The sequence below is a fragment of the Streptomyces gottesmaniae genome (genome assembly GCF_031845845.1).
GTDB lineage: Bacteria > Actinomycetota > Actinomycetes > Streptomycetales > Streptomycetaceae > Streptomyces > Streptomyces akebiae.
In genome coordinates this window covers 1-57,671 of sequence record NZ_JAVRFJ010000032.1, presented here as the reverse complement: position 1 = coordinate 57,671, position 57,671 = coordinate 1, and the positions used below count along the sequence as shown (strand labels likewise).

Sequence of the window (57,671 nt, the reverse complement as noted above, 5' to 3'; positions counted from 1 at the left end):
ATGGCACCGTCGGCCTTCCTGATCGAGGGTCCTCTCCGAGGTGATCGTAGACCGAGCCAAGCAGGGCACGCACTGGTCAACGTTGTTACAACGTTATAAATCAAATGTCCGCACAAACCCTTGACAGGCGTCCCGGTGCCTGGCGTACTGCTCCTGTTCTCTTAGAACGTTATAAGTCTGGAGTTGCGATGTACACGTTGGCGGTCTGTGCCGAGATGGTCTTCCGGGACCTGCCGATCGAGGAGCGGGCCCGACGCATCCACGAGGCCGGCTTCCAGGTGGAGATCTGGGACTGGGCCCGGTACGACCTGAACGCACTGGCCCGGACCGCCGCCGAGTTCTCCTCGATGACCGGCTACGTCCGCGGCACCCTGACCGACCCGGACGGTGCAGCCGAACTCCTGCGCACAGCCGAGGAGTCGATCAAGGCCGCCGAGCATCTCGGCTGCCCCCGGCTCAACCTGCACGGCACTGGCCTGGACGGCGAGGGCCTGCCCGTGGTGCCGGTGACCGGCGAGGCCACCGGCGAGATGTGGATCACCGCTCACCGCACGCTCACCCGCCTGGCCGAACTGGGCGAAAGCGCGGGCGTCACCTTCACCCTGGAGAACCTCAACACCGCCGTCGACCACCCCGGTGTCCCGTTCGCCACGGCCGCCGACACCTTCTCCCTGGTCGCGGCAGTCGATCGGCCCGGTCTGCGGATGAATCTGGACCTCTACCACGCCCAGATCGGCGAGGGAAACCTCATCGAGCTTGTCCGCCGCGCGCACGGTGCGGGGCTGATCGGAGAGATCCAGGTCGCCGACGTGCCCGGCCGCTGCGAACCCGGCACCGGAGAGATCAACTATCCGGCCGTCGCCCGCGCCCTTACCGACCTCGGCTACGACGGCACGGTCGCCTTGGAGGCATGGCCCTCCGGTGACAGTCACACCGCCATGGAGCGGTTCCGCGCCGCGTTCACCGTCTGATCCCCATCCCGAGCCGCAGAGCCGGCCACCCAACAGCTCCCCGCCCGACCCGCGACGGGATGTGTCGCGTCCCGCCGCTTGATCACCCCTTCCCGCAAGTCAGCACAGTGAGGTGCCGAAATGGACCGCTCGCCTTCCTCCCGCTCCCGCAGATTCACCGTCCTGGTGGCCATGACCGCCAGTACAGTCCTGGCACTCGCCGGCTGCTCCAGCAGCTCGGGCGGCAAGAAGTCGGAGGAGAGCGCAGCTGGTGACTCCGCCGGCAAGGCCACCACGCCCCGCATGACCATCGCGATGATCACGCACGCCGTCCCCGGTGACACGTTCTGGGACACCATCCGCAAGGGCGCCCAGGCCGCCGCTGCGAAGGACAACATCAAGCTGGTCTACTCCTCCGACCCGAACGGGGGCAACCAGGCCAACCTGATGCAGAACGCGATCGACCAGAAGGTCGACGGCATCGCCGTCACCCTCGCCAAGCCCGACGCCATGAAGGACACCGTGGCCAAGGCGGTGCAGGCCGGTATACCCGTGGTCGGCTTCAACTCCGGTGTGGACGACTGGAACAAGCAAGGACTGCTCGAGTACTTCGGCCAGGACGAGACCGTCGCGGGCGAGGCGGTCGGGAAGAAGCTGAGTTCCCTCGGTGCCAAGAAGATCGCCTGTGTCATTCAGGAACAGGGCCAGGTCGCCCTCGAGGCACGCTGCGCGGGCGTCAAGAAGGGCTTCTCGGGCACCACGGAAAACCTGTTCGTCAACGGCGCCGACATGCCGTCCGTGAAGTCGACCGTCACCGCCAAGCTCAAGCAGGACCCTTCCATCGACTACGTCGTCACCCTCGCCGCCCCGGTCGCGCTGACCGCCACACAGGCAGTGTCCGACGGCGGCAGCAAGGCCAAGGTCGCCACCTTCGACCTCAACAAGGAACTCGTGAAGGCCATCCAGGACGGCAGCATCCAGTTCGCCGTCGACCAGCAGCCCTACCTGCAGGGCTACCTGGCTGTCGACTCCCTCTGGCTCTACAAGAACAACGGCAACTACAGCGGCGGCGGCGTCGCGCCCGTGCTGACCGGCCCGGCCTTCGTCGACAAGTCCAACGTCGCCACCGTCGCCACGTTCGCCGCCAAGGGAACACGCTGACGCTCACGACCCGGGTCACGGCCGGACCCGTGTGGGTCCGGCCGGCCCACTGCTGACCGCCACCGCCCCCCTCCCCCCAAGGCAAGGAACCACATGACCCATCACACCTCCCTTGGAGTCGCCGTGATCGGCGCCGGCCGCATGGGAGCCGACCACGTACGCCGGATCAGCGAGGTGACCGGCGGCGCCCATGTGGCCGCCGTCGTCGACATCGACATCGATCGCGCCAAGGCGGTCGCCGCCGACGTCGACGGATGCGCGGCCTACGGCGACGTCGCCGAAGCGATGACCTCACCCGACGTCGACGCCGTAGTGCTCGCCTCCCCGGGCGTCGCCCACGAGGCGGCACTGCTCACCGCGTTCGAGTACGACTTGCCCGTCCTGTGCGAGAAGCCCCTCACCCCCGACGCCGCCTCCGCCCTGCGTGTGCTGGAGGCCGAGCAGCGGCTCGGGCACCGCCGGGTGCAGGTGGGCTTCATGCGCCGTTACGACCACGAGTACATCAAGCTCAAAGCGCTGCTGGACGGCGGGGAACTGGGCCGGCCGCTGATGCTGCACAACCGGCACCGCAACCCGTCCTGTCCGCCGGACTTCACCAGCGCCATGCTCATCAACGACTCCGTGACCCACGAGATGGACGTCACCCGCTGGCTGCTCGGCCAGGAGATCACCTCCGTCACCGTCATGCGGCCGCGGCCCTCCGGCAACGCGCCCGAAGGACTGGCCGATCCCCAGTTCGTCGTCTTCGAAACCGACGGCGGTGCCCTGGTCGACGTCGAGATCTACGTCAACGCCCGCTACGGCTACCAGGTCCAGACCGAGGCGGTGTGCGAGCACGGCACCGCCCGCATCGGTGACCGGCACGACATGCTCGTCAGCGCCGGCGGACGCTGGGGTGGCTCGGTCACCCCCGGCTTCGTCGAGCGGTTCGAGGAAGCGTACGACCGCGAGGTCCAGGCATGGGTCGACGCCACCCGACGGGGCGAGGTCACCGGCCCCAGTGCCTGGGACGGCTACGCCGTGGCCGCGGTCTGCGAGGCGGGCATCCGCGCCCAGACCGAGGGCCGCCGCGTCGAGGTGGAACTGGCCGAGCGCCCGGCCCTCTACATCTGACCCCGACCGCCGGCGCACCGAACCAGTGGGGAACGACCGCTCCCCGCCCGACCACACCGCAGACGGGACGCACCATGAAGATCGGTCTGAACACCGACAGTGTCGGACAGCTCACGCTCGACGAGACCCTGAACCTGGCCGCCGAACTCGGCCTGGACCACGTGGAGTTCGCCACCGGCGCCTGGTCCACGGCCCCGCACATCGACATCGACCGGCTGCTCGGCAGCGACGGCGCGCGCCGCGAACTGCTGGCCAAGGTCGCGGACCGGGGGCTCACGATCAGCGCCCTCACCTGCTCAGGCAATCCCCTGCACCCCGGGCCCAGCGGCCGCGAGCACGACCAGGTCGCGCGCCGGACGATCGCTCTCGCTCCGCTCCTCGGCGTCGACCGCGTGGTGATGATGTCCGGGCTGCCGGGCGGACCGGGCGACGCCAACCCCAACTGGATCACGGTCTCCTGGCCGCCGGAGACCACACAGATCCTCGACTGGCAGTGGTCCGAAGCCGTACTCCCGTACTGGCGAGACCTCGTCGCCCACTCCCGTGACCGGGGCGTACCCAAACTCGCTCTGGAGATGCACGCCCACCAGGCGGTCTACAACGTCCCCACCCTCCTGCGCCTGCGCGAGGAGGTAGGGCCCGTGGTCGGGGCCAACTTCGACCCCAGTCACCTGATGTGGATGGGGGCCGACCCGCTGGCCGCCATCGAGGCCCTGGGCGAGGCGATCTACCACGTGCACGCCAAGGACACCCGGCTGGAACCCTCCCGGCAGGCGCTGACCAGCAGGCTGGAGACGCTGCCGGTCATGGCCGCCAAGGAACGTTCCTGGAACTACGTCACCCTCGGCTACGGCCACGACGACGCGTTCTGGCGTGCTTTCTGCCTCGCCCTGCGCCGAGCCGGCTATGACGACGTCCTGAGCATCGAGCACGAGGACGTTCTTGTGGCCCCCGTCGAGGGCGTCACCAAAACCGTCGATCTCCTGCGCCGCGTCGTCCTGCGCGACCCCAGCTCCTACAAGCCCCAGGAGATCTGAGCCGTCCGATGCCGCACGCACGGACACGAGTTCCGCGCGGCTGAGTCCGCCCGGCCGAGGTCGACCGCGGCGAGTGGGACGACCGGATCGGCCGAGACCGGGCAGGCCGTCCTCGTGGTCGACGGGCGGCCTGTCCAGGCGGTACCGGTTCCGGCGCGGGGACCGGTGGTCCCGCGCATCGCGGGACCACCGGTGGTCCCGGCCGCCCCGAGCGCGTGATCAGGCCGCGGTGATACGGGCGTTGACCTTCCGCATCCAGTCCTGGTCGGTGTTCCACATGGGGTGGTGCGGGGCCGCGTTGGAGGTCAGGACGACGCCCTGGAAGCCGGCGGCGAGGCAGCGGTCGACGACGAACTCGGCGATGTCCTTGCCGACGGCGTCCTCCTCGAAGCGTGTCAGCAGCGGGGTGTAGCCCACGACGCCTTCGCCGAGGACGGCGGGGATGCCACGGTGACGGGCGAAGTCGGCGACGGAGTCGACCCATCCGGCCAGCGTGTCCCGCATGGCCTGCCGGTGGGCCGGATAGTTCTCGTAGAGCCACAGGTCCCAGCGGTCGGGGTCGACCCAGTCGTGTGCGTAGAACAGTTCGCGCGGGATTCCGGTGGCGGCCAGTCGCCAGGGTTCGTCCGGCTGGTAGTCGGCGAAGGCGGGCGCGTCGGGGCGCAGCATGGCGGCCAGTTCGGGGGTGGGCCAGGTGGCCGTCTCGGGCGCCGCCTCGGTGCCGTGCCCGAGTCCGACCGCCTCGTAGAGCGCGCCGAGCACGCCGTAGACGTAGAAGTGGAAGTGCGCGATCTGCGCCCCCTCCGGCAGGTCGTCGATCTCGCTCGGCCAGGGCTCGCCCAGCGAGTAGGTGACGGGGATGCCGGGGTGGCGGGCCCGCAGCAGCTTCACGGCACGGTCGAGCGGGCCGCGCAGATAGGCGTAGTGGGTGGCGCCGTCGCGCGGTACCAGGGAGCAGTTGTCGACCTCGTTGTGCACCTCGACATAGGCGACGTGGTCGGCCAGTCCGCGCTCGGTGAGGAAGTCGAGGAGTTCGGCGAGGGCTTCGGCGACCGCCTCCGCGCGGTCCGGGCCGGGCACCTCGGCCAGGGCGCGATGCCAGGTGTCGGTGTCGGCGAAGCTGGGGGACTGCTGGTACTCCCAGGACGAGACGATCACCTTGCAGCCGTGGCGGGCGGCGGCCTCGAACAGTTCGACGAGCCGTCGGCGGCCGTCCAGCGGATAGCCGCCGCGCACGTCGTACCAGCGGGTGCGCTGTCCGAACTCCTCGCCCAGGCCGCGGACCTGGATGGACTCCTGGTCGGGGACGCGGCCGGAGAACAGCAGGAAGGGCATGGCGCAGACGCGCACGGTGTTGAAGCCCCGGTCCACGGTCTCGGCGAAGGCGCGGTCGAGGTCGGCGAAGGGCTCGCCGGGTCCTGCCTGCGTGTACCAGCTGAAGTCCCACAGGGTGATGGCCATTGCTTGCTGCTGTGTGGTCATGACGGCACGGTAGCTCAATTCATTAATTATGAATAATGCTTGACAGGGGTGAGGGGACTGCCCAGGCTCAGGTGCCATGACCGAATCCATCCACCCGTCCCGGCGCACCGTCGTCACGGCACTCGGCACGACCGCCTTCGTTGCTCTGCCGGCTTGGCCGGAGACGGCACGAGCGGCAGACGGCACGGCCGCGGTCGCCGCGAACGGCCCGGTGCTCGACACCCACCCCGCCACCGAGCCCTCCGGCACCCATGTGCGTGATGTCGGCGGCACCAACGTCGTCTTCCAGTACGGCACCGTGCTCCCCGCCTTCGACGGCTGGCGCACGCACGAGCCCACGCGCGACTACACGGCCCTGGACAGGCGGTGGCGCTTCCGCTTCGACCCCGCCGACCAGGGGCTCGACGAGAGCTGGCAGTCCCCGCGCCACGACGACCGGGCCTGGGACCGCATCGACGTCCCGGCGGCCTGGGACCTGCTGGACACCCCCGGCTTCGGCTCGCAGACCGCCCCCTTCGGCCAGGGCACGGCGTTCGCCGACGGCTACGCCTGGTACCGCACCACCGTCGACGTGCCGGCGTCCTGGCGTGCCCGGCACGTACGCATCGCCTTCCTGGCCGCCGGCTACAGCGCCGAGGTCTGGCTCGACGGCAAGCACCTCGGCAAGCACGAGGGCGCCAACTCGCCCTTCGCGCTCCCGGTGGCGGGGGCCCTACGGCCGGGGACCCGCCAGACGATCGCCGTGCGGGTCTTCCGCCGGGCGAGCTACACCGACTACACCGCCGCGACTCCGCAGCCGGTCACCGACGACCACGAACTGCCGTACAAGCCCGTGGACCACTGGCCCTACGCGGGTCTGACCCGGTCGGCGTGGATCGAGGCGGTCCCGCAGGTCACCGTCGCCAAACTGCTCGTGTCCGCCGCGAACGGGCGCCTCGAGGCACACGCGGTCGTCGAGAACCACGGCACCTCCGACTTCGACGGCCGGCTCACCCTGGATCCCGGCCGGGGGAGCGGCGCCCGGCCCGCCGTGGTCGCGGCCCGCATCGCCGCCCGGTCGGCGGGCGTCGTACGGGTCGTGGTCCGTGTACCCGGCGCGCCGCGCTGGAGCCCGGCCGCGCCGCACACGCTCACCGCCCGCGCCACCCTGACCGCCGGGAGAACCGCGGGCCCACGGGTGGACACGCTGTCCACCGCCTACGGCGTACGCGAACTGACCGTCGCCGACGCCCAGTTGCGGCTGAACGGCAAGCCGCTGTTCCTCAAGGGCCTCAACTGGCACGAGGAGACGGCCGCGCACGGCAGGGCGATGACACCGGCCGAGTACGACCGGGAACTGGGCCACATCACGGCAGTGGGCGCCAACTTCATCCGCAACTGCGTCTACAACCGCCACCCGTACGTCTACGACTGGGCGGACGAGCACGGCATGCTGGTGATGGACGACATCGACACCATGTGGCTCAACACCCCCCAGGAAAAGCTCCAGACCGAGCGCTACGGCCTCGCCCGCGCCCTGGCCCTGACCATGGCGTGGAACCAGCACAACCACCCCTCGGTGATCCTGTGGGGCCTCCAGAACGAGTCGCAGATCGACCCCGACGGCGCCCCCGTCTACCGGGCCTGGCTCGCCGACCTCAAGGCCGCCGTGAAGACCGTCGACCTCACCGCCCGCCCCGTGACCTGGGCCTCCAACACGAGCAACGACCCCGCGTTCGACCTCGCCGACGTCATCGGGTTCAACGAGTACTTCGGCTACTTCTACGGCAAGGACGCCGACCTCGGCCCCACGCTGGACGCGGTGCACGCGAAGTACCCCGACAAGCCGATCCTGATCACCGAGAACGGCACCTGGTCCGTGGCCGGCACCCACGGCCCCGCCACCACGCAGGGTACGGAGGAGTGGCAGGCGGCGAGCTTCACCGCGCACTGGGACCAGGTGGCCGCGCGCAGCGAGTTCGTCGCCGGATTCACCTACTGGGTCCTCAAGGACTACAAACAGCGGGCCGGTTACAACCAGGACTACAACGGCATCTCCGTCATGGGGCTGCTCACCTTCGCCGAGGAACGGCCCAAGCTCGTGTACGACGCGTTCCGGAAGGCGGCCGGTCCCAGGGGCAGGTGACCTTCGGCGGACGCGGACGGGGACGCGGTCACGGTCGCTGGGGGGGGAGGGGCGGGGCGCCCCTCCCCTCGCTCAGCCCTTGACGCTGCCCTGGGTCAGGCCGGAACGCCAGTAGCGCTGGAGGACGAGCATCGCGGCGGCCAGCGGGAGGATCGACAGGAACGCGCCGCCGATCGTGAGCTGGTAGAGCTCGGGATTGCGGTCGGCCGCCGACTGCCAGGTCGTCAGGCCCAGGGTGATCGGGTACTTGCGGTCGTCGGAGAGCATGACCAGCGGCAGGAAGTAGTTGTTCCAGATGCCGACGAACTGGAAGAGGAAGACGGTCACCAGCGCGGGCGTCATGGTGCGCAGCACGAGGGTGCCGAAGATCCGCCACTCGCCGGCGCCGTCGACGCGTGCCGCCTCCAGCATCTCGACGGGCACCGCCGCCTCGGCGTAGATACGGCACAGGTACACCCCGAACGGACTGACCACGCTGGGGATCAGCACGGCCCAGTAGGTGTTGGCCAGACCCACCTTGCTGAACAGCAGGTACAAGGGGAGCGCGAGCGCGGTGCTGGGCAGCAGCACACCGGCGAGCACGACCCTGAAGACCGTCTCGCGTCCGCGGAAGCGGTACACGGCCAGGGCGTACCCGGCGGCGCACGCGAGCAGGGTCGCCAGCGCGCCGCCGACCCCCGCGTACAGGAAGCTGTTCCACGTCCAGCTCCAGAACACGCCGTCGTCGTAGGAGAAGGCCTGGGACAGGTTGTGCAGCCACTGCGGGTCGGAGAACCACAGGCCGAAACTGCCGAAGAGGTCGGCACCGCTCTTGGTGGAGGCCACCAGCAGCCAGTAGACGGGCAGCAGGAAGTAGAGCGCCGCGACGGTCAGCAGCGCGACGAGCAGGATCCGCGAGGGCTTCACGCCACGGCGCGGCGTGCCGGCCCGGCGTCCTGTGGCGGCCCGTGGAGTTCGGGCGGCGGCGGCCGTCGGCTTCCTGACGTCGGGTGTGGACACGCTCACCGTGCATCCCTTCCCTTCCCGCGGTTCACCAGGCTGAGGAAGCCGAAGGACAGCACGCTCGCGACGAGGGCGAGGATCACCGACTCGGCTGCGGCGAGGTAGATGTTGTTGTTGGCGAACGCCTCGTTGTAGGCGCTCAGGTTCGGTGTGTACGAACTGGTGACCGACGAGGTCAGCGGCTTGATGACGAGCGGCTCGGCGAAGAGCTGCAGCGTGCCGATGATGGAGAAGACACCGGTGAGGACGAGGGCGGGCCGGGCCAGGGGCAGCTTGATCCGGATCGCCGTCTGCCACGCACCGGCCCCGTCGATGCGCGCGGCCTCGTAGAGCTCCTGCGGGATCGCCTTGAGCTGGGCGACGATCACCAGCATGTTGTAGCCGGCGAACTCCCAGATCACGATGTTGGCGATGGACCACAGCACGCTGTCGTAGCCGAGGAAGTCGGGCGCGAGGCCGACCCTGCCGAGCAGATCGACGACCGGACTCACGCCCGGTACGTACAAGAAGCCCCACAGGATCGAGGCGATGACGCCGGGGACGCCGTACGGCAGGAAGTAGGCGGCCCGCAGGATTCCCGCCCAGCGGTGGGAGAGCGTGTCGAGGGCCAGTGCCAGCGCGGTGGCCAGCAGCAGCATCAGGGGGATCTGCACGATGCCGAAGAGCAGCACCCGCGCGAAGCTCTCCAGGAAGGCCGACTGCTGCAGGGCGAGGGAGTAGTTGTCCAGCCCGGCGAAGCCGACGGTGGCCGGACCCAGGCCCAGCGGCCCGGAGCGGACCGGCTTGAGCACGCTCTGGTAGACGGCGTAGCCGAGCGGGAGGACGAAGGTGAACAGGAAGAGGGCGACGAAGGGGAGGAGGAACGTCCATGCCGCCCGGTCCGGACGCGCGGACCGCCGGCAGCCCGGTGTCGGTTTCATCGTCCGGCTCTCCGTCCGGTTCTCCACCCGGTTCTTCGTCCGGCTGATCGCGGTGCTCATCACGCGCTCCTCGCCTTGAGTCCCTTGGCCAGCAGGTTGTCCACGGTGTTCTTCTGAGCGCCGGCCAGCGTCGCGGCGAGGGAACCGCCTCCGGCTATGGCCGCACCGAAGGCATCGCCGAACTGGGCGAAGTCGGCGTCCGTGGTGGGGGACCACTTCCAGGAGGTGTCGATGGCCCGGTCGGAGACGGTGAACACGTCGTTGTACCGCTGGCCGCCGAAGAACGGGTCGGGCTTGTCGAGTGCCGATCCGCGGAAGACGCCGGTGGCGGCGGGCCAGCCGTAGCCGACCGAGATGTTCAGATCCACGGCCTCGGGGTCGGTGTTGACCCAGTGCGCGAACCGCAGCGCCTCACGCGGGTGGCGGGTGCCCTGGAGGATGGCGGTGGACGATCCGCCCCAGTTGGCGGAGGCGTTGTCCCCCCGGGTCCACTGCGGCAGGGGAGCGACCCGCCACTTCCCCTTGGTGCCCGGGGCGTTGCTGCGCAGCATCGCGTCGCCCCACTGGGGGCCGACCCAGGCGGAGATCTGTCCGGTCTGGACCTGCCTGAACCAGGCGCTGGACATGTCGGGCCCGACGAACACGAGGTCGTCGCGGACCATCCGCTCCCAGAAGTCGGCCACCTCACGTGAGAGGTCGCTGTTCATGTCGACGATCCAGTCGTCGCCCTCGGTCCGTATCCAGCGCGCACCGCGCTGCCAGCACATCGCGGCGAACCAGCTCGGCTGGTTGGGCGCGAACGTGCACAGCCGGGCGCCGCCGCCGCGGGCCTTGACCACGCGGGCGGCCTGTTCGAACTCGGCCCAGGTGGCGGGCGCCTCGATGCCCCACTTCTCGAAGAGGTCCTTGCGGTAGAAGAGGCCCATCGGGCCCGACGCCTGCGGGATGGTACGGACCCGCCCGTCGAAGACGCCCTGGTTCCACTGCCACGGCACGTAGCTGTCGCGCAGCTCGTCGGCACCGTACGCGCTCAGGTCCGTCAGGCCGTTGACCAGCATGAAGCCGGGAAGCTCGTGGTACTCGACCTGCGCCAGGTCCGGCGGGTTCCCGGCCGTCAGCGAGGCGTGCATCTTCTGGTAGCCGCCCTGCACGTTCTGGGGGATGGTCTGCATCTCGACGTGGATGTCGGGGTGCGTCCGGTTCCACAGGTCGACGGTCTTCTGCATCGGCACCCAGGTCCAGAAGACGAGTCTCACCTTCTGTCCGGGGCGGGTGGCCGCCTGCCGGGTCGTACGGGCGGCTCCCACGGTCTGACCGCAGGCGGTGAGAGCGGGAAGCGCGGCAAGTGCTCCGGTCGCCCCGGCGCCCCATCGGAGCACCGTCCTCCGCGAGGGTGGTGAGCTGTTCATGTGTGTCCCTTGTGTCCCTTGTGGCTTCTTCCGCGGCTCGCTCGTGCGGCAATGCCGGTCAGTCTTGGAGCGGCATCGCCACGCCGTCAAGATATATTCATAATTAATTGAAAGAGCTATGGTGGTGTCGTCAGCAGGCACCAGACGGGAGACGCGCACGATGACGGAGTGCCGCAGGATGGCGGGACGCGTGGCGGTGATCACCGGCGCCGCGCACGGGATAGGCGCGGCCACGGCGCGAAGGCTCGCCGACGAGGGCGCGACCGTCGTGGTCACGGACGTGGACGACACGGCGGGCAAGACGCTCACCGCGGGCATCGAGGACGTCGGCGGCCGGGCGGAGTACGTACGGTGCGATGTGACCTCGGCCGCCGACTGGGCGAACCTGGCCCGCCACGTCGACGAGCGGCACGGGCGGCTGGACGTGCTGCACAGCAACGCCTTCGCCCAACTCAACAAGCCCGCCCACGAGTTGAGCGAGGCCGAGTGGGACGGTCAGATGGCCGTACTGCTGAAGCCGGCCTGGCGCGGGATGAAGACCTTCGCGGCCATGCTGCGCGAGGCGTCGGGATCCGTCGTCCTCACCTCCTCGGTACACGCCGTCATGGGCCTGCCGGGCCACGCCGCCTACGCCGCCGCGAAGGGCGCGCTGTGCTCGCTGGGTCGGCAACTGGCTGTCGAGTACGGGCCGGACATCCGGGTCAACACGGTGCTGCCCGGCCCCATCCTCACCGCGGCCTGGGACGGCATCCCGGAGTCCGAGCGGGCGCGCAGCGTGGCGGCCACGGCGACGAAGCGGTTCGGGCGGCCGGAGGAGGTCGCCTCGGCGGTCGCGTTCCTGGCATCGGCGGACGCCTCCTACGTGACCGGAGCGAGCCTGGTGGTCGATGGAGGATGGAGCGTCATGAAGGAGTCCTCGTGAGCGGGGCGTCCTGCGCGGCAAGCCGTACGCGGCATCCGCGAACAGCGACGGAACGGAAACGGAGAACGTGGTGACTCATCCCGGTAGGGGGCTGCACGGCCAGGCGGTGGAGGAGCTGGGCCGGCGCATCATCCGCGGCGACTACCCCCCGGGCTCCGTGGTGGACCCCGTCAAGTTCGAGACCGAGCTGGGCGTCAGCAAGACGGTCGTGCGCGAGGCGCTGCGCGTGCTGGCGTCCAAGGGCCTGCTGGAGTCGAAGCAGAAACGCGGGACGATCATCCGGCCCCGCGCCGACTGGAACCTGCTCGACAGCGACCTGCTGCGCTGGCAGGGCAGCAGCGCCCCCACCGACGGCTTCCTGGAGGACCTCGCCGAGGTCCGCGCGATAGTCGAGCCCGCCGGAGCCCGGCTCGCCGCGGCCCGCCGTACCCCCGCCGACCTGGACGCGCTGCGGCGGGCGCTCGACGCGATGGCGGCCGCCGGGACGGACGCGGACGCGATGGTCGAGGCGGACCTGGCCTTCCACCGCGCCCTGTTGGACTCCGCGCACAACGAACTGCTCAGCCGGATGGAGGTCGTCATCGAGGCCGGTCTGCGGGTCCGTGACCGCATCGTGCACGGCGCCCGGCACTTCTCCGACTCCATCCCCGTGCACCGGGAACTGCTGGCGGCGGTCGAGGCGGGCGATCCGGACGCGGCGGTGGCCGCCGTCGAGTCACTGCTCGCGCAGGCCTCCCAGGACCTGGCGGCCGTACAGGCACAGGAAGACCTCGACGACGAAGACGCCGACGACGACGAAGACCACGACGACCACGACGACCTCGCGACCGACCCGCTCCCCGAGGAATCCCCTTGAAGATAACCGGACTTGAGACGTTCCTGGTGGCCCCGCGCTGGCTGTTCCTGCGCGTCGCCACCGACGAGGGCGTCACCGGCTGGGGCGAGCCCGTGATCGAGGGCCGCGCCGAGACCGTACGCGCCGCGGTCCACGAACTGGCCGACTACCTCGTCGGCCGGGACCCGCTGCGCATCGAGGACCACTGGCAGGTGCTCACCAAGGGCGGCTTCTACCGGGGCGGCCCCATCCTCTCCAGCGCCGTCGCCGGCATCGACCAGGCCCTGTGGGACATCGCCGGCAAGACCTACGGCCTCCCGGTGCACCGCCTCCTCGGCGGCCCCGTACGCGACCGCGTCCGGATGTACGCCTGGATCGGCGGCGACCGCCCCGGCGATGTCGCCGAGTTGGCCGAGGAGCAGATGAAGGCGGGCTTCACCGCCGTGAAGATGAACGCCTCGGCCGAACTCGCCCCGATCGACACCCCGGCACGCACCGCCGAGGTCGTCGAACGCGTCGCCGCCGTCCGTGAGGTGCTGGGCGACGAGCGGGACATCGCCGTCGACTTCCACGGCCGGGCCTCCACCGCCATGTCACGCCGTCTGCTGCCCCTGCTCGAACCACTGCACCCGCTGTTCGTCGAGGAACCCGTCGCACCGGAACACTCGGGCCACCTGCGCAGCCTGGTGGAGTCCACGAGCGTCCCGCTCGCCACCGGCGAACGCCTGTACTCCCGCTGGGACTTCCGCGAGGTCATGACCAGCGGCATCGCCGTCGCCCAGCCCGACCTCTCGCACGCCGGCGGCATCTCCGAGGTCCGCCGCATCGCCGCCATGGCCGAGACGTACGACGTCGCCCTGGCCCCGCACTGCCCCCTCGGCCCGATCGCCCTGGCCGCGAGCCTGCAGATCGCCTTCTCCGTGCCGAACTTCCTCATCCAGGAACAGAGCATGGGCATCCACTACAACCAGCGGTGCGACCTGCTGGAGTACGTGATGGACCCCGAACCCTTCCGCTTCCAGGACGGATACGCCGTCGCCGCCTCCCGCCCCGGCCTCGGCGTCGACATCGACGAGAAGGCGGTACGCCGCGCCGCCGAGACCGGACACCGCTGGCGCAACCCCGTATGGCGGGGAGCGGACGGGGCGTTCACCGAGTGGTGAGCACCCCCGGGCACCCGATGGTGAGCACCATCAGGCCCGCACACCCCGAACACAAGGAGAAACCCGCTCCCATGAACCTGGTGGAATCGCTTCGCGCCCACCGCCTGTTGGCGATCGTCCGCGGCAAGGACCCCGCCGCGGCCCTGCGCACCGTACACACGCTCGCCGAGGAGGGCGTCGCGGCCATCGAGGTCTCCCTGACCACGGCCGACGCCCTGACCGTCATCCGGCAGGCCCGCGCCGAACTCGGCCCCGACGCATTCCTCGGCGCCGGAACCGTGCGCTCGCCGGCGGACGCGGCCCGCGCCGTGGACGCCGGTGCGTCGTACCTCGTCACCCCGGCACTGGTCGACGGACTGGAGCCCTACGGCATACCCGTACTGATGGGAGCCCTGACGCCGACCGAGATCGAACTCGCCCTCGCACGAGGCGCCGCCGCGATCAAACTCTTCCCCGGCACCCTGGGCGGCCCCGGTTACCTGCGGGCCCTGCGCGGCCCCTTCCCCGAGGTGCCCTTCGTGCCCGTCGGCGGAGTGGACGCTCAGGCGGCCCGCGACTACCTGGACCGGGGCGCCCTCGCCGTCGGCGTCGGCTCCCCCCTCGTCGGGGACGCGGCCGACGGCGGCGACCTCAATCAACTCCGGTCCCGGGCGGCCGAGTTCCGCAAGGTTGCCGCCGGAGGGAGGCCGTGACGCGATCCATTGCACCCGAGGTCGTGACCTTCGGCGAGACGATGGCGGCGCTCAGGGCTCCCGGCGCGCTGCGGCTCGGCGGCACCCTCGGCCTGTCCGTGGCGGGCGCCGAGTCCAACGTCGCGATCGGCCTCGCCCGGCTCGGCCACCGGGTGCGCTGGGCCGGCCGGGTCGGTGCGGACGAACTCGGCGCGCTCGTACTGCGCACCCTGCGTGCCGAGGGCGTCGACATCGACCACGCGGGCACCGACGACACCGGCCGCCCCACGGGACTGCTGCTCACCGAACTCCGCCTGGGCACGCTCACGCGCGTCAGCTACTACCGCGCCGGTTCCGCCGGTTCGGCCGTCACAGCGGCCGACGTCCTGCCCGCACTGGCCCCCGAGACCCGCGTCCTGCACCTGACCGGCATCACACCGGCGCTGAGCCCGTCGGCGGCCGAGGCCGTCCTGGCCGCCGCCACCGCGGCCCACGAGGCCGGCGTCACCGTATGCCTCGACGTCAACTACCGCTCCCGGCTGTGGACCGCCGACCGCGCCCGCACCGCGCTCCGGCCGCTGCTGTCCCGCACCGACCTGCTCATCGCCTCCGAGGACGAACTGCCGCTGGTGCTGGAACGACCTGGCGCGGACGAACCGGAGGCCGTACGCGGCGTTCTGGCGGAAGGGGTCGGAGAGGTCGTCGTCAAGCGTGGCGCGAGCGGCGCGACCGCCTTCACCGCGGAGGGGGCGACCGACCGTGCGGCGATACAGGTCGGCGCCGTCGACCTGGTCGGCGCGGGCGACGCCTTCGTGGCCGGATACCTGTCCGCACTCCTCGACGGCGCGGACATACCGGCCCGGCTGCACCGAGCCGTCACCACCGCGGCCTTCACCGTGGCCACCCGGGGCGACTGGGAGGGACTTCCTACACGGGACGAACTCGGCCTGCTCGACCAGCCCGACGGCACCACCATCCGCTGACCCGGGAGAGGGACATGACATCAACGGCACCGTCGGCGGCGCTCGTCGTGGAGGGAGCGTACGAACTCGCCGAGGGCGGCCGCTGGTTCGACGGCCGGTATGTGTACGTCGACATCCTCAGCGGACGGCTCTTGGAACTGCGCGACGCCCGTGACGCCCGTGACGCCCGTGACGCCACCGGGCCGACCGAACTCGCCCGTCTCGACGTGCCGTTGGGCGCCGTCGCGCCGGTCCACGGCCGGCCGGACACCTGGATCGCCGCCGCGGGCACCGGCATCGCGCTGCTCACCCCCGACGGCGCCCTGGAGTGGCTGGACCGCCCCGAGGACCGCACCCCGGTCCCCAGCCGGATGAACGACGGCGTCGCCGACCCCGCCGGGCGCTTCTGGGCCGGCAGCATGGCCTACGACGGCACCCCCGGGGCGGGCTCGCTCTACCGCACGGACCCCGACGGCACGGTGGTCCGCGTCCTCGACGGCCTGACCATCGCCAACGGCCCGGCGTTCACCGCCGACGGCACCACCATGTACCTCGCCGACACGGCCGCCGGCACCGTCCTGCGCTGCCGGGTCGACCCCGTCTCGGGCGACCTCACCGGCGGCACGGAAACCTTCGCCCGACTGCGTGACGGCGAGGGCGGCCCCGACGGAATGACCGTCGACGAGGAGGGCTGTCTGTGGGTCGCGCTGTGGGGCGCCGGGGCGGTCCGCCGCTACCGTCCCGACGGCCGCCTGCTCCGCACCCTGGCCGTCCCCGCCCCGCACCCCACGTCGGTGTGCCTGCACCCCGACGACAACCGCCTCTTCGTCACCACGGCCCGGTACGGGGTGCGGAACCCGACGGCGACCTCCGGCGCGGTACTCGGCATCCCGGCGCCGGCCAGGGGAACGGCAGGCTGCTCCTGGCGGGGTCGGCTCTGATCGGATCCATGCGAGGCAGGGGCGCGTGACAAGGGCCTGTGGCTTGCGCCGGTACTGATAGGCCACGCCTATACGGGGCATCGATTTTTGGTCGTGGACCCCCCATCTGTGCCCCGGTTCACTGTGGCGAAAGTCGGCGCGGTACCGATCGGGCTCGGTACCGCGCGATCAGGGAGGCCGCAATGACGCATACCCCGGGCATCGGACGAGCCGAGCAGGCCGCGCGTATCTCGGCGAAGCCGTGGTACCGGCAGTTGTACATCCAGGTACTGGTGGCGATCGTGATCGGCATCGTGCTGGGCTGGAAGTGGCCGGACCTGGCCACCGCCATGGAGCCGATCGGCACGACGTTCATCACCGCGATGAAGATGCTGATCGGCCCGATCGTCTTCCTGACGATCATCGGCGGCATAGCCGGAGTCGCCGACCTGAAGAAGGTCGGACGCACCGGCATCAAGGCGCTGACCTACTTCCAGGTCGGCACCATCGTCGCCCTGCTCACCGGTCTCGTGGCGATCAACCTCTTCCGGCTCGGCGACGGAGTGCACGCCGACCCGTCGACGCTCCAGACCTCGGGCGACGCGAGCCAGTACATCGAGAAGGGCGAGCACCAGCACTGGTGGGAGTTCCTCACCAACCTCGTGCCGAACAGCTTCTTCGGTCCGTTCGTCGAGGGTGACATCCTCCAGGTGATCTTCCTGGCCGTGATCTTCGGCATCGCGCTGAAGGTGGTGGGGAAGACGGGCGAGCCGATCATCGCGGCCGTGGGGCGGCTGACCGAGGTCGTCTTCAAGGTCCTCTCCTTCGTCATGCAGGCCGCGCCGCTGGGCGCCTTCGGCGCGATGGCGTACGCCATCGGGAAGTTCGGTCTGTCCACGCTGACCAGCCTCGGCTCGCTGATCCTCCTCTTCTACGTCACCTCCGCGCTGTTCGTCGTGGTCGTGCTCGGCGGCGTGCTCGCCCTGTACGTGCGGCTGAACATCTTCCAGCTCTTCCGCTACCTGAAGGAGGAGTTCTGGCTGATCCTCGGCACCTCCACCGCCGAGCCCGCGCTGCCCGGACTGATGCGCAAGATGCAGTTCATGGGGGCGGAGCGGTCCACGGTCGGACTGGTGGTGCCGACCGGCTACAGCTTCAATCTCGACGGCGCGGCGATCTACCTCTCGCTGGCCACCCTCTACATCGCCCAGGCCACCGACACCTCCCTGTCCATCGGGCAGCAACTCGGGCTGCTGGCCGTCATGTTGCTCACCTCCAAGGGCGCGGCAGGCGTCGCGGGCGGTGGTTTCATCGCGCTCACCGCGACGTTGTCGACGGTCGGTACCGTCCCGGCCGCGGGCATCATGCTCATCTTCGGCATCGACAAGTTCATGTCGGAGTGCCGGGCGCTGGTGAACTTCTTCGGCAACGCCGTGGCCACCCTGTTCATCGCCAGGTGGGAGAACGGCCTGGACCTGGAGAGGGCCCGGCTGGTGCTGGCCGGCAAGGCGGGCGAGCCGCCCCTGACCACCGAAGCCGAAGAGGTCACGGAGCCTGACGACGTCCGGCCGGTCGCCGCGGCCTCCGCCCCGCAGACCGCCCAGGTGACGACCGCCCAGGTGACGCCCTGATGGTGTCCGTACTGATCGCCCCGGACAAGTTCAAGGGCTCCCTCAGCGCCGAGGAGGTCGCCCGCGCACTGGAACGCGGGCTGTTGGAGGCCGCCCCCCTGACCCGGGTCGTCCGACTCCCGTTGGCGGACGGGGGAGAGGGGAGCGTGGCCGCCGCCTGCGCGGGCCGGTTCAGCCCCGAGAAGATCACGGTGACCGGGCCGACCGGCCGGCCCGTCACGGCCGAGGTGGCGGTGCGCGGACGGACCGTCCTCATCGAGGCGGCGGCCATCTGCGGACTGGGCGTGCTGCCGGGCGGACGGAAGGCGCCCCTCACGGCCACCAGCCGAGGCATCGGCCAGGCCCTGCGGTGCGCGCTGGCCGGCGAGGCGGACACGATCGTCCTCGCGCTCGGCGGGGTCGCCACCACCGACGGCGGCGCGGGCCTGCTGCAGTCCCTCGGCGCGACGCTGGCCGGGGAGGACGGCACACCGATCGGCCCGGGCGGCGCGGGACTCGCCGCTCTCCGCACGGTCCACCTCGCCGAGGCCCGCGCGGCCTTGGCGGGAGTCGACCTCGTCCTCGCCACCGACGTGGACAACCCGCTGCTCGGGGCGGCGGGCGCGGCCGCCGTCTACGGCCCCCAGAAGGGGGCGACCGCGAACGAGGTGCGGGAACTGGACGACGCGCTCGCCGGCTTCGTACGGCGGCTGGAGGCGGCGGACGTCGCAGGGGCGGCAGGTCTCGCCGAAGTCCCCGGTGCCGGGGCGGCCGGCGGGCTCGGGTATGCGGGGATGCTGCTGGGCGGTCGGGTGCGGTCGGGGGCCGACCACTTCCTCACCCTGCTCGGTGCCGACGAACTCCTGGCCGGGAGCGACTTCGTGGTCACCGGCGAAGGCAGCCTCGACGAGCAGTCCCTGTCGGGCAAGCTGCCGGTCGCCCTCGCCCGGCGGGCCCGTCGGCAGGGCACACCGGTGCACGCGGTGGCCGGCCGCTGCACCCTTCCCGCCGACCGGACCGCTGCCCACTTCCGCTCCGTCCAGGCCCTGACGGACCTGACCGACCAGGACTGCGCGAACGACAGCGCCCTGTCGGCGCGACTGCTCGCCCAGTGCGGGCGGACGCTCGCCGACCGCTGGATCGGACGCGGAGACACGGAAACCGACAGGTAGGCTCGCTCCGCCCGTCGTACCAGCACAGAGCGGGGAGACGCCGTGGACGCCCGGCAACTGGAGTACTTCCTCGCCATCGTCGAGCACGGCGGTTTCAGCAAGGCCGCCGCCGCCCTCCACGTGGCCCAGCCGTCGCTGTCCCAGGCGATGGCGAACCTGGAGGCCGACCTCGGGGTGGCCCTCTTCCACCGGGTGGGACGGGGCGTCGTCCTGAGTGACGCCGGTGCGGAACTGCTGGAGCCGAGCCGGCGCGTGCTGCGGGACCTGGCAGCCGTACGGGACACCGCGGCCGCGCTCGCCGGACTGCACGGCGGCAGCGTCGAGGTCGCCACCATGCCCTCGCCCGGCATCGAACCGCTCACCACCCTCATCCACCGCTTCACCGAACTGCATCCGTCGGTGACGGTGAGCACCCAGGCCGCCTTCACTCCGGACGAGGTCGTCTCCCTGGTGCGCAGCGGCGCCTGCGAACTGGGCCTGCTGGGCAGCGCCGCCCCTGTGCACCCCTCCGGGCTCGACGTCCTGCATGTCGAGGACCAGCCGTTCGTCGTCGTCGCCGCACCCGGCGGGACGATCGAGGACGACGTCACGATCCGGCCCGAGGACCTGGCCGGCCAGAAGCTCATCGCCTCCCGGACCGGCAGCCTGATGCGCAGCATCGTGGACGACATCACCGCGGACGGCACCGGAACGGAGATCGTGACGGTCGTCGACCACCGCACATCGATCCTGCCGCTGGTCCTCACCGGGGTGGGCGTCGCGGTCCTGCCCTCCTCCTGGACCCGTCTGGCCCGCCGTTGCGGTGCCGTGGTCGCCCCCATCGAGCCGACCGCCCACCTCCACGTGGCGATGGTCAGCCTGCCCGCGCACCTCACCCCGGCCGCGCGGGCGTTCCTCGCTCTCACCGGGTCGCTGGCGGAACGCCGGGCACGCCCCGCCTGACGCGGGACCGATGGGCAACGCCCCGCCTGACGCGGGACCGATCGGCCACGCCTATACGTCGTATCGAAAGCGGGTCTTGGACGCGCTGTGACCTCGGTGTGTTGACTCGAACCGACCGCACGACAGCGAGCCGGAGGCACCCATGACAGCCGCACCCCGCACGTTCCGCATCGCCGCCATCCCCGCCGACGGGGTGGGCAAGGAGGTCGTCGCCGCCGGGCGAGCCGTCCTGGACGCCCTGGCCGAGACCTCCAAGAACTCCGCAGCCCCCTTCGCCTTCGTCTGGGAGGAGTTCCCCTGGGGCTGCGAGTACTACGAGCGCACCGGCACCATGATGGACGAGGACGGGCTGGAGCGGCTGAAGGACTTCGACGCGATCTACTTCGGCGCGGTCGGCTGGCCCACCGTCCCCGACCACGTCAGCCTGTGGGGCCTGCGCCTGAGGATCTGCCAGAACTTCGACCAGTGGGCCAACGTCCGCCCCGTGCACTTCCTGCCCGGCGTGCAGAGCCCCTTGCGCAAGGCCGACGACACGGAGCTCGACTGGGTCGTCGTCCGCGAGAACAGCGAGGGCGAGTACGCGGGCCTCGGCGGCCGCAACCTCGGCGGGCGGGGGCCCGGCGGTGAAGTCGCCGTTCAGTCGGCCCTGTTCACCGAGGTGGGCTGCGAGCGGATCATGCGGTTCGCCTTCGACCTGGCCCGCACCAGGGCGCACAAGAAGGTCTCCTCGGTGACGAAGAGCAACGCCCAGCAGTACGGCATGGTCCTGTGGGACGACGTCTTCAAGCGGGTCGCCGCCGACTACCCGGACGTCGAGACCGAGAGCGTGCTCGTGGACGCGATGTCCGCGAAGTTCGTCCTCAAGCCCGAGGACCTCTCGGTCGTCGTCGCCTCCAACCTCAACGCCGACATCCTCTCCGACCTCGGCAGCGCACTGGCCGGCAGCCTGGGCCTGGCGGCGAGCGCCAACCTCAACCCCGAGCGCCGCTTCCCCAGCATGTTCGAGCCGGTCCACGGCTCCGCCCCGGACATCGCGGGCCAGGGCCTGGCCAACCCGATCGGCGCGGTCGGCAGCGCCGCGCTGATGCTGGAGCACTTCGGCCTCCCCGACCAGGCGGCCCGCCTGAACAAGGCGATCGAGGCCACAACTGCCGCGGGCATCCTCACCCGCGACGTCGGCGGCACGGCCACGACCGAGGACGTGATCAAGGCGCTGATCGACGCACTCGCCTGACGGTCCGAAAGCGTCTCGGACGTCGCAGCCCTCGTCCTCGGGGGTGCCCCGTCGGCCCGGGCACGCTGCGGATGTGCCGGCCCGCCCCGCCTACGGCGAGGTGGGCAGGTGCGGGGAGCGGAGCACGAGCAGGGTGATCTCGCTGGGGGCGAAGACGCGGAACGGCGGGCCCCAGAAGCCGGTGCCGCGGCTGGTGTAGAGGAGGGTGCGGGCGCCATGGTGGCTGAGGCCGGAGACAGCGGGCTGGTCGATGCGGACCAGATGGTGGAAGGGCCAGATCTGGCCGCCGTGGGTGTGGCCGGAGAGTTGGAGGTCGATGCCGGCGGCTGCCGCCCGGTCGACGAACTTGGGCTGGTGCGCCAGGAGCAGTACGGGTAGGTCGGGGTCGGCGCCGTTCAGGGCACCGGCGAGGTGGGCGCGGTGGCCCGCCAGACCGGAGGACTCGGCGGTGACGTCGTCCACGCCGGCGACCACGAGGGTGTCGCCTCCGCGTTCGAGCAGCAGATGCCGGTTGCGCAGCGGCTCCCAGCCCAGCTCGTCCATCAGGTCGACCCAGCCCTGGGCCTCGCTGTAGTACTCGTGGTTGCCCGTGACGTACACGCGGGCATGGGCGGCCCGCACGGTACCGAGGGGGAGGGCCTGGGCACGGCGGCGTTCGGCTGTGCCGTCCGCGATGTCGCCGGTGTGGCAGACCAGGTCCGCTTCCAACGCGTTCACCGTCTCGCACACCCGTGCCGACCAGCGGGCGCGGTCGAGCGGGCCGTAGTGCGTGTCGGTGATGAGCACGACGCGGGTGCCGTCCAACCCGGCACCGAGCCGCGGCAGTGGCACGTCGAGCCGGCGCACGCGGGGCACGCGGCGGGCCTCGACGTACCCCCAGCCGAGCAGTACCGCGGTGGTGCAGAGGACGGCCCAGGTGACGATCCGTGCGCGGTCCTGACCCTCACCGACGCCGGCCACGGTCAGGGCGATCCGCAGGAGGACCCCGAGGAGAACGGACCAGGTGAACAGGACCCAACTCGTGCCCAGCAGGGTGTCACCGATGATCGCCGCCCGGTCCTGCTGACGTCGGCCGTGGCCGCGCGCCATCGCGAGCGGCATACCTATGAGGCCGAGGGCGAACAGGGCGGTGCCGACCAGCGTGACGGACAGCGGCCAGTGCTGGCCGCCGTGCAGGAGCACCCAGCAGGGCACGGCCCACAGCAGGACGGGGGCGATCAGGGGGAGGTGGCGCATCAGGCGGTGCAGCCGACTCGGCCGCGGTGCTTGCGCTTCACCCTCGACGGGCCGGGTGCTGCTGGTGTCGGTCACGCTTCCCCTATGCCTGGTTGGCGTGGAAGCCCAGGCTGGAGCCTCCTCGCAGAGTGAGCGATGTTCTTCACGATCATCGACTCCCAGGCGTGCCCGTGTACAGTAAGGGCCGCCCTTGACCTGGACAAAACAGGCAAGGAGCCGTCTTTCAGGAGTCCAACATGCTGCGCACCATGTTCAAGTCCAAGAACTAACGCTTGGAAGCGTCCGGTTCGCTGACCTGGTGACCGCCGCGGCGGGGCCTGGGCGCAGACGCCTGGCTCCCGCTCGGCAGGTTTACTTCGTGGCTCGTCAGCTCGCTCAGATCGCGCCCTGCAGGAGGGCCGCCAGTATCGTCTCGCGCCAGGTGCGGTCCTCGTCGGTGGCATCGGGGGGCGTCCTCGTCATGGCCGAGCGGCTTCCACACCTAGGCCGACTGCCCGCCCGCGACCACACCGCTGAGCGCGCCGAGGGTCAGACCGGCCAGCGTAGGCGATTGTCGATACCGTCACGGCTGCTTCCTGCTCCGGCTGCGCAGCAGCAGCCAGGCGACGACCGCCACGCTGCCGGCGGCGATCAGCACGGTGCGGTTGTCGCGGGCGGCCTGGGCGCCCTGGTGGGCCTTGTCGCGGACCGGCTCCGGCGCCTTGTCTTGCCACACCTGGCCAGCCCGATCGGCTTTGGCCTTCACCTGCCCGGCGGCCGCCGCGGCCTTGTCCTTGACCGGGTCGGGCAGCTTGTCCTGCACCAGGTGCGCGGCCTCGGCGGCCTTCACCTTGACCTGCCCGGTCAGCTCCGCCGCCTTGGCGCCCGCCTGCTCCGTCAACACGCCCGCCTGCTCCTTCAGTGCGGTCGCCTTCTCCTGCGCGCGGGCCTTGACGTCCGTCTTGGCGGCCAGTTCCTCCACCGTCTCTCCCAACTCGTGCCGGGTCTGCTCGACCCGCTCCCGCAGCTGTTCGGGACTGGAAACGGTGGGCTTGTCGTGAGGCGACTGGGTCATCGCTGTGCACTCTCCTTGATCTCGGCCATGTCGGCCTTGACACTGTCGATGGTTTGCTGGGGGGCAGGTGGCGTGGCCTGGCTGACCTCCTTCTTGCCCGTGAGGACCAGCACGGCGGTGACCACGCCGAGGACGGCGGTGACGATCAGCGCAGCGGCCCACACGGGCAGAGGAACGGCCAGCGCGGCGATCGCCGTGGCGATCAGAGCCTGCAACGTCAGGAAGCCGGCCAGACCGGCGCCACCGAACAGGCCTCCGCCCTTGCCGTACCGCTTGCCCTTTTCCTTCATCTCGGCCTGCGCCAGCCGCATCTCGCCCCGCACCAGCTCCGTCAGCTGCTGGGAGGCACGCTGGACCAGATCACCGACCGGCTCGGAGGAGCCGCTCGGAGGCCGGTAGGAATCCTGGCTACTCATGAGGGATGGCCTCCTTTCACGCTGTTCGTGGCGCCCCGGGTAGGGCGTCGCGTCGGCATCGGCGGTTGGCCGAGTGCACGTCCCTCCGGGTACCCGGCTGCGGGTACCCCATCCAGCACACCTGTGGCCTTGCTTGTGTGCGTCTGTCACCGCAGCAAGCGGGCTGCCAGGCGGGGAGCGCGGTGTACCAGGACGGCCGCGGCCACGCCGACGATGACGCCGCCGGCGACGTCGGAGGGGTAGTGGGCGCCCGTGTGCACGCGTTCGATAGCCACCACGACGGCCGGAACCGCGCACAACCCGCCCGCCCACGGCCACACACCCGCCACCGCCGCGCTGAAAGCCACCCCTGCCGCGGTGTGCCCCGAGGGAAACGACGACGACTCGGGCCGGTCATGAACCTCCTCCTGCGAGATCCAGTCCTTCGGCGGCCGACGCCGATTCCACACCTGCTTCAGTACACAGTTGGACGCCACCTCCGCCACCGCCATGCTCGCCACGCCCGCGGCCGCGGCCCTGCGTCCCCGCCACCCCACGGTGGACATGACCACGGCAGCACCCCACCACAGCTTCGTGTGCTCGGCCGTCTCCTCCACCGCCGGCAGCGCCCGCCGTACGCAGGTGGACCGCCACGACGCCACCCACCGCGTCAACCGGTGATCACCCGCGTGAAGATCCTTCAGCACTCTCATGACCTGCGCCTTCCCGACCCGAGCGGCACATAACGCGGCAGCGTGGAAACGACCTCATTCCAGGCGCTGCCGGTCTTCCTCGCTCCACTTACGGGTGTCGCGAGGCCGGACATAGGGCTCTTCGTCTTCAGGAAGACCGCCCGCCACAGCGCGCTGCCGGGCCATCTCCGCGTCGAATTCCAGGCCCAGCAGAATCGCGATGTTGCTGATCCACAGCCACACCAGGAAGATGATCACACCCGCCAGAGTGCCGTAGGTCTTGTTGTATGAGGCGAAGTTCGCCACGTAGAACGCGAACCCGGCCGAGGCGATCATCCAGATCAGCAGAGCCAGGAAACTGCCGGGCGTGACCCACTTGAAGCCGCGGCCCTTCACATTGGGCGCCGCCCAGAACAAAATCGCGATCATCATGATGACCAGCACGACCAGCACCGGCCACTTCGCGATCGACCACACCGTCAGCGCCGTGTTCCCGACACCCAGAGCCTGACCCGCCTGACGGGCCAGGCCACCGGTGAACACCACGATCAGCGCACTGACCACCGCCAGCACCAGCAGCACCACCGTGACACCCACACGGACCGGCAGCACCTTCCACACCGGCCGCCCTTCCGGCATGTCGTAGACGGCGTTGGCGGTACGGATGAACGCCGCGACGTAGCCGGAGGCCGACCACACCGCCACCACCAGACCCACGATCGCCACGATCGAGCCCGTACCGGCATTGCCCTGCAGCTGCTGCACGGCATTGCTGATCACGTCGCGGGCCGAGCCGGGGGTCAGCTTCTGAACGTTTTCCAGAACCTGCTGCGTCGCCGACTGACCGGCGATCCCCAGAAGAGAGACGAGCACCAGCAACGCGGGAAAGAGGGAGAGCACCCCGTAGTAGGTCAGCGCCGCCGCCCGGTCGGTCAACTCATCGTCCGTGAACTCCTTGACGGTGCCTTTCAACACCGCCCACCAGGAACGTTGGGGCAACTGCGTGGGCTCATCCGGCGCCCGCCGCTCCACTTCCTCATCCGGCCCGGCAGACATCTCACGCCCGGGCCCGGTGTCCTGGCCGGACGCGGCGTGCCCGCCATGCCGTCCATACGATTTGCCTATCCGTTCCATGACAGAGGGGTATCCCCCGCCCCCTGGCGAAAACGACCCCAGCCAGTACGTTTCGCGATGTTTGCGGGGGTTAACCGAACAGTGAACTCAGCGGAAGGAGGATCACGGTGGTCGCCCGAGAGCCAGACCCGACCGTGCTGAATCACCCGCGTCGGCGGACACCTGTCCGAGGATGGAAGTACAGCAAACCGTCGCCGTGCGCCATGAGGAAGTCCGTGTCGAGCGCGAACCGGTGACCGAGGCCAACCGCAGCGACGCCATGGGCGGCCCGGATTCAGCGAGGCCGAGCACGAAGTGACCTGCACGCCGAGCGGCCTGTGGTGGAGACGACGGCCCAGCCCGTCGAACGGGCACACCTCACCGCCAACGAGAAACCGTCACCGGCAAGGTCCGCAAGGAGAAGATCGCCGACCAGCCCGGAGATGACGACAAGCGTCAGTCGTGACGACCACTCCGCACAAGCCACGAGGCTGGCCACCGCGCAGCAACTCGGCGAGCCTGCCCCGGGTTTGTGCTGTGCCGATCCCGACTTGCGTTCAGAGAGGAGCCCTCCATCCACACTGCTACGACTTTGACCATGAACAAGCCGCGACCACGGGCCCACAGGCACACGTGCACGGAGGCGGCCGACCAGCGACGAATGCTGCGGACAATCGGGCTGCGCGCCCTGGCGGCGCTCTCGTTCGCGGCGCTCGCCCTGATGTGGCCGGACATCACCTCATCAGCTCTGGCCCTGCTGTTCGGCATGTTTGCCCTCGCCGACAGCATGTCCCTGCTCGTCACAGCAGGCGGGGTGACCGGCAGGCGGGGACTGTCCGTCGCCTGCGTCGGCGGCGTGGCAGGGAGCGCCGTCGGCCTGGTGAGCGTCGCGTGGCCGGGGATCACCGTGGGTGCACTGGCGCGGCTGATCGGCGCCTGGGCCGTACTGGCAGCAGTAGCACAGCTCCTCGGCAGGTTGAGCGGGCGCAGCCACGGTCTGAGCCACTCGAACGTGCTGTCGTTCGCCACGGCCGCATGGCTCGCCGCCGCGATCACGGTCGTACCCGCGGCAGGCACCCTCTCCGCCACGGCCCTGGCTCGCATCACCGGCATTGCCGCCCTGATCGCCGCCATCGCTCTGCTGCCCGCACTGCGCTCGGCACTGGCATACCCGCCTCGCTCCGCTCGACGCCCGGCAGGACCTCGCCACTGCCCCGGGTGATCACGGCAACGGTCATCGCCGAAGGTCGGCCGCGAGCGATGACGTTGCGGCTCACGCCGAACCCCCAACCCTTCGAGAGCTACACGGCCGCGGCCGAGGCCACGGCGGATCCGCAGGATGCAGTGCGCCGCCGCCGGCCTGGATGTGGCGAAGCCGAAGACACAGGTGCCGATGTGGCGCAAGCAGCTTTCCTCCGCCAAGCGAGGGCTGGTCGTCTGAGCTCGGCTGCGACCGCTTCCGCACCCCGCACGCGCTCCACCGGCTTAGCGGGGGTCACTTCACGCGAGCCGGGACGACGGCGCGCCCTCTGCGGCCGGGAAGGGGTCGGCCGCCCGAGCCGGTGTCGGGAGGAGCGGAGCCAGAGCAGCACGTTCCTGCTTGCGGCCACAGTGACGGCAGTCGGCTGTTGGCTGCCGGTCGGTTCACTTGGTGGTGAGCATGCCCCGGCGCAGGCGGGTCAGGGTGCGTGTGAGCAGTCGGGATACGTGCATCTGGGAGCAGCCGAGGTGTTCGGCGATCTGGGCCTGGGTGAGTTCTTCGACGAACCGCATGTGGATGATCCGCCGGTCGCGTTCGTCGAGTTCGGCGACCAGGGGGGCCAGGGCGTGGAGGTCCTCGACCAGTTCCATGGCGGTGTCTTCGGTTCCGATGAAGTCCGCCAGGGCCGCTTCCCCGGTCTCGTCACTGTTGACGGCGGCGTCGAGCGAGGAGGAGTTGTAGCCGTTGGCGGCCAGGCGCGCCTCGATGACCTCCTCCTCGGACAGGTTCATCAGTTCGGCCAGTTCCCTGACTGTGGGGGTGCGGCCGAGCCGACTGCGGAGTTCGTCGGTGGCGCGGGCGAGTTCGACCCGGGCTTCCTGCAGGCGCCGGGGGACGTGCACGGCCCAGGAGGTGTCGCGGAAGAACCGCTTGATCTCTCCGACGATGTAGGGGACGGCGAAGGACGTGAACTCCACCTCACGCGACAGCTCGAACCGGTCGATCGCCTTGATCAGCCCGATCATGCCGACCTGGACGATGTCCTCCATCTCGTCCGCGCCCCGGCTCCGGAACCGGCCGGCCGCGTAGCGCACCAGGGACATGTTCATCTCGATCAGCGTGTTGCGCGCGTACTGATACTCGCGGGTGCCCTCTTCCAGGACAGCCAGCTGTTCGAAGAACAGCTTCGACAAAGACCGCGCGTCCTTGGGCGCCACCTTCAGCGGATCAGCGATCACCGGCAGTGGCGACGTGGCGTGTTCGACGCTCGTTGTGAGACTCGTGGTCGCCGTCATCCTTGCTTCCCTCCCTCGCTTGTCGGCCAGCCCCTGCCCTCGCGGGCCGACGGCGAGCCGCCTACCCCGACTGGCCACGGCCATGCACACACATTCTCGATCCACTCCGCTCATCCACCATCGAGCCCGCCAAGCAGTCCGGTCGCCCAGCGCACCTCTCCGGTATGCGCATGATCCTCAGTTGGGGTTCCAGCGTTGAGCCTCGTGCGGAGCCGTGATCCGAGTGCCCGGACACGCAGGCGGCGCGCTCTCTCGGGTATAGGGCAGTCCCAGATGCCTTCCCTTCCAGACTCCGGCGACCGGTGCACTGGCGAGCTATACGATGACGCGTCGGAAGCCCGTCGTTCCGTGGATACGGTCAGCGGAGAGATGAGGGAGCGCCGTTCAGCGGCACCTGAGGCAGGAGGAGAGAACGTGGAAGCCTCCCACGACGTGGACAGGACGGTCCCGGCGTCGTCGCGCGACGACGCCGCACTGGAGATCCGCCCGCTGTCCGGCCGCCCCGGGATCCATGCCGCTGGAGAGATCAACGTGACCACCCGTGCATCCTGGCAACAGGCCTTGGAGGATTTGGCGAACGCCCACAAGGACGTCTCCTTCGTGGAACTGTCCGGCCTGATGTTCATCGATGTCGGCGGCGCGGCGGCACTGGCGGTCACCGCGCAGCAGTTGGGCACCGGCCGCATCGTCGTGGACCGTCCGCCGCCGGAACTGAAACGCCTCCTGGACATGTTCTGGCCCGGCCTTCCGATGATTGAGGTGGCGGCGCGATGAGTACGGCCACCCACAGCGAACCCTTTGTCCACCCGGCGCTGTTCTACCGGGACAAGGAGCAGTACACGGCGGGCACGGTGCCGTTCCTCGTGGACGGTCTGGCCGCCGGAGAGGCCGTCGCGGTCGCCGTTCCCGGCCCCAACCTCGAACTGATCAAGGCCGAAATGGGAGCGAGCGCCGCCGACGTCAAGTTCCTCGACATGACTCAGGCGGGCCGCAACCCGGGGCGCATCATCCCCGGTGTCCTGCGTGCCTTCGCCGACGCCCACCCTGCCGGCCGGGTGCGGATCATCGGAGAACCGATCTGGGCCGGTCGTTCGGCCGTGGAGTACCCGGCCTGCGTCCAGCACGAGGCTCTCATCAACGCGGCCTTCCAGGGCCGTGAGGTGACGATCCTGTGCCCGTACGACGCCGATGGCCTGGAGCCGCAGGTGCTCGCCGACGCGTACGCCACCCACCCCGTAGTCATCGACACCGGCGTCGAAATGCCCAGCCACGCCTACGATCCCGAACAGGTTGTCGCCCGCTACAACCAGCCCCTCAGGTACCCGCCCGGCGCGGCGAGCGTGTCGTTCGACGCGGAATCACTCCCGTGGGCCCGCTCTTTCGCAGTCCAGGAAGCCAAGCAACTCGGCCTGGCCGCCGACCGGGTGGAAGATCTGACGCTGGCGGTGGCGGAGCTGACCACCAACAGCGTGGTGCACGGCGGTGGATCGGGGACGCTGCGGATCTGGGCCGAGGGTGAGCAGATCGCCTGCGAGGTCCACGACCGCGGTCGGCTGAGCGATCCCCTGGCCGGCCGTCGGCCGCCGGCCCGCGACCAGCTGGGCGGGCGCGGCCTGATGCTCGTCCACTACATCTGCGACCTCGTACGCCTCCACACCGCCCAGGACAGCACCACCATCCGCTTCTACCTCAACCGCTGACCACCCCGCCCCGCCAAAACGGGCTGCCCTTCATGGTGGGCTGCCCCTGGACACCCGGATAGTGGGCACCGCTGTACGCCACGCGGCAGCTGTGTGTCCGGACGGAAAGAACGAGCTGCCCGAGCGGTCTCGGAGATCCTCTGCCGAACTCTCGTTGGTCTTCCCGCTCGTCGCGCAGGCAGTACCGAGTCAGAGCCGTGAGCAAGCGCCGGCACCGCGCGCAGCGATGATCAGTTGAGTCTTCCCTGCATGCCGCTGTACACGTCGGTTGTGGTGCGTTTCTTCTGGAGGGACTGGAAATACCTGGTCAGCACCTTGCGTCTGCGGCAAGCGAGGCACAGGAGGTCGCGCCGAGTTGCCAGCACCGACCACGTCCATTCCGGTCGGCCGCTAGGTCCCTCAAGAAGAAGCGCACCCGAGCCAGAGTCGGTTAGCTCCTGCGGTCGGTCTGATTGAGCAATACGTACTCACGGCCATCGCCGTGAACATCGAACGACTCAGCGGCCGCGGAACTCTCTTCGCCGAGGCCGCCGACCGCCTTTCATCAGAGCTTCCTGGACCAGAACGAGATCCCCCGGGTCAAAGTCCTGGCGAACCCTCGGAACCTGGGCCCGATGATCCGAGATCCCCGGCAGAGTCAAGCTGAGACGGTGTCCGGTTTCCCTACGAAGCCAAACTCCACGTATCTCGCCCCATGCCGAGGTCGTCGACGTCTTTCAGGGTGTTCTGCTCGGGATCACGCAGTTTTTCGGCTGTTCCCGGCCGGTGGGCCAGCCGATGCCGACGAACTTCAACGTGCCGCGGCCCTCCTGGCCCGGGTCCAGTTCGACCACGGCAACCGGCTTGTCGTACGGATTCCCGCCGCTGGTGATGCAGATCAGACCACTCGTTCCCTTCACCCGGTGCCGGGACTGGAGCTTGGACCACTCCGTGCCGACGTCCTTCAGGCCGGGCACCTGCTCGGCGTCGTCGCCCTGTACCTCGTGCAGGGCGGTGCCGATGGTGAGGAGACCGTCGTAGACGAGCATCGTCCGGGAGTCCTCGAGGTCGGGGACGGAGCCGAGATCGGTCCTCTCCTGGAGGGTGGTCTCGATCAGCCTCTTCAGCCCGTCCAGTGCTGCCTTGGGTTCGGTGAGGTGCTGAGGGAGCTCGTCAGCGGTGGGTTCTCGGTCGTGGGTCGCGTTCCACCGCTTCGTCCATGCCTTCAACTCGGTGCTCCAGGCGGTCGGGTGCGCAGGGGCGGCGTACTGCACCGTCACCTTCGCTTCGCCGTCCGTGCCGCGCAGCTGCGCCCAGTCCTTCTGCGACATGCCCTGCCGCAGCGAGGCGGCGTCGGAGCCGCTGATGATGGTGTAGTGCCGGTCCCCGCAGGGCTGTTGGGCGAGTTTGAGGGCGAATATCCGCAAGTGCAGTGTGCGTCCGGCGAAGTAGACGGTGTCGGCCGGCGAGTCACAGATGTTGTTGGCGATCTGGGTGAACTGGTTGCCGGTCGACCCCGCCTCGTAGATCCCCGGGGACTCGAAGGGCATCGCGGCCGGCCCGGCCGGGCCGGCCTCCTTGATGCCCCGGAACGCGTCCGCCAGCGACTCGTTGTAGGCGTCCTGGCGGGTGTCGAAGACCGTGACCGTTCGGGCGTCCTGCCTCCCGCGGTCACCGTTGAAGTCGGCCAGGGCCTTGGCCGCGTCGTTGTTGGTGGGGATGATCCGGGCCAGACCGGGGAACCGCTGCTTGGCCGCGCCGTCCGTGCCGTCCTCGTTTGCGATCCGGTCGCCGGTGATCCGGGAGGCGAGCACCGGGATCCCGTGCTTCGTCAGGCGTTCGACGGCCTTCTCCGTGGCGTCAAGGCTGAGGTTGAAGCCCGTGACGGCGCGCAGCCGGTCCTTCGACGAGCCGGCCATGTCGATCAGGGTGTCCACGACCTCGTGCTGTCGCCCGTAGTTCCGTCCTGGATTGGCCAGAACCAGCCGGATCCTCGGCAGTTCGCCCTCACCCGCATTGGCCTGTCGCTGCCCCAGGTACGCGCCCTGGAGGTCGCTGCGCATCTGGCGGCGCAGTGTCGGCTGGTCCGACTGGAGCGAAAGCATCATCGCCACGGTGACATGGGGCTGCTGGGCGATCCGATCGTTCTCCCTCTTGATGGCCTGGGCCACGGCCTTGATCTCGCGTGTGCCGAAGTCGTATCCCTCGCCGTTGACGCCGACGCACTCGTCGTCGATCCGCTCGACGCCGTCGGCGCAGGTGTCGGGTTTCTGGGCGGCGGATCTGCCGTACACGACGGCGGCCACGAGCACCGTCAGGCCGAGCAGCGCGTAGAGGATCTGCCGCCACTTGGGCATCCCCGTCCACCTGGGTCTCGACAGCCACCTGGGCATCCCCGTTACCTCCGTCGCCCGAGCTGATCGGTGCAGGAACAGCGAAGCAGCGGCCGCTGGTTCGCCGCCAGGCCGCTCCACTCGGTGGCTGTCGGGCCGAGATCCCCGGCGCCGACGAACTCCATGATCGACAGACGCTCCAACAGGCCGGCCAGCGTGCGGGCCATCTCGCTCCCGGTCGGCCTGGTCCGCTCCTCGCACAGCCACACCGCGTGCAGCAGCTGGTCGACGGTGCGGCGCAGCGCGGGGCCCTCCGTGGACACCAGACCCTGGGCGCGCCCGCGGCGGGCGTCCGCGCCGCCCGGATACGGAGCCTGCGCGATCTCCAGCAGCTCCGCGCACCACTGAAGGGGGCGGCCGGGCAGCGTGGCGGCGAGGTGGCGGACCACGTCGTCCGCGCCGCCGGAGACCAGGTGGTGGTTCATCCGGTGCGCTGTGAGGGAGCGGAACGCCTCGCTGGTGGGCGCCCCGTCGTCCGCCGCGCGCAGGGCGTAGTGGTCGCGCAGCAGATGGTGGTCGGCGTGCCAGGCGGCGCCCTCGGGGCGCAGCCCGTAGAGCCGGTGCACGAGTAGCTGACGCAGCCCGAAGTCCCCGATGAAGTGCCGTTCGCAGCCGGGCCAGCCGGACTCGGTGAGCAGCTTCGTCACCTGATGTGCCGTCAGGATGGTGACGCGGTGGGCCTGATGGTGGAGCAGCAGGACGTCTGCGCACTCCGTGTCGTGGGCCACCGACAGATGGGTGAGCAGATCGAGCCACTGGGCACGGTGCTCGTCCGGCAGCCTCACCGGCAGCTGGTCCAGGATCAGCTCCTTGAGCAGTACGTCTGTCACCGGCCGTTCGGCGGCGCCGTCCGGGTGGCGCAGCGGGGCGTCGAGGAGATCGCGGTCGTTGGCGTCCGTCGGCATGTGGAAGGCGGCGGCTGCGGCGGCCAGCCGGATCACCGTGTGCGGACGCCCGCCGCTCAGCCGGGCCACGGCGGCGACGACACGGCGGCGGTTCGCGCCGTTCTCCGACTCCGTGCGCCGCTGTCTTCGCAGGGTCTCGTCGCGGAGCTGGTCACCGGTGAGAAAAGGCATCCGCAGCAGGAGTACCCCGTCGGCCAACGGCGCCTGGTCCGGCTGCGGGCCCGTGTTGCGGGACCATGTGGCCGGTATGCCGTCGGCGGGTCGGTACTCCGCCGGGGACCCTACGTCCTCGGGCGGCAGCCCTCCGTACAGGAAGGCGCCGCCGTCCTCCTGGCGTGCCGTGCCCACGATCACCACGCGGTCGCGCTGTCCGTCGCGCCGGTCGGTGAGCACGGCCCGCAACAGTCGCTCTCCCAGCGGCGAGTCGGCGTGGTCGAGGAGCAGCGCCGGGCGGCCGACGCGGCTCAGCCAGCCGACCGTGCCCTCGTACGCCGCCTCGATGTCCTCGCGCAGCGCCCGGAAGAGGAATCGCTCCGCCACCTCCCGTGCCTCACCGCCGGCCTTGAAGTCGGTGGCGAGATCGAGCAGTCCGTGCTCCGGCTGCTGGCCAGCGGTGGGATAGGCGCCGTAGATCCGCGTCAGTTCCCTCCGGCCCTTGGGCGCCGCGTTCGCGAAGAGGGCCTCCAGCAGGGCGCTGGCCACCGAGGCCCCGTATGCGCCGAGAATCTGTCCGGCGAGGGTGTTCAGCAGGTTGCGGATGACTCCGATGAGCACGTTCCGCCAGAACCCGCCGGTTCCCAGTCCGCGCAGGCCGTGCTGCTGGGGCAGGGTCTCGTAGCGTTCGACTTCCGTCCTGACCGCTTCGGGGCTGCGATCCGCCGCGCCGGTCGCGATCATCGTGAGGCCTGCGAAGAACCGCGGAAAGACGAACGGGCCGCCCGTTCCCTGCCACGCGCGCAGCCGCTCGGCGACGTCGACCAAGGCCTCGGTGAGATCCGAGCGGGCGCCCGGTTCCGGCTCTGCCTGGTCCTCGTACACCGGCGAGGCGCAGTCCAGATAGATCACCGGCACTTTGGCGGCGAAGCGGTCGCGCACCAACCGCAGCAGCCGCCCCTTGCCCATCCCCGGGCCGCCGGTGAGCAGCAGGACGGGAAGGTCGGGGCCGTACAAGAGCTTGCTGCCACCGCCCGACGGCGACCGCCCGAGCAGGCGCGCGAAGAAACCTTCCTCTTCGAGAAGTCTCTCGAACCCCAGATCCTCACCCACGGATCCCCCATGGAGACTCTCCCGCCCGGGAGCGGGTGATCGATGTTACGGAGGGAGATCAGTGGAACACGAAACGCTGGCCGGGACAACGTCCCTACTGTGAAGGGATGTTGGTGATGAAGCGCGCCCAGGCGCAAGGACTGCCCGAAGTAGTGGTTCCGGCTGGGCTTGGACGTCGGCGCCGGTGGGACGCGGTCAGCCGTGGCGGCGTTCGGCTGCGGCCGCGTAGCCGTCATGCAGCCGACCCGGCCGGGGTGTGCACCCGCTGGTCCTGGAAGCCGGGTAAGCGAGGCTGATCGAATCATCGCAGCTGGTGAACCGAGGCGAGGCCGAATCCAGGACGCTGCGGGACTGTGCGGCGGTCGTGGCCAACAGGCGTCACCGCCGTTCACGCGCTCGTGGATCTCGATCAGCGTGCCGATAGTGTCCGGGCCCCGAGAGCTACGGATACGGCTACCACGGCCAGGTCCCCACGCGCGTCCTGGCCGATCTGGTCTCGGACTTCGCCGGTCTGCGCCCGCTGCTCACCGTCCCACAGCCCGCACAGGTCCGGGCGGGAGGCGGTCTCGTGGACTCCGTCGAGCTGCTCGACCCCCTGGTGGGCCGGTTCATACCCACCGCGGTGGCCTCCGTCCTGGGGTCCTTCCTCGCCTCGGTGTACGTGATATCGGTCGACCCGGCGGTGGGTCTCGTCGTCCTCGCGTGTGCCCTTCTCGCACCGCTGTCCCAGATGGCCGGGGAAAAATGGATCAAGGAACGCGGTGACCGCTGGACTGTGTCCTACCGCGGCCTCTATGCGGAGAGCTTGGACGCCGCGCAGGGGATGGCAACACTCAAGGCGTTCAACGCCAGTGGCCGGCGCGGTCGGGAGCTGGTCGAGCGCGGTGAGGCGTTCTGCCGCGACTCCATCCGGCTGATGGTGGCGTGGTGTGCCTCCTCCAGCGTCGGCCAACTGCTGGTGCCCATCGGTACCGCGGCCGCGGTCGGCCTGGGCGCATGGCACGCGGCCACCGGCTCGGTCAGCGTCACGGGTCTGTTCACGATCCTGATGCTGACCCGCGAGACGTTCCGGCCCATGCACGAGCTGGAAGCGGCTTACCACGCCGCCTACTCCGCCATCCCGGCCGGCCGAGCGGTAGCCGACGTCCTACGACTCGAACCGCACGTGCGGGACACGGCGCAGGCGGCCCCGGCCTTGCGGCACAACCCTCCTGGCCTGGAGTTCAGCGATCTCCGGTTCCGCTATCCGACCCGGCGGGCGCCGGCACTCGACGGGTTCACTCTGGTGGTCGCGCCGGGCGAGCGGGTGGCCGTCGTGGGCCGCTCCGGAGCCGGCAAGAGCACTGTGCTCGGCCTGCTGATGCGATACTTCGACACCGACAAGGGCTCCATCCGCATCGACGGCCATGACATACGCGATTTCCCGCTGGCCGAACTGCGGTCGCTGGTCGGCGTCGTGGCACAGGACACCTACCTGTTCCACGGCACGGTCCGCGAGAACCTGCTGCTCGCCAAACCGGACGCCACCGCAGACGAGATCCGACGTGCCGTGACCGCGGCGCAGGCAGCGGAGTTCATCGCCCGCCTGCCCCAGGGCTTCGAGACGGTGGTCGGCGAACGCGGCCTGAAACTGTCCGGCGGCGAGCGCCAGCGCATCGCGATCGCCCGCGCCCTGCTCAAGGACGCTCCCGTCCTCGTCCTCGACGAACCGACATCGAGCATCGACGCCGCCAACGAGGCGGAAATCACCCGCACTCTCCGTGACTTGACCCGCGGCCGGACAACGGTCGTCATCGCGCACCGGCTGTCCACGGTGCGCGACGCCGACCGGATCGTGGTGATGGACTCCGGCCGGATCGTCGAGTCCGGAAGCCACGCCGACCTCGTTGCAGGCCAGGGCCTCTACGCCGAACTCGTCGCGACCCAGACCGGAGCACAGGCATGACGTCGACCCTCCACACCCACGGCCACACCCACGACCACGCCCACGACCACGGCGTCGGGGACGGCCGAGCCGGCACCGGGCGGCCGAAGCGAAGCGGGTCGCTCATCACCAGGCTGAGCAGCCTGATACCCCTCCTGGGCGAGCACCGCCGACTCATCGCGGTGGCCTACCTGGCCGGTGTGCTGCACCAACTGCTCCAGCTCGCCTCGGCCGGCATCGGCGCGTACGTGGTGGCTCGGGCGGCCGCAGGAGCTTCGCCGGGCCAGCTCACCGGCTGGCTGATCCTGCTCGGCTGCCTGATCGTGCCGCTGGTCGGCATGAGCATCGCCGACAGTACCTATGCCCACGTCGCCGCCTTCCGTGCGCTGGCCGACACCCGGGCGAAGGTGTTCGCCGCCTTCGAGCGGCTCTCACCCGGTTACATGCTCGAGCGGCGTTCCGGCGACCTCGGCTCCGCCGCCGTCTCCGACGTGGAGCAGATCGAGCTCTTCTTCGCCCACACACTCAGCCCGTTGGCCGTCGCGTCGACCGTTCCCGTGGCGACCACCGTCGCGCTGGGCTGGTTCCACTGGTCGCTGGCATGCGTCCTGGTTCCGATCCTGATCCTCCTGGCCTCGGTCCCGGCATGGTTGCGACGCCACGCCGAACGGCACGGACACGAACTGCGCGACTCGCTGGGACGGATGAGCGCCGACAGCACCGATACCTTCCAGGGCCTGCGCGAGTTGGTGAACTTCGGCGCACACGCCCAGCGGCTCGGACTGCTGCGCACCCAGAGCGTCCGGCTGGCGCGGGCGAAGTCCGCTCACGGACGCCGTGGCGGCATCGAGTACGCGGCCACGGATACCATCGCTCTCCTGGGCATCCTCGTGGTGCTGGTATTGGGCGCGCGGCTCGTCGTCGCGGACGAGCTCGACCGCTCCGTCTTCCCGGTCGCTGTCGTGCTCGCCGCGATGGCGATGATTCCGGTGCTGAAGGTGACCGAGGTCGCGCGCGAGTTGTCCATCGTCGCGGCCGCGGCCGAACGCATCAATACGCTGCTCGACGCTCCGGCCCCGGTCTCGGACCTGGTCACCCAGGCGCCGCCCGGCCCGGTCGAACCGCATGTCCGCTTCGACGCCGTCACCTTCGCCTACCGCAGCGACCTGCGGCCTGCCGTGCGCGAGGTCGGCTTCGAGATCCGTCCCGGCGAGACCGTCGCGCTGGTGGGGCACTCCGGTGCGGGCAAGTCGACCTGCGCCAACCTCCTGCTGAGGTTCTGGGACGTCACCGCCGGCTCGGTTTCCGTCGGCGGGCACGACGTCCGCGAGTTCCCGCAGGAGGACCTGCGCCGCCTCATGACACTGGTGCCCCAGGACACCTTCCTGTTCAACACCAGCCTGCGTGAGAACATACGTCTCAGTCGTGCCGACGCCTCCGACGAAGAGGTCGAGGCCGCCGCGCGGGCCGCCCAGGCACACGAGTTCATCACGACGCTGCCGGACGGCTACGACACCGTCGCCGGCGAACTCGGCGCACTCATGTCCGGCGGGCAACGGCAACGCATCGCGATCGCACGTGCCTTGCTGAAGGACGCTCCGATCCTCGTGATGGACGAGGCGGTGTCGAATCTCGATGCCGCCAGCGAGCAGGCGGTCACCCGGGCGATGGACGAGGCCCGGCACGGCCGCACCACCCTGGTCATCGCACACCGGCTCTCGACCATCCTGACCGCCGACCGGATCGTCGTCATATCCGGCGGACGCGTGGCCGAGACCGGAACCCACGAGGAGCTTCTCGCCCTCGACGGCGCCTATGTCGAACTGCTCGCCTCACAGCTCGACGGATTCGCCGGGCCGGACGCCTGACTTGCAGCAATTGCCCCCGTCCGCGGCCTGCGGGCGGGGGCAGGTTCGTCAACCCTATTGAAAATGAGTGTCATAATCATATAAAAGTACGGGGTGCTCATCTCACGACTCGCGCAGGAGCCCTCGACGGCCGGAGTCCGGCCCTTCGCCCTCACCGCACTTCGGCATCCCACCGTCTCCACCCTCCTGGCGGATCACCGTGCGCTGCTCGCCGACCTGCTGGAGGGCCTGGGATCGCCCCTGCACGTCGTGCTGCCCGAGGTCTTCGAGGAGAACGTCAACGGACTCCGGCAGGCCTTCGCAGAGGCGGGCGCCACCGCGGACATCCTGTTCGCCAAGAAGGCGAACAAGGCCGACTGCTACGTCAGGTCGGCCGCTGCCCTCGGTGTCGGAATCGACGCCGCCAGCACCCCCGAACTGGTCAAGGCCCTGGCCGGCGGAGTGCCGGGACACCGGATCGGCATCTCCGGGCCGGAGAAGGACGACACGCTGCACGCTCTCGCCGTCCAGCACGGTTGCCTGGTCGCCGTCGACTCGATCAGCGAACTCCGCCGACTGGCCGGGGCCGCGCGGTTCGCGGGGCGGCAGGCCCGGGTGCTGCTGCGGTCCCGCACGGCCGGCCAGCCCGGTAGCCGGTTCGGGATGTCCACCGACGAGCGTGAGGCCGCCGTCGGTCTGTGCGCGGAACTCGCCGACCACATCAGCCTCCAGGGGTTCTCCTTCCACCTGTCCGGCTACTCCACCGCGGAACGCGCGACCGCGGCGAACGAGATGATCGAGCACTGCCTCGACGCCAGGCGGTGCGGCTTCCGCTCCGCCGAACTGGTCGACATCGGCGGCGGATTGCCGGTCCGCTACGTCGAACCCCGACTCTGGGACGAGTTCATCGAGCAGAACGAGCCGGCTCACTACCACGCGGCCAAGAGCTTCGAGGACTTCTATCCGTACGGGGGGCAGCCCGCCACCCAGGCAGTGCGCGCGATCATGGCGCACCCGGTCGACGGCGGCGAGAGCCTGTCGAAGAAGGCGGAACGCAACGGCATCCGGTTCGTCGTCGAGCCCGGCCGGGCCCTGCTCGACCAGGCCGGATTCACCATGTACCGCGTACAGCAGGTGGACGACCGACGGGACACCGACGGCTACGCGATCGTCACCGTCGCCGGCAGCAGTTTCAGTCTCTCCGAGCAGTGGTTCAACAGTGACTACCTCCCCGACCCGCTGCTGATGTCCGCTCGGCCCCTCGCCGACGAACTGTTCCCGGCCTGCGTCGCGGGCTCGACCTGCCTGGAAAGCGACCTGCTGACCTGGCGGAAGATCGGCTTCCCGCGGCCCGTACGGCGCGGTGACCACCTGGTCTACCTCAACACCGCCGGCTACCAGATGGACTCCAACGAATCACCGTTCCATGACGCCGCACTGCCGTTGAAGGCCGTCTTACGGCTCGGTGAGGGCGGGGCGCCGCCGCGCTGGCGGCTGGACGGAATCTGATGCGACCTCGAACGAATCCGACGCGACCGCCAACGAAGGAGAAGACTCGCATGTCCCAGAACTACGCCCCACCCGGGCAGTTGTGGCTGTTGCCGCAGTCCCAGCAAGAAGGGCTGGACCTCGACCGCCGGCAGGTGATCGCGGTCGTCGAGCAGGCCTACCGCGCGCTGCGCGAAGGCGGCTCGAACAACCCGGTCAAGACGATCATCGACGACCCCGACCACCGCTCGCTGAGCTATTCGATGGTGGCCAGGGACGGGGGCAGCGGCACCGTCTGCTTCAAAGCCGTCTACGAGTTCGACCCACGCCGCACGCGTGACGGTTACCGGTTCCACTCGTTCATCTTCCTCGTCGACGACACCACCGGGGCACCCATCGCGCTGATGGACGTGGTGAAACTCGGACCGTTGCGGTCCTCGGCCACCACCGCGCTGTTCGCCCGCGCGGCCTGCCCCGACGCACGAAGCGCCCTGGTCGTCGGCACCGGCGTCCAGGGACAGGCGGCGCTGCCGATGCTGCTCGCCGCCATGCCGAAGTTGGAGCGGTTGCAGGTGTTCGGCACCTACTCCGAGGGTCTGCGCGCCGTCCAGGACAGTGTCGACGGCCGCGAGGTCGAGATCGTCAAGGATCTCCGCGAGGCCGCCGGTGAGGCGGACATCGTGCTCGGCGCCGCCGGCCTGTCCGTCACGGAGGAGGTCAGACGTGACTGGATGAAGCCGGGTTCGGTCGCCGTACTCCTCGGGTACGGCGTGCACGCCGACGTCTGCCACGGCGCGGACTACCGGATCGCCACCGACACCGCCCAGATGCACGCCACCTGCGACGACCTGCGGGGCGAGGACGGCAGCCTGCCGTTGGTGGACGCCCAGTTGCCCGACGTCCTGCTCGGCCGCGCACCGGCCCGACGCGATCCGGACGACGTGGTCTTCGCCTACAACAGCGGCATGGCGGTCACGGACGCCGCGCTGGGTCGGTACATAGCCGATCTCGCGCTTGCGGGCGGGCGCGGGGAAAAGGTCAACTTCTGGTGAGCAGTACCCGAACAACCGGCACGACCGATGCGGCAGAGAACGGCGTCGGCTGGTGGGTGAAGAACTCGCGGGCGCTGCTCTCGCTCGCGTTCCCGCTGATCCTCACCAACTTCGCCTATGTCGCGCTGACCACCGTGGACATCGTGATGTTGGGCAGGCTCGGCGCGGTCGAGATCGCCGCCGCCGGTCTGGCCATCGCACTGTTCAACCAGTTGCGCACCACCGGGACCGGCCTGGTCACCGGGGTCAGCAACCTGGTGGCCGAGGCGCGGGTGAGGGAGGACCGGGAACGGATCGGCGCGCTGCTGTTCGCGGGCTTCTTCTGGGCGACCGTCTGCGGTGTGGTGTTCTGCGCGGTGCTGCTGCTGATCGGCCCGCTGCTCATCCTGCTGGGTCAGGACCCGAAGGTGGTCGACAAGGCAGGTGACTTCCTCACGGTCCTTGCGCCGGGCATGCTGCCCTGCCTGTGGTTCCAGAACCTGCGGCACTTCACCACCGGCCTCAAGCGGCCCGGCCCGCTGCTGGCCATCACGCTGGCCTCGGTCGGCGTGACCATCGGCCTGAACTACGTACTCATCTATGGCAAGTTCGGTCTGCCGGAATTCGGTTTCGTCGGCGTCGCGATCGCCACCGTCACCGTGTTCCTGCTGTCCTTCCTGGCGTTCGTCGCGGTGATCCTGCGCGACCGCGTCCTGCGCCCGTACCTCGTCGCGCCCGACGCGCGGCGCTGGAACGGGGACGCGGTCCGGTCCGTCTGGCGCCTCGGCCTGCCGATCTCGGGAACCTATGCCTCGGAGGCCGGGTTCTTCAGCGTGCTCACCCTGATCATCGGCTCCCTGGGCGTGAACGCCCTGGCCGCACAGACGGTGCTGAACCAGATCGTCTACATCGTCTTCATGATCTCCGCCGGTCTGTCCCACGCGGCGTCGATCCACATCAGCGAGGCCGACGGGGTGAACGACTACGCGGCAGCACGCAGAACGGGGCTCCTCGGCACAGCCTGGGGCGTGATCGCGACGCTGGTGATCGCCGTCCTGTACCTGGCGATCCCGAACCCGATCGTGTCCCTGTTCATCTCGGCCGAACACGCCGACAACGCGGACATCGTCGCGCTCACCGTGACCGGACTGCTGATCGCCGCCCTCATGCAGGTCTTCGACGCCACGCAGAACATCGGCAACGGCATCCTGCGCGGCATCGGCGACACGGCCGGGCCGTTCCGGATCTCCCTCGTCGGCTACTGGCTGATCGGACTGCCCGCGGGCTATCTGCTCGGAGTGAGCGCCGACTTCGGCGTCGAGGGCGTATGGATCGGCCAGACCATCGGCCTCGCGGCCACCGCCACCATCTTGCTGGTCGCGTTCCTGCGCCGCGTCGACCGGCTCCACCGAGCCGCGTCCGGAGCACCCGTCACGGAACCGGAGTCGCCATGAACCCCGTCCTCGCACCAGCCACTTCGGCGTCCCTGATACGCGGGGAAGTGGCCAACCTCCCGCTCTACGATCCCGGCGCCGACCCGGCCGAGGTGGCCGCCCTCAGCGGCTCCCGCCGAGTGATCAAACTCTCCAACAACGAGAACCCGTACGGCCTCTCTCCCGCGGTCGCCGAAGCCATACGCCTCAGCGTGGCCGGCGGCGTCTCCCGCTACCCCGATCCCACCGGCAAACGGCTGGCCGAGGCCATCGGACAGAGCCTGGACGTGCCGGCCGAGCGCGTCGTGCTCGGCAACGGTTCGGAGAACCTCCTGGAGCTGCTGTGCCAGGCCGTACTCGACCCCGGCGACCTGGTGGTCACCCAGGCACCCGGTTTCAGCCTGCATGAGATCTTCCCCCGCGTCATGGGTGCCCGGGTCGTGAAGGTCCCGGTCACCGCCGCGTTCGGGTTCGACGCCGCCGCCTGGCGTGACGCGCTGGCCGCAGGCCCGAAACTCGTCTTCCTCGCCAACCCCTGCAACCCCACCGGTGTGATGCTCAGCGCCGACGAACTGGAGCAGGTCGTGGCCGGCCTGCCGGAGTCGGCCCTGCTGGTGCTCGACGAGGCGTACGGCGAGTTCGCCCGGGCCAACCCGGAGTACCCCGACGGGCTGGCGGCCCTCCGCGCGCTGGACCGGCCGTGGATCGTCCTGCGCACCTTCTCCAAGGCTTACGGCCTGGCGGGCGTCCGGGTGGGGTACGGCATCGCTTCCGACGCCGCCCTGATCCAGGCACTGGACCGGGTCCGTACTCCGTACAACGTCAACCAGCCGGCCCAGGACGCCGCGATCGCCGCGCTGGGCGACCACGAGCACCTGGCGAACACGGTACGCCGGACCGGTCTTGAGATCGCCAGGGTCACCGACCGGCTGCGCGGCGCGGGACTGTGCGTGGTCCCGTCCTGGACCAACTTCCTCTTCATCGACACCGGCTGCCGCTCCGACTGGGTCGCCCAGGAGCTGCACCGCGCCGGAATCATCGTCAAGGCGTGGCGCGAGCCGGGATACGAGAACTTCATCCGAGCCTCCCTGTCGACACCCGAGGAGAACGACGTCTTCGTGCGGTGCCTGACGGAGATCTGCGCGAAGGGACAGCTGTGATCAAGAGCAAGGTATCCGACCTGGTAGGGCGAACCCCCCTGCTCGAGCTGGCAGTTCGGGACGGCGCTGGAACCGTGCTGCTGAAGATGGAGCAGTTCAACCCCACCGGCACCGCCAAGATCCGGATGGCCAGGAACATGGTGGACGAGGCGGAGGCGGCGGGGCTGCTCGCCCCCGGCGGGTGGCTGGTCGAGTCCACCTCCGGGAACACCGGGCTCGGCCTGGCACTCATCGCCGCCGAACGCGGCTACAAGTTCACCGCCGTGGTGGACAACCACTCCTGTACGGACAAGCTGCGCGGCATGCTCGCCTACGGCGCCGACATACTCAATGTCGCGGGGGAGGCGGAAGGCCTCGCCACCGCCGAACGCGACGCCGTGGCCGAGCGCCTCGCGGCCGAGCAGGGCGCGTACTGGACCGCGCAACACCGCAACCAGGGAAACCCCAACGGCTACAGACCGCTCGCCCGCGAACTGCACGACGACCTGGGCGACGACATCCACTACCTGTACGGGGCCGTCGGTACCGGTGGTTCGCTCTGCGGCACCGGTCGCGTCCTGCGGGAACGCATTCCGGACCTGCAGATCATCGGTGTCGAGCCGGTGGGGTCCGTCGTCTTCGGCGGCACGGGCGCGCCCTACCACCAGTCCGGGACCGGTACGCCCGAAGGCTCGGAGATCGGCGGCGTCGTCGACTACGACCTGTTCGACCAGGGGGTCAAGGTCACCGACTCGGAAGCCTTCGAGACCTGCCGCTACCTGGCAAGGAACTTCGGCATCCTGATCGGCGGTTCGGCGGGCGGAGTGGTCTACAAGGCCCTGGAGCAGGCGCAGAGCGCGAAGCCGGGGACCACCATCGTCGTGCTGGTGTGCGACGGTGGTGACAAGTACCTGGACACCGTGTTCAACGACGACTGGATGGCGGCCAACGGCCTGTTCGACGAGCAGGTGGTCCATCGGCTGGCCGCGATGCTGCGGTAACGCCCGCACCGGCAGAACCGTCAAGACCCCGCGCTCCGCGTGCCTGGGTCCCGGGGCGTGCGTCTGTGACGCGCGCCCCCAAAACCGTTTCAGGCGCCCTCGGGTGCGGGCTTCGCGCACGCCCGCGATGTGTGCCCCCGATGCCATGGCCGGGACGCCCGTGAGCTGCGAACGGGCCCCGCGCGGAGGCTTCTTCGGCCGAATTCGACCGGCGCTCCGGCCGGCGTACTCAGGGCTTCAGGACTCGCGTACGAGCTGGTACCCTGCAGCCGATGAAAACGAAAATGATAACCAGATCGGTTACGGCTCTGGCGGTGCTCGCGGTCGCGGGGTGCGCCACAGACCAGTCCACAGGTGATCGCGGGCAGGACGCGAAGTCGGGGAAGAACGCGACGGCCTATCCGTTCACCATGAAGAACTGCGGCACCGATGTGACCTACAAGGCCGCGCCGAAGAAGATCGTCACTCTGGACCAGACCGCCGCCGAGATCCTCATCCACCTGGGGGTGGGCGAGCGGATCGTCGGATCGGGCTACGAGGTCGCGAAGACGCCGGACGCCATCGCCGAGCAGTACGAGAAGATCCCGATCCTGTCCGCGCCCGGACAGGAGATCAAGCACGAGAAGCTCCTCGAAGCACAACCGGACTTCGTGTACGGCAGCTTCGCGAGCATGTTCACCAAGGAGCAGTCCGGTGACCGGAAGGAACTGCACGAGCTCGGCGTGCCGACCTACCTGAGCGAGTTCGACTGCAATTACCACGAGAGCGTGGCCGGCGCGGACTACGACATGCTGTTCGAGGAGTTCCGCCGGCTCGGCAAGATCGTGGGCGAACCCGAGGCGGGGGAGAAGCTGGCGACCGAACAGCGAGCCATGGTGGACAAGGCGCTGGACAACGTCAAGAAGCGGGACAAGCCGCTGAAGGTGATGTGGTTCTACTCCACCTACGAGGGCACTCCGTGGGCGGCGGGCCCGGGCGGCCTTCCGCAGCACATCTCCGAACTCGTCGGTGTCGAGAACATCTTCGCCGACGCCAAGACCAAGTGGGCGGAGGTGAGCTGGGACGAGGCCGCCGCCCGGAACCCCGACGTGATCATCCTGGCCGACCTGACCCGGGGCGAACCCAACGACACCGCCGCGGAGAAGATCGAGCTGCTCACGAAGGACCCTCTCACCAGCAAGCTCGACGCGGTGAAGAACAAGCGGTTCATCACCCTCCCCGGCCCGCACATGGATCCCAGCTACGGTGCCGCGTCCGCGGTTCCCGAACTGGTCGACGGCCTGAACAAGCTCGGGTGAACCGAACACCACCATGACGACGAGTTCACACCGCACCTCCGCACCCACCGGCAGCCCGATGACCAGCCGTGAGACGGTCCCGGCTGGCGCGCCGCGCGCCGCCACGGCGGCGCTCTTCCTCCTCGCGACGGCGGGGCTCGTGGCGTCGGTTGTCACCGCGTCCTTGTTCGGGAGCGCGGACATCCGGCCCCTGGATGTCGTCTCCACGATCCTCCGGCACATCGGGCTGGGTGCGCTCGCCCCCACCCCACCCCTGCCGGGGCTGCTTGACGCCCTGATCTGGGAGTCGCGCTTCCCGCGGGTGTTGTTGGCGGCCGCCGTCGGCATGGGTCTTGCGGTCTCGGGCGCGGTCCTGCAAGCGGTCACAAGGAACGCCCTGGCCGACCCCTACCTGCTGGGAGTCTCCTCCGGCGCCTCCACCGGTGCGGTCACCGTGCTCCTGCTGGGCATCGGCGGAAGCATCTCCCTCTCGACCGGAGCGTTCGTCGGGGGCCTGGTCTCCTTCGGCCTGCTGCTGCTCCTGCTCGGTGGGGGACGCGTCGCCAGCCCTTCCCGCGTGGTGCTCACCGGCGTGCTCGTGTCCCAGTTCTTCGCCGCGGTCACCTCGGTCATCCTCATGGTCAGCGGCGACGCCAACTCCACCCGCGGGTTCACCTACTGGCTGCTCGGCACCCTCGGCGGCGCCCGGTGGGAGGGGGTGACCGTCACCGTCCTGATCATCCTGGCCGGAGTGGTCGCGGTCCAGTTCTTCGCGCCGGCCCTCGACGCCTTCACCTTCGGATGGGACTCCGCGGCCGCCCTCGGGATCGACGTCACCGCGGCTCGCATCTGGCTGATGGTGCTGACCTCGGTCATGACGGCCGCCGCCGTGGCGGCCTCCGGCGCCATCGGATTCATCGGGTTGCTCATCCCGCATGCCGTCCGGATCCTCGCAAGCCCGACGCACCGCTCCCTGCTTCCCCTGTCCGCCATCGTCGGCGCCATCTTCCTCATCTGGGTGGACGTGTTCGCGCGGACGGCGTTCTCGCCCCACGAACTGCCCGCCGGCGTCATCACCGCCCTTCTCGGCGCGCCCGCCTTCGCGCTGGTCCTGAAGCGTCTGGAGTCCTGATGGGCCGCATCACCACCACCGGACTCTCCTGGTCGGTCAAGGGCCACCGGTTGCTGGACAGCATCGAGATGGCGGCCGAGGACGGGAAGATCGTCGGCCTCCTAGGCCCCAACGGCTCGGGCAAGTCGACACTGCTGCGGCTGCTCGCCGGACTGCGCCGCCCCGACACAGGAACCGTCCGCTACGACGACACCAGCCTGCACGACCTCGGCCGGCGGGTCCTGGCCCGACGGCTCGCCGTCGTCGAACAGGACGTGTCCGCACACAACCACGTCAACGTCCGACAGGTCGTGGAACTCGGCCGCACACCGTTCCGCGGCAGATTCGACGCGCTGACCGAGCACGATCGGCGGATCGTCGACGCGGCGCTGGAACGCACCGACATCGCCGACAAGCAGCACCAGAGCTGGCACACCCTTTCCGGAGGGGAGAAACAGCGCACCCAACTCGCCCGCGCCCTTGCCCAGGAGCCCCAGGAGATCCTGCTCGACGAACCCACCAACCACCTCGACATCCGTCACCAGCTCGAACTCCTCGACCTGCTGACATCACTGGACATCACGTGCGTCGTCGCCCTCCACGACCTCAACCTCGCCGCCCGGTACTGCGACCACATCGTCCTCCTCGACCACGGACAGGTCGCCGCAGCGGGCGTCCCGGAGACCGTGTTGACCCCGGATCTGATCGAGTCGGTCTACGACGTCAACGTCCTCGTCGACCGCGAACCCACCACCGGCACCCTTCGCATCACTTACCTGGCTGCCACCGCCACGGGAACGACCCCTACGAAAGCGATGCAACTGGATCCCCAGTAGGGCTCACCATCGGCCGCCGGCTTACGTGTTCGCACGTCGGCGTACGTCACGATCGCGTCGCGGTGTTCGCGTCGCGGAATCGTTCAGGCCGCCCCCGCCGCAGGCTCGGGAGAAACCGTGAGATAAGGGGCTCGCCACCGGGATCGCATCGCGGGGATTCTGAGTCGCCGGCCGACGTCACCGCGGCCCGCCGGTCGGGCGCGGCCTCGGCCATGCCCCGGTCGGCGACGGGCCCGGAGGAGATATCGCGTTCTGCGTCGTGGAGGAATCGCCCCCCCCGAGCCGGTCGGTTCGTGCCGGTGGTACGTGCAGCGGGGCCCGCCCTCCTGGCAGGCATGGCAAGGATGAACCGATGGCCGTCCGCCGGGTCCGGGTGCGGTCCGCGCCGAGCGGCTACGGTGGTCCCACCGCATGCGCCGCCCGGGGCGCAAGGGGTAGGGCCGATCGGCGGGCGACGATGCCGGAAGGGGGCGAGCGCGGTGTCCCGACGGGTGCGCTATGGGGCCGGGGTGGTGGTCTTGGCGGCGGTCGCGGTCCTGATCGGCCTGCTGGGACGGCCTTCGGGCGGCGACGGCGACCCTGGCGCAGACTCCGCGATCCCGGCCTTCTCCGTCGCCCCGGGGTCCGCCGGGCGGCCCATCACGCCGACGGCCCCGGTGCCGGAGAGCCCGGTGGAGACGCGCCTCAACCTCTTCTCGTTCGGTGGCCTGTGCCAGGAGGACGGGAGCCGTCCCGTCCCCCGGGCGGCACGTGTGTCGGCGTCGGGGCCCCGCCCTCTGGTCGTCCATGTCAACGGGCTGCTGCACCAGTTCGAGGGCAGTGGCGGCTATGACCGCGCCGACCCGTTCACGCCGCTGCCCGAGCGGGTACAACTGGTCGCCTGCGCCCGGTACGAGGGGCTGGGCAAGCTCCTCAAGGTGTGCCGGTACCACTTGCCCGCCGAAGCGAGCCGGGAGATCTCCCACTACGAGGGCCGGTACGAGGTGCGGGTTCTTGAGGCCCGTACCGGCCGTGTGCTCGGCACCCACCGCATCGCCGGTCGTACCTCCGTCACCTGCACACCGTTCGTCGAACGCGGCGCGGACAGCGAGGAGTTCCAGCCCCCCGGCGACGCGGCGTTCCGAGAACTTCTCGGCCCCTACGCGCGCGGCGAGAAGCCCTGAGTGGGGCGCCGCCGCGGGCCTGTCACGGCGACAGGGTGGGGCGCGACCCGGCGGGATCCGGGGCTCTGGTTGAGGATGCCGAAGCCGCTGCTGGTGAGGGCTACCACGTGGGGATGACTGTGCGACGGCTAGGGCTTCACGGGTCACCATGCAGTGGGCTCGCACCACCAACACCAACGCGTGATCACGGTGCGGGTGTTGACGGTCTGGGGTGCGCTGCGTGGACGCCGGGCATCGCACGAACTAGGCATAGGGCATCGAGGCCGAGACATCGTCAGACGTCTGCCCGGCGCCCGTGCAGCACACCACGAAGTACGAGTGAACTGGTCAAGTAGGCGCCGGACGCCGCACGGCCTGTCGACGCCTGCCGCTGGAGCGGGAGGACAAGCGATCCGTTCCAGCACGCACCCCCCGCGAGTAGCTGATGCGACTATCAGCCCTACGAACGAGCTTGTGAAGGAGCCGCGAGGTGGGTCACGAGTCATCGCACTATCGACAGCTCTACCGGCAGTCACTGTTCTACCGGCCCGGAAGCACACTGCTGACCACGATCCGCGCGTACACGGGCGGGCCCACGCCGGCCCGCCCCGACGACCCGGCTGTCCGTTTCCATCCCGAAGGAGTCGCGTATCACCAGGCATTCGGGTACGTCCCCGTGATCAAACTGGGCTGGCCGGCGGTCCGAGCAGTCGCCGTTCTTCCCGGACCGGTCCCGGACCGACAGGCCCTGTGCGTGTACCGGTTCAACGAACCAGCACAGCCCGACGTCCCGGCCGACGAAATGTTCACCGGCACTGGACGGGGCCTCGGAACCCACTTCCAGGCGCTGTTCGGCACGAGTCTCGTGGTACATGTGCACCACGTACGGGGCCCGTCGCTGAAGAAACTCGCCCGGCGCCTACCCGCCTGGACAGACGGCCGCATCACCCTCACCACCGAACGCCCGGCTTGAAGCGGGCCGCCCACAAGGGGCTCTGTGGGCACATCGAACCTACTCGTGAACACCCGTCATCGCTCAACGACGCGGCCCAGCAGAGGCGGGCACGGACCCCGTGGATCAGCGCAAGGTGGTGGGGGCCAGTCGGATCGTCTGTCACTGCTGCATCCGGACCTGACATCTCATCAGCGCCGCACAAGATGCCCCACGCACCCCGCGGCAATCATTCGCAACCACTACTCACAGGGAAGAAGGTGCCGACGATTCCACCCACAAGACTCCTCTGGACCAGGGTCAGTGACCATCCCCTCCGCGCCACCCGCCCTCGGGGCGTAACAAGCACATCGCACGCTGCTGTAGCGAATCCCGACCGGCGAGCGTCGCGGTCCGTGGCGAACTGCGCGCGCCCGGTCTGTCGTGCGCTGTCGCGCGCTGTCGCGCGCTGTCGCGGATCAACGCTTCGTGGATTGGGCGGAGTTCGGGACCGTTAGGCTGGATGCAGATCACTGCTGCGCCACCTGTGCCGGAGAGGAATCCCCAGGTGCCCCGTCCTCAGCGGCGCCCGACGAAGCTTCCCCACACGGCCTTGGCCGGTTGGATCACCCGGTCCGGGATGAGCTATGGCGCCCTGGCGATCGAATTGAATCTGCGGGCCGAGACCGACGTGTTCGGCCCGGTGGCATCCGACCCCACGGTCTCCCCTCTCGTCGACACCCTCGCCGCAGCCGGACCGAAGGCCCTCACCGCGATCCGCACGGCCCGAAGTACGCACGCGGGTCTGGGAGCTGGCCGGGACGAACGGCCCGGCCGCCGACGACAACGTGACCGTGGACATCGACGGCGTGCTCGTCCTTGCGCACTCCGACAAGCAGGACGCCACCGCGACCCGGAAGAAGACCTTGAGCAGCTGCGCACACAGGTGGAGCAGAACGACGCGCTGCGGCCCGGCCGCGAGGGACTCGAGGACCTCATCGCGGTGTGGGTGGGGTAGTCGGTGTAGCCGGCCGCGCCGCCGCCGCAGAAGGTCGCGGGGCGGGGGTGTTCAGGGGTGCGCCCGCGCGTATGCGCTCGACCAGGTCGGGGTTGGCGAGTGCCATCGAGCCCACCCGTAGAAGTCGATGACCTGGGCGTTACGGTCGGGTGCAGCGGCGGGTTTCGCCGAAGCCGTTCATCCACGAGTTGGTCCGCTCCACCACCCACCTCTTGCCGATCTGGATTGGGGCGGGCGTGCCCTTGCAGGCGATCTGGGCGTCGAAGCCGATCTCGTCGAGCAACTCACGGGTGCGTTTGCTGTCATACCCGCGACCGGTACCGGTCCCCGGCATAGTCGATGGTATGACGTGCATAATTTAACATTGAGGGCCACGTGCTTGACCGTCCCGCCGGGCATCCGCCGCGGCGGCACGGCTCGTTGCCGGTGCGCCTCGGAAGGTGCGCCGGTAGGCCAGTGGTGTGACGCCGATAGCGGCGTGCAGGTGTTCGCGCAGCGAGGTGCCGCCGGCGAAGCCGACCTGGCCGGCGATGTCGTCGACCGGCAGGTCGGTGGATTCCAGCAACTGCCGGGCCCGGTCGACGCGTTGCTGGATGAGCCAGCGTCCGGGGCTCAAGCCGACTTCTTCTTTGAAGCGGCGGGCGAAGGTGCGCTGGCTCATGTTCGACTGCTCTGCAAGGTCGCTCAGCGTCAGCGGCTTGTGCAGGTTCTGCAGCGCCCACTGCCGGGCGGCGGACGTGTCGTTCGCCGTTGCGTCGGGGACCGGGTGTTCGATGTACTGCGCCTGGCCTCCGTCGCGCCACGGGGGGACGACGCAGGTGCGGGCCACACGGTTGGCGATCTCGCTGCCGTGGTCCTTGCGGACAAGGTGCAGGCAGACATCGATGCCGGCAGCGGCACCGGCCGAGGTCAGCACGTCGCCTTCGTCGACGAACAGGACGTTCGGGTCGAGTTCCACCTGCGGGTACCACTCCCGGAAGAGGCCCGTGGCGTGCCAGTGCGTGGTGGCCCGGTGCCCGTCGAGCAGCCCCGCCGCGGCCAGCACGAAGGCGCCGGTGCAGGTCGACACGATCCGGGTGCCGGGGGCCACGTACGCGAGGACTTGCGCCAGGTCGACCGACGTCTGACGGCGGGGGTTGCCGGTGTGGAACGGCGCGATGATGACGGTGTCGGCGGTGCGCAACGCCTCCGGGCCATGATCGACGGTGATGGAGAAGTCCGCGTTGGTGCGCACCGGGTGACCGTCGATGGTGCAGGTCACGACCTCGTAGCGGCCGTCCGCGGCGCCGAAGACGCGGTGGGGAATGCCCAGGTCGAACGGGTACACCCCGTGCGAGGCGAGGACAACGACGCGGTGCACCTTGATCACGGCAGGATCCCGTCGAAAATTGGCGATCGCGCCATTGTAGGGGCCTGTGACGGCGGCCAGGCTGGGCCCATGACGGACACCGAAGCCATGCGAGCCATCAGCCAGGACACCTACGGCGCCCCCGACGTGCTGCAGGAAACCCTGCTGCCCAAACCGGCGCCAGGGGTGAGCGAGATCCTGGTCGCCGTCCACGCGGCCGGGGTCAACCCGACCGACTGGGGGAACCGTGCCCAGTCCGCGACCATCGCCCGGATGCCGCTGGTGCTCGGCTGGGACGTCTCCGGCGTCGTCGAGGCCGTCGGCGTGGGCGTCACGCTGTTCAAGCCCGGCGACGAGGTCTTCGGCATGCTGCCCTACCCGGGCGGAGTCGGCTCGCACGCCGAGTACGTGACCGGGCCGGCCCGCGTCTTCACGCACAAGCCCGCCGGCATCGACCACGTCCAGGCGGGTGCGCTGCCGCTGGCCGCGCTGACCGCCTACCAGGCACTGGTCGACACCGCTGGCGTCCGGGCCGGGCAGCGAGTCCTGATCCACGCGGCGGCGGGCGGCGTCGGTCACCTCGCCGTGCAGATCGCCAAGGACCGCGGCGCGTACGTGATCGGCACCGCCAGCGCCGCCAAACACGACTTCCTGCGATCCCTCGGTGCCGACGAGGTCATCGACTACCACAGCGTCGACTTCACCGAGGTGCTCAGCGACATCGACGTGGTCCTCGACCCGATCTCCCATGACTACGCCGCCCGCGCCCGATCCGTGGCCGTGCTGCGCCCGGGCGGCACCCTCGTCTCGATCCTTCCGGTACCCGTCGACGCCGGCGAACTGGCGGCGATCGCCGAGCGGGGGATCCGCTACGAGTCGCTGCTGGTCGAGGCCGACCACGCCGGCATGCAGGCCATCGCCGCCCTCGTCGAGACCGGCGCACTGCGCGCCCACATCGACGCCACCTTCCCGCTCGCCGAGGCCGCGAAGGCGCACACGCTCGGCGAGACCGGCCGCACCACCGGCAAGGTCGTGCTGACTGTCCGAGACAGCAAGGCACAACTCGCCCAGCAACTGCTGCATGACGTGTTCGTCCTCGGCGACACGGCCATCGTCGATCGGGTCGTGCGGCCCGATTCCTACATCCAGCACAACCCCCTGGCGCCCGACGGAGCCGACGCCCTCAAGAACTTCAGCGGCGCCATGCGACAGCAGTTCCCGCAGGCCGCCTTCGAGCCCCGCCGGATCATCACCGACGGCGATCTGGTGCTGCTGCACTCCCGCTATGTCATGGTGCCGGGCACCCCGGGTCTGGCCGTGTTCGACCTGTTCCGCTTCCAGGACGGCAAGATCGCCGAGCACTGGGACGTCATTCAGGAAGTGCCCGCCACCACGGCCAGCGGCAACGACATGTTCGCCACGCTCAGCGAGCCGCGGACCGACGCGGTCGGGCAGCGCTGGTTCACCGCCTACCACAAGGAACTGGTCACCGCGTTCGTCGACCAACTGCTGGTCCGCAAGGACCTGACCGCCATCGACGCCTACGTCGGCGCCGACTACCACGAACACAGCCCGAACATCTCCGACGGCGCGGCCGGCCTCAAGGCCGACCTGGGCAGCTACTTCGACAAGTTCCCGCAGTCGAGTGTCACACCGAAACGCGTCATCGCCGAAGGCGACCTGGTCGCCGTGCACAGCCACTACGTCGACACGCCGGGCGAGCGTGGCCGGTCGGTCATCGACCTCTTCCGGGTCCGCGATGCCAGGATCGTCGAGCACTGGAGCTCCGAACAGGCCGTGCCCGAGACCGCCGCCAACGACAACACGATGTTCTGACAGCCGCCGGGGGCGGGGCGCATCGTGTCCAGCCCCCACAAGAGCGACCGGCATTAGCCTCGCGCTTTCATGGGCGTGCTCGTCCTCGTCTTGATCAAATAAGCAAGAGAGTGCTCCTGACCTGCAACGATGGGACTTGTCTAGGGTCCTGTTGGCTGTACGGGAAGAAGCACTCTCCAGGTGAGCAAGCGTGTCGGGTGGTACCCGCGTGTCCGCGTCGAGGGCGGCGGCCGCGGGGTGGTCTCGCAGGCCGGGGCCGTGCTGCTGGTCGAGACGGTCCGCAAGGTGGGTCTGGACACCGAGATATCGGCGGCCATGGCGCCGTGGCGCAAGCCGCGGACGGTGCACGACCCGGGCAAAGTCCTGCTGGATGTCGCGCTCGCGACAGCTCTGGGCGGGGACTGCCTTCCCGACGTCGCCATGCTGCGGGCCGAGCCCGACGTGTTCGGCCCGGTGGCATCCGACCCCACGGTCTCCCGGCTCGTCGACGCCCTCGCCGCAGCCGGGCCGAAGGCCCTCACCGCGATCCGCGCGGCCCGAGCCGAAGTACGCACGCGGGTCTGGGAGCTGGCCGGGACGAACGGCCCGGCCGCCGACGGCAGCGTGACCGTGGACATCGGACATCGACGGTGTCCTCGTCCTTGCGCACTCCGAGAAGCAGGACGCCACCGCGACCTGGAAGAAGGCCTTCGGCCATCATCCTCCGCTCGTCGCGTTCGTCGACCACGGCCAGGCCGGGTCCGGAGAGCCGGTGGCTGCCCTGCTGCGGCCCGGCAACGCCGGCTCCAACACCGCCGCCGACCACATCGAACCCGCCCAGCTCGCCCTGGCCCAACTCCCCAGACACCTGCGGCGGGGACACCAGACGCTGATCCGCACCGATTCCGCCGGCGGCACTCATGCCTTCCTCGACTGGCTCTCCAGGCCGGGCCGGTGGCTGTCGTATTCCGTCGGAATGACCATCACCGACGCCATCCACCAGGCCGTGCTGAAGATCCCGAAGAAGGCGTGGACGCCGGCCTACGACGCGGGCGGCACCGAGCGGCCCGGCGCCTGGGTCGCGGAGATCACCGAGATGCCCGACCTGAGCACGTGGCCGAAGGGGATGCGGCTGGTCGTCCGCAAGGAACGGCCGCACCCCGGCGCCCAGTTGCGGTTCACCGACCTCGACGGGCTGCGGCTGACCTGCTTCGCGACCAACACAAAGGGCGGCCAGCTCGCCGACCTCGAACTGCGTCACCGCAGACGGGCCCGCTGCGAGGACCGCATCCGAGGCGCCCGCGACACCGGACTGCGCAACCTGCCCCTGCACGACACCGCGCAGAACCGGATCCGGCTGGAGATCGTCTCCCTCGCACTCGACCTCCTCGCCTGGATGCCCATGCTCGCCCTGACCGGCAAGACCCGCCGCTGGGAACCCAAGAGGCTCCGCCTGCGGCTGTTCTCCGCCGCCGCTCAGTTCGTGAACACCGGCCGCCGCCACTGGCTGCGCTTCACGGCCCGATTGCCCTGGACCGACGTCATCACCCACGCGATCGACAGACTCCGCATCCTCCCGAACCCCGGCTGACCAGCCACTTCGACCATCCCGACAACCCTCACCACCACACCGGCGAAGTGGAACCCGGCGCCCACCCGACGCGAGAGCCGGGCCCTCAGCCTGCCCCAGCCCCGAAAAGACCCCACCGCACAGACACAAAGCCCCCGTCAGCAAGCTGACGGGGACTCATGAACGATCGAGGCTAAAGGATCTTCTGCTGCTCCAGCCGGTTGAGGACATCGGTCTTCTTGTAGAGAACTTTGGCATTCCTGCTGCGGCCTAGCTTGTATCCCTTCAGCCCAAGTTTCGATGAGGACAGGTTCCACTCGGCCGCGATCTTCCTGGGGGATGGATGGGAGGCAGACTTCGGCGGAATTCTTTTTGGATGTCAAGGTTCTCTCGGGTTGGGCGGAGCCCATCGTGCTGCACCCCAAGGTCACTGTGAGGGCAAAACAATGATCAGAGGAATCGCCGGTTTGTTGTGCGCCGCTAGATCGGACGAAGGGGATTAGTTCGACCTGGCGGTCGCGGGAGTCGAGCCCGCTGTGGCGATCGTCACGGAGATCTTCGAGGTCCGTTGCGTACGCTGATCGCGGCCGTTCGTGAGGGGCGACCCGGGGCGAGGGTAGCCCCGTGTCCCCCTTCCGTTGCCTGATGCATCGATCGTCAGAGAAGTCAGCATTCGGTCAGCATGAAAGCCTGAGAAACCCGGGGTGAGTAACCCGAAGATGCGACTCGCTGTAAGGTGTGAAAACAGCCCTTGACCTGCAAAAACGCAGGCAGGGAGCCTACTTGTGGGAGTGCCTCGATGTTGCGTACCATGTTCAAGTCCAAGATCCACCGCGCCACCGTCACCCAGGCCGACCTGCACTACGTCGGGTCCGTGACCATCGACGCCGATCTGCTCGACGCCGCCGACCTCCTGCCAGGTGAGCTCGTGCACATCGTCGACATCACCAACGGCGCCCGGCTGGAGACGTACGTCATCGAGGGCGAGCGGGGGTCCGGGGTGGTCGGGATCAACGGGGCCGCGGCCCATCTCGTGCATCCCGGGGATTTGGTGATCATCATCAGTTACGCTCAGGTCTCCGACGCCGAGGCCCGCGCCCTGGAGCCCAGGGTCGTGCACGTGGACCAGGACAACCGGATCGTGGCGCTGGGTTCGGACGCCTCCGAGCCGGTGCCGGGTTCGGACCAGCGGCGCAGCCCGCAGGCCGTCTCCGTCTGAGGTCTCGGGCGACCCGCTCGGCGTCCCCGATCCGCATGCGAGGAGTGCCATGAGCGACGTACAGATCCGCGACGACCGGGCGGCCGGCCGGCTGGGGGCCTTCGCCGGTGACGAACTGGCCGGTCACATCCAGTACTTCACCCTCGAATCCCCGCAGGGCGCGCTGGTCCCGGTCCACACGATCGTCGAGCCGGCGTACGAGGGGCAGGGCGTCGCGGGCTCGCTGGCCCGGGAGCTGTACGGCATCGCGGCCCGCGAGGGCGTCGTCGTCGCCCCTCTGTGCCCGTACGTCGTGAAGTGGGCCGAACGCCACCCCGAGGAGGCCCCCGCCGCCGATCCGGAGCTGCTGCGGGCCGCGAAGGACTGGCTGATCGCCCACCCCGAGGGCTTCTGAGGAACCCGTCGGCGGGGGCGGTCGGCGGCCGCTGTCCGTTGCTCTTCGCCGTGCTCCGCCGTTCTGTGCCGTTCTGCGCCGTTCTCCGCCGTTCTCCGCCGACCGGGTGACTGGCCGTGCGGGCGACGGGTACCCGTGGCTTCAGTCCATGGCCGACGTACCCCTGGCTGGAGGACGCGATGACGCATCCCGACCCGGACCCCGTGAAGCCCGGCCCCACCCCGGGCCCGGGCCCCGACCGCCCGGAACCCTTCCCGGAGCCCCCCTTCCCCGACCCTGTCCCCACCC

Annotated in this window: 50 protein-coding genes and 4 pseudogenes (1 of these 54 running past the window's edge); 38 read left to right on the top strand and 16 right to left on the bottom strand. The window is 69.7% G+C overall.

Annotation, left to right across the window (positions count from 1 at the left end; genetic code table 11):
- On the bottom strand, window positions 1–7 hold the beginning of the coding sequence (locus RM704_RS30735; protein WP_033532375.1) for a LacI family DNA-binding transcriptional regulator. Its footprint begins 1,028 nt before the window's first position; the window shows 7 of its 1,035 coding nt (coding positions 1–7); the start codon lies at window positions 5–7; its stop codon lies beyond the left edge, outside the window.
- A 181-nt stretch (window positions 8–188) separates the two neighbouring features.
- On the opposite strand from RM704_RS30735, the gene RM704_RS30730 reads away from it, so the two are divergent.
- The 4 genes from RM704_RS30730 to RM704_RS30715 all read left to right on the top strand — a co-directional run bounded on the left by RM704_RS30730 (window position 189) and on the right by RM704_RS30715 (window position 4,261).
- Window positions 189–971 (top strand): TIM barrel protein, encoded by a 783-nt coding sequence (locus tag RM704_RS30730; RefSeq protein ID WP_033532376.1) that lies wholly within the window; start codon window positions 189–191, stop codon window positions 969–971.
- 120 nt (window positions 972–1,091) lie between these two features.
- Complete coding sequence (locus tag RM704_RS30725; protein WP_052146600.1) at window positions 1,092–2,111, top strand: sugar ABC transporter substrate-binding protein; 1,020 nt, start codon at window positions 1,092–1,094, stop codon at window positions 2,109–2,111.
- Between the two features lie 93 nt (window positions 2,112–2,204).
- Entirely contained in the window at window positions 2,205–3,224 is a 1,020-nt protein-coding gene (locus RM704_RS30720; protein ID WP_033532377.1) for a Gfo/Idh/MocA family protein, read from the top strand.
- Between the two features lie 74 nt (window positions 3,225–3,298).
- Window positions 3,299–4,261, top strand: coding sequence for a sugar phosphate isomerase/epimerase family protein (locus RM704_RS30715; protein ID WP_033532378.1), 963 nt, complete (start codon window positions 3,299–3,301; stop codon window positions 4,259–4,261).
- 219 nt (window positions 4,262–4,480) lie between these two features.
- Here RM704_RS30715 and RM704_RS30710 read toward each other — a convergent pair whose 3' ends face one another.
- On the bottom strand, window positions 4,481–5,743 hold the full coding sequence (locus tag RM704_RS30710) for a cellulase-like family protein (RefSeq protein ID WP_033532379.1): 1,263 nt from the start codon (window positions 5,741–5,743) through the stop codon (window positions 4,481–4,483).
- A gap of 76 nt (window positions 5,744–5,819) precedes the next feature.
- On the opposite strand from RM704_RS30710, the gene RM704_RS30705 reads away from it, so the two are divergent.
- Window positions 5,820–7,868: a glycoside hydrolase family 2 protein gene (locus RM704_RS30705; RefSeq protein WP_033532380.1), complete on the top strand. Its 2,049-nt coding sequence runs from the start codon at window positions 5,820–5,822 to the stop codon at window positions 7,866–7,868.
- Window positions 7,869–7,940: 72 nt separating this feature from the next.
- On the opposite strand, the gene RM704_RS30700 is transcribed toward RM704_RS30705, so the two are convergent.
- Genes RM704_RS30700 through RM704_RS30690 form a run of 3 tightly spaced genes read right to left on the bottom strand, consistent with a single transcriptional unit; the run spans window position 7,941 to window position 11,199 of the window.
- A complete protein-coding gene (locus RM704_RS30700) occupies window positions 7,941–8,867 on the bottom strand; it encodes a carbohydrate ABC transporter permease (RefSeq protein WP_078937575.1) in 927 nt (308 codons plus the stop codon).
- A gap of 2 nt (window positions 8,868–8,869) precedes the next feature.
- On the bottom strand, window positions 8,870–9,790 hold the full coding sequence (locus RM704_RS30695; RefSeq protein WP_033532476.1) for a carbohydrate ABC transporter permease: 921 nt from the start codon (window positions 9,788–9,790) through the stop codon (window positions 8,870–8,872).
- A 59-nt stretch (window positions 9,791–9,849) separates the two neighbouring features.
- Window positions 9,850–11,199, bottom strand: coding sequence for an ABC transporter substrate-binding protein (locus tag RM704_RS30690; RefSeq protein WP_033532382.1), 1,350 nt, complete (start codon window positions 11,197–11,199; stop codon window positions 9,850–9,852).
- A 178-nt stretch (window positions 11,200–11,377) separates the two neighbouring features.
- On the opposite strand from RM704_RS30690, the gene RM704_RS30685 reads away from it, so the two are divergent.
- From RM704_RS30685 to RM704_RS30640, 10 genes are all read left to right on the top strand, one after another.
- Window positions 11,378–12,121: an SDR family NAD(P)-dependent oxidoreductase gene (locus RM704_RS30685; protein ID WP_033532383.1), complete on the top strand. Its 744-nt coding sequence runs from the start codon at window positions 11,378–11,380 to the stop codon at window positions 12,119–12,121.
- Window positions 12,122–12,188: 67 nt separating this feature from the next.
- Window positions 12,189–12,977: a FadR/GntR family transcriptional regulator gene (locus RM704_RS30680; protein WP_311591401.1), complete on the top strand. Its 789-nt coding sequence runs from the start codon at window positions 12,189–12,191 to the stop codon at window positions 12,975–12,977.
- Window positions 12,974–14,119 (top strand): galactonate dehydratase, encoded by a 1,146-nt coding sequence (dgoD, locus tag RM704_RS30675; protein WP_033532477.1) that lies wholly within the window; start codon window positions 12,974–12,976, stop codon window positions 14,117–14,119. The genes RM704_RS30680 and dgoD overlap by 4 nt, the downstream gene beginning before the upstream one ends.
- Window positions 14,120–14,190: 71 nt before the next feature.
- The gene (locus RM704_RS30670) at window positions 14,191–14,811 is read left to right on the top strand and encodes a bifunctional 4-hydroxy-2-oxoglutarate aldolase/2-dehydro-3-deoxy-phosphogluconate aldolase (RefSeq protein WP_033532384.1); all 621 of its coding nucleotides are present in this window, start codon (window positions 14,191–14,193) and stop codon (window positions 14,809–14,811) included.
- Window positions 14,812–14,852: 41 nt separating this feature from the next.
- Window positions 14,853–15,773 carry a sugar kinase gene (locus tag RM704_RS30665; protein ID WP_052146608.1) on the top strand — a complete coding sequence of 307 codons (921 nt, stop codon included), beginning with the start codon at window positions 14,853–14,855 and terminating at the stop codon, window positions 15,771–15,773.
- 14 nt (window positions 15,774–15,787) lie between these two features.
- Window positions 15,788–16,693, top strand: a complete 906-nt coding sequence (locus RM704_RS30660) for an SMP-30/gluconolactonase/LRE family protein (RefSeq protein ID WP_033532386.1) — start codon at window positions 15,788–15,790, stop codon at window positions 16,691–16,693.
- Window positions 16,694–16,875: 182 nt separating this feature from the next.
- Window positions 16,876–18,303 carry a C4-dicarboxylate transporter DctA gene (gene dctA / locus RM704_RS30655; protein WP_033532387.1) on the top strand — a complete coding sequence of 476 codons (1,428 nt, stop codon included), beginning with the start codon at window positions 16,876–16,878 and terminating at the stop codon, window positions 18,301–18,303.
- Window positions 18,303–19,454 (top strand): glycerate kinase, encoded by a 1,152-nt coding sequence (locus RM704_RS30650; protein WP_033532388.1) that lies wholly within the window; start codon window positions 18,303–18,305, stop codon window positions 19,452–19,454. Before dctA ends, RM704_RS30650 begins: the two co-directional genes overlap by 1 nt.
- A 42-nt stretch (window positions 19,455–19,496) precedes the next feature.
- A complete protein-coding gene (locus tag RM704_RS30645) occupies window positions 19,497–20,396 on the top strand; it encodes a LysR family transcriptional regulator (protein ID WP_033532389.1) in 900 nt (299 codons plus the stop codon).
- Between the two features lie 142 nt (window positions 20,397–20,538).
- Window positions 20,539–21,630 (top strand): tartrate dehydrogenase, encoded by a 1,092-nt coding sequence (locus RM704_RS30640; RefSeq protein WP_033532390.1) that lies wholly within the window; start codon window positions 20,539–20,541, stop codon window positions 21,628–21,630.
- 90 nt (window positions 21,631–21,720) lie between these two features.
- Here the strand turns inward: RM704_RS30640 and RM704_RS30635 are convergent, their stop codons facing one another.
- The 5 genes from RM704_RS30635 to RM704_RS30615 all read right to left on the bottom strand — a co-directional run bounded on the left by RM704_RS30635 (window position 21,721) and on the right by RM704_RS30615 (window position 24,827).
- Window positions 21,721–22,941: a metallophosphoesterase gene (locus RM704_RS30635; RefSeq protein WP_033532391.1), complete on the bottom strand. Its 1,221-nt coding sequence runs from the start codon at window positions 22,939–22,941 to the stop codon at window positions 21,721–21,723.
- 300 nt (window positions 22,942–23,241) lie between these two features.
- Window positions 23,242–23,328 carry a DUF4235 domain-containing protein gene (locus RM704_RS45645; protein ID WP_438828963.1) on the bottom strand — a complete coding sequence of 29 codons (87 nt, stop codon included), beginning with the start codon at window positions 23,326–23,328 and terminating at the stop codon, window positions 23,242–23,244.
- A gap of 100 nt (window positions 23,329–23,428) precedes the next feature.
- Complete coding sequence (locus RM704_RS30625) at window positions 23,429–23,920, bottom strand: DUF3618 domain-containing protein (protein WP_033532392.1); 492 nt, start codon at window positions 23,918–23,920, stop codon at window positions 23,429–23,431.
- A complete protein-coding gene (locus RM704_RS30620) occupies window positions 23,917–24,336 on the bottom strand; it encodes a phage holin family protein (RefSeq protein ID WP_033532393.1) in 420 nt (139 codons plus the stop codon). Before RM704_RS30620 ends, RM704_RS30625 begins: the two co-directional genes overlap by 4 nt.
- Before the next feature lie 146 nt (window positions 24,337–24,482).
- Window positions 24,483–24,827, bottom strand: a complete 345-nt coding sequence (locus RM704_RS30615) for a phosphatase PAP2 family protein (RefSeq protein ID WP_311591395.1) — start codon at window positions 24,825–24,827, stop codon at window positions 24,483–24,485.
- Here RM704_RS30615 and RM704_RS30610 point away from each other — a divergent pair.
- A complete protein-coding gene (locus tag RM704_RS30610; protein WP_311591394.1) occupies window positions 24,802–24,996 on the top strand; it encodes a hypothetical protein in 195 nt (64 codons plus the stop codon). The genes RM704_RS30615 and RM704_RS30610 overlap by 26 nt on opposite strands.
- Window positions 24,997–25,082: 86 nt before the next feature.
- Here RM704_RS30610 and RM704_RS30605 read toward each other — a convergent pair whose 3' ends face one another.
- The gene (locus tag RM704_RS30605; RefSeq protein ID WP_078937565.1) at window positions 25,083–26,141 is read right to left on the bottom strand and encodes a YihY/virulence factor BrkB family protein; all 1,059 of its coding nucleotides are present in this window, start codon (window positions 26,139–26,141) and stop codon (window positions 25,083–25,085) included.
- A gap of 172 nt (window positions 26,142–26,313) precedes the next feature.
- On the opposite strand from RM704_RS30605, the gene RM704_RS30600 reads away from it, so the two are divergent.
- Both RM704_RS30600 and RM704_RS30595 read left to right on the top strand, forming a co-directional pair.
- Window positions 26,314–26,439, top strand: coding sequence for a DUF2382 domain-containing protein (locus tag RM704_RS30600; RefSeq protein ID WP_311591392.1), 126 nt, complete (start codon window positions 26,314–26,316; stop codon window positions 26,437–26,439).
- A gap of 342 nt (window positions 26,440–26,781) precedes the next feature.
- Entirely contained in the window at window positions 26,782–27,342 is a 561-nt protein-coding gene (locus tag RM704_RS30595) for a DUF308 domain-containing protein (protein WP_052146602.1), read from the top strand.
- 422 nt (window positions 27,343–27,764) lie between these two features.
- On the opposite strand, the gene RM704_RS30590 is transcribed toward RM704_RS30595, so the two are convergent.
- Complete coding sequence (locus RM704_RS30590) at window positions 27,765–28,616, bottom strand: RNA polymerase sigma factor SigF (protein WP_033532396.1); 852 nt, start codon at window positions 28,614–28,616, stop codon at window positions 27,765–27,767.
- Window positions 28,617–29,030: 414 nt separating this feature from the next.
- On the opposite strand from RM704_RS30590, the gene RM704_RS30585 reads away from it, so the two are divergent.
- Complete coding sequence (locus tag RM704_RS30585) at window positions 29,031–29,390, top strand: STAS domain-containing protein (protein WP_311591389.1); 360 nt, start codon at window positions 29,031–29,033, stop codon at window positions 29,388–29,390.
- Window positions 29,387–30,316 carry a sensor histidine kinase gene (locus tag RM704_RS30580; protein ID WP_033532397.1) on the top strand — a complete coding sequence of 310 codons (930 nt, stop codon included), beginning with the start codon at window positions 29,387–29,389 and terminating at the stop codon, window positions 30,314–30,316. The genes RM704_RS30585 and RM704_RS30580 overlap by 4 nt, the downstream gene beginning before the upstream one ends.
- 716 nt (window positions 30,317–31,032) lie before the next feature.
- Here the strand turns inward: RM704_RS30580 and RM704_RS30575 are convergent.
- A complete protein-coding gene (locus RM704_RS30575; RefSeq protein ID WP_311591387.1) occupies window positions 31,033–32,652 on the bottom strand; it encodes an ABC transporter substrate-binding protein in 1,620 nt (539 codons plus the stop codon).
- A 41-nt stretch (window positions 32,653–32,693) separates the two neighbouring features.
- Window positions 32,694–34,859: a hypothetical protein gene (locus RM704_RS30570; RefSeq protein ID WP_033532399.1), complete on the bottom strand. Its 2,166-nt coding sequence runs from the start codon at window positions 34,857–34,859 to the stop codon at window positions 32,694–32,696.
- 568 nt (window positions 34,860–35,427) lie between these two features.
- On the opposite strand from RM704_RS30570, the gene RM704_RS30565 reads away from it, so the two are divergent.
- The 13 genes and pseudogenes from RM704_RS30565 to RM704_RS30505 form a co-directional block, all read left to right on the top strand.
- Window positions 35,428–36,804: an ABC transporter ATP-binding protein gene (locus RM704_RS30565; protein WP_052146603.1), complete on the top strand. Its 1,377-nt coding sequence runs from the start codon at window positions 35,428–35,430 to the stop codon at window positions 36,802–36,804.
- The gene (locus RM704_RS30560; RefSeq protein ID WP_052146604.1) at window positions 36,801–38,651 is read left to right on the top strand and encodes an ABC transporter ATP-binding protein; all 1,851 of its coding nucleotides are present in this window, start codon (window positions 36,801–36,803) and stop codon (window positions 38,649–38,651) included. The genes RM704_RS30565 and RM704_RS30560 overlap by 4 nt, the downstream gene beginning before the upstream one ends.
- 93 nt (window positions 38,652–38,744) lie before the next feature.
- Window positions 38,745–40,139 carry an alanine racemase gene (locus tag RM704_RS30555; RefSeq protein WP_311591385.1) on the top strand — a complete coding sequence of 465 codons (1,395 nt, stop codon included), beginning with the start codon at window positions 38,745–38,747 and terminating at the stop codon, window positions 40,137–40,139.
- Window positions 40,140–40,189: 50 nt separating this feature from the next.
- Entirely contained in the window at window positions 40,190–41,170 is a 981-nt protein-coding gene (locus RM704_RS30550) for an ornithine cyclodeaminase (protein ID WP_033532400.1), read from the top strand.
- Window positions 41,167–42,603, top strand: coding sequence for an MATE family efflux transporter (locus RM704_RS30545; RefSeq protein WP_052146605.1), 1,437 nt, complete (start codon window positions 41,167–41,169; stop codon window positions 42,601–42,603). Before RM704_RS30550 ends, RM704_RS30545 begins: the two co-directional genes overlap by 4 nt.
- Window positions 42,600–43,742, top strand: coding sequence for a histidinol-phosphate transaminase (gene hisC / locus RM704_RS30540; protein ID WP_033532401.1), 1,143 nt, complete (start codon window positions 42,600–42,602; stop codon window positions 43,740–43,742). The genes RM704_RS30545 and hisC overlap by 4 nt, the downstream gene beginning before the upstream one ends.
- Window positions 43,739–44,722 (top strand): PLP-dependent cysteine synthase family protein, encoded by a 984-nt coding sequence (locus RM704_RS30535; RefSeq protein WP_033532402.1) that lies wholly within the window; start codon window positions 43,739–43,741, stop codon window positions 44,720–44,722. Before hisC ends, RM704_RS30535 begins: the two co-directional genes overlap by 4 nt.
- Window positions 44,723–44,994: 272 nt before the next feature.
- Window positions 44,995–46,020 carry an ABC transporter substrate-binding protein gene (locus tag RM704_RS30530; RefSeq protein ID WP_033532403.1) on the top strand — a complete coding sequence of 342 codons (1,026 nt, stop codon included), beginning with the start codon at window positions 44,995–44,997 and terminating at the stop codon, window positions 46,018–46,020.
- Window positions 46,021–46,078: 58 nt separating this feature from the next.
- Window positions 46,079–47,131 carry a FecCD family ABC transporter permease gene (locus RM704_RS30525; RefSeq protein WP_052146606.1) on the top strand — a complete coding sequence of 351 codons (1,053 nt, stop codon included), beginning with the start codon at window positions 46,079–46,081 and terminating at the stop codon, window positions 47,129–47,131.
- Window positions 47,131–47,946, top strand: coding sequence for an ABC transporter ATP-binding protein (locus RM704_RS30520; protein WP_033532405.1), 816 nt, complete (start codon window positions 47,131–47,133; stop codon window positions 47,944–47,946). The genes RM704_RS30525 and RM704_RS30520 overlap by 1 nt, the downstream gene beginning before the upstream one ends.
- A 479-nt stretch (window positions 47,947–48,425) precedes the next feature.
- Window positions 48,426–49,109 carry a hypothetical protein gene (locus RM704_RS30515; RefSeq protein ID WP_311591380.1) on the top strand — a complete coding sequence of 228 codons (684 nt, stop codon included), beginning with the start codon at window positions 48,426–48,428 and terminating at the stop codon, window positions 49,107–49,109.
- Between the two features lie 469 nt (window positions 49,110–49,578).
- Window positions 49,579–50,061 (top strand): hypothetical protein, encoded by a 483-nt coding sequence (locus RM704_RS30510; RefSeq protein ID WP_033532406.1) that lies wholly within the window; start codon window positions 49,579–49,581, stop codon window positions 50,059–50,061.
- Between the two features lie 631 nt (window positions 50,062–50,692).
- Window positions 50,693–50,945: pseudogene (locus tag RM704_RS30505) on the top strand (IS1380 family transposase); the annotation flags it as partial.
- Between the two features lie 143 nt (window positions 50,946–51,088).
- Here RM704_RS30505 and RM704_RS30495 read toward each other — a convergent pair.
- Together RM704_RS30495 and RM704_RS30490 are read right to left on the bottom strand one after the other, a co-directional pair.
- Window positions 51,089–51,350, bottom strand: a pseudogene (locus RM704_RS30495) (hypothetical protein); the annotation flags it as partial.
- A gap of 45 nt (window positions 51,351–51,395) precedes the next feature.
- Window positions 51,396–52,406: a GlxA family transcriptional regulator gene (locus tag RM704_RS30490; protein WP_063774553.1), complete on the bottom strand. Its 1,011-nt coding sequence runs from the start codon at window positions 52,404–52,406 to the stop codon at window positions 51,396–51,398.
- 87 nt (window positions 52,407–52,493) lie between these two features.
- Between RM704_RS30490 and RM704_RS30485 the strand changes: the two are divergent.
- From RM704_RS30485 to RM704_RS30465, 5 genes and pseudogenes are all read left to right on the top strand, one after another.
- A pseudogene (locus tag RM704_RS30485) lies at window positions 52,494–53,429 on the top strand (NADP-dependent oxidoreductase); the annotation flags it as partial.
- On the top strand, window positions 53,418–54,221 hold the full coding sequence (locus RM704_RS30480; RefSeq protein ID WP_311591454.1) for a nuclear transport factor 2 family protein: 804 nt from the start codon (window positions 53,418–53,420) through the stop codon (window positions 54,219–54,221). The pseudogene RM704_RS30485 and the gene RM704_RS30480, both read left to right, overlap by 12 nt.
- A gap of 180 nt (window positions 54,222–54,401) precedes the next feature.
- Window positions 54,402–55,791: pseudogene (locus tag RM704_RS30475) on the top strand (IS1380 family transposase).
- 778 nt (window positions 55,792–56,569) lie between these two features.
- Window positions 56,570–56,989 carry an aspartate 1-decarboxylase gene (gene panD / locus RM704_RS30470; protein ID WP_033532407.1) on the top strand — a complete coding sequence of 140 codons (420 nt, stop codon included), beginning with the start codon at window positions 56,570–56,572 and terminating at the stop codon, window positions 56,987–56,989.
- A 49-nt stretch (window positions 56,990–57,038) separates the two neighbouring features.
- A complete protein-coding gene (locus RM704_RS30465; RefSeq protein ID WP_033532408.1) occupies window positions 57,039–57,383 on the top strand; it encodes a GNAT family N-acetyltransferase in 345 nt (114 codons plus the stop codon).
- Window positions 57,384–57,671: the final 288 nt, after the last annotated feature.

Coding starts and splice junctions, on each gene's coding strand:
- RM704_RS30605 (WP_078937565.1), bottom strand. CDS start 26,141: ATGGAACGGATAGGCAAATCGTATGGACGGCATGGCGGGCACGCCGCG.
- dctA (WP_033532387.1), top strand. CDS start 16,876: ATGACGCATACCCCGGGCATCGGACGAGCCGAGCAGGCCGCGCGTATC.
- RM704_RS30465 (WP_033532408.1), top strand. CDS start 57,039: ATGAGCGACGTACAGATCCGCGACGACCGGGCGGCCGGCCGGCTGGGG.
- RM704_RS30640 (WP_033532390.1), top strand. CDS start 20,539: ATGACAGCCGCACCCCGCACGTTCCGCATCGCCGCCATCCCCGCCGAC.
- RM704_RS30550 (WP_033532400.1), top strand. CDS start 40,190: ATGTCCCAGAACTACGCCCCACCCGGGCAGTTGTGGCTGTTGCCGCAG.
- RM704_RS30595 (WP_052146602.1), top strand. CDS start 26,782: ATGCTGCGGACAATCGGGCTGCGCGCCCTGGCGGCGCTCTCGTTCGCG.
- RM704_RS30560 (WP_052146604.1), top strand. CDS start 36,801: ATGACGTCGACCCTCCACACCCACGGCCACACCCACGACCACGCCCAC.
- RM704_RS30520 (WP_033532405.1), top strand. CDS start 47,131: ATGGGCCGCATCACCACCACCGGACTCTCCTGGTCGGTCAAGGGCCAC.
- RM704_RS30690 (WP_033532382.1), bottom strand. CDS start 11,199: ATGAACAGCTCACCACCCTCGCGGAGGACGGTGCTCCGATGGGGCGCC.
- RM704_RS30600 (WP_311591392.1), top strand. CDS start 26,314: ATGGAAGTACAGCAAACCGTCGCCGTGCGCCATGAGGAAGTCCGTGTC.
- RM704_RS30710 (WP_033532379.1), bottom strand. CDS start 5,743: ATGACCACACAGCAGCAAGCAATGGCCATCACCCTGTGGGACTTCAGC.
- RM704_RS30525 (WP_052146606.1), top strand. CDS start 46,079: ATGACCAGCCGTGAGACGGTCCCGGCTGGCGCGCCGCGCGCCGCCACG.
- RM704_RS30580 (WP_033532397.1), top strand. CDS start 29,387: ATGAGTACGGCCACCCACAGCGAACCCTTTGTCCACCCGGCGCTGTTC.
- RM704_RS30725 (WP_052146600.1), top strand. CDS start 1,092: ATGGACCGCTCGCCTTCCTCCCGCTCCCGCAGATTCACCGTCCTGGTG.
- RM704_RS30530 (WP_033532403.1), top strand. CDS start 44,995: ATGAAAACGAAAATGATAACCAGATCGGTTACGGCTCTGGCGGTGCTC.
- RM704_RS30685 (WP_033532383.1), top strand. CDS start 11,378: ATGGCGGGACGCGTGGCGGTGATCACCGGCGCCGCGCACGGGATAGGC.
- RM704_RS30705 (WP_033532380.1), top strand. CDS start 5,820: ATGACCGAATCCATCCACCCGTCCCGGCGCACCGTCGTCACGGCACTC.
- RM704_RS30615 (WP_311591395.1), bottom strand. CDS start 24,827: ATGGCGGTGGCGGAGGTGGCGTCCAACTGTGTACTGAAGCAGGTGTGG.
- RM704_RS45645 (WP_438828963.1), bottom strand. CDS start 23,328: ATGACGAGGACGCCCCCCGATGCCACCGACGAGGACCGCACCTGGCGC.
- RM704_RS30665 (WP_052146608.1), top strand. CDS start 14,853: ATGGCGGCGCTCAGGGCTCCCGGCGCGCTGCGGCTCGGCGGCACCCTC.
- RM704_RS30730 (WP_033532376.1), top strand. CDS start 189: ATGTACACGTTGGCGGTCTGTGCCGAGATGGTCTTCCGGGACCTGCCG.
- RM704_RS30715 (WP_033532378.1), top strand. CDS start 3,299: ATGAAGATCGGTCTGAACACCGACAGTGTCGGACAGCTCACGCTCGAC.
- RM704_RS30660 (WP_033532386.1), top strand. CDS start 15,788: ATGACATCAACGGCACCGTCGGCGGCGCTCGTCGTGGAGGGAGCGTAC.
- hisC (WP_033532401.1), top strand. CDS start 42,600: ATGAACCCCGTCCTCGCACCAGCCACTTCGGCGTCCCTGATACGCGGG.
- RM704_RS30650 (WP_033532388.1), top strand. CDS start 18,303: ATGGTGTCCGTACTGATCGCCCCGGACAAGTTCAAGGGCTCCCTCAGC.
- RM704_RS30590 (WP_033532396.1), bottom strand. CDS start 28,616: ATGACGGCGACCACGAGTCTCACAACGAGCGTCGAACACGCCACGTCG.
- RM704_RS30695 (WP_033532476.1), bottom strand. CDS start 9,790: ATGAAACCGACACCGGGCTGCCGGCGGTCCGCGCGTCCGGACCGGGCG.
- RM704_RS30670 (WP_033532384.1), top strand. CDS start 14,191: ATGAACCTGGTGGAATCGCTTCGCGCCCACCGCCTGTTGGCGATCGTC.
- RM704_RS30620 (WP_033532393.1), bottom strand. CDS start 24,336: ATGAGTAGCCAGGATTCCTACCGGCCTCCGAGCGGCTCCTCCGAGCCG.
- RM704_RS30575 (WP_311591387.1), bottom strand. CDS start 32,652: ATGCCCAAGTGGCGGCAGATCCTCTACGCGCTGCTCGGCCTGACGGTG.
- RM704_RS30720 (WP_033532377.1), top strand. CDS start 2,205: ATGACCCATCACACCTCCCTTGGAGTCGCCGTGATCGGCGCCGGCCGC.
- RM704_RS30625 (WP_033532392.1), bottom strand. CDS start 23,920: ATGACCCAGTCGCCTCACGACAAGCCCACCGTTTCCAGTCCCGAACAG.
- panD (WP_033532407.1), top strand. CDS start 56,570: ATGTTGCGTACCATGTTCAAGTCCAAGATCCACCGCGCCACCGTCACC.